Origin of the sequence: Streptomyces sp. NPDC051738, from assembly GCF_044453205.1 — a bacterium.
In the GTDB taxonomy this organism is placed as follows: Bacteria; Actinomycetota; Actinomycetes; order Streptomycetales; family Streptomycetaceae; genus Streptomyces.
In genome coordinates this window covers 114,492-171,427 of the sequence record NZ_JBITCM010000008.1, presented here as the reverse complement: position 1 = coordinate 171,427, position 56,936 = coordinate 114,492, and the positions used below count along the sequence as shown (strand labels likewise).

49 protein-coding genes (1 of these 49 only partly in view) are annotated in these 56,936 nt (G+C 70.6%); 25 read left to right on the top strand and 24 right to left on the bottom strand.

The features are described 5' to 3' along the window. Positions 1–85: 85 nt before the first annotated feature. From ACIA8X_RS20535 to ACIA8X_RS20505, 7 genes are all read left to right on the top strand, one after another. The gene (locus ACIA8X_RS20535) at positions 86–484 is read left to right on the top strand and encodes a DUF742 domain-containing protein (protein ID WP_003997626.1); all 399 of its coding nucleotides are present in this window, start codon (positions 86–88) and stop codon (positions 482–484) included. Continuing rightward, on the top strand, positions 465–1,040 hold the full coding sequence (locus ACIA8X_RS20530; protein WP_030948707.1) for an ATP/GTP-binding protein: 576 nt from the start codon (positions 465–467) through the stop codon (positions 1,038–1,040). The genes ACIA8X_RS20535 and ACIA8X_RS20530 overlap by 20 nt, the downstream gene beginning before the upstream one ends. Positions 1,041–1,428: 388 nt before the next feature. Next, on the top strand, positions 1,429–4,695 hold the full coding sequence (locus ACIA8X_RS20525; protein ID WP_393450694.1) for a nitrate- and nitrite sensing domain-containing protein: 3,267 nt from the start codon (positions 1,429–1,431) through the stop codon (positions 4,693–4,695). Between the two features lie 10 nt (positions 4,696–4,705). Further along, a complete protein-coding gene (locus ACIA8X_RS20520) occupies positions 4,706–5,119 on the top strand; it encodes a roadblock/LC7 domain-containing protein (protein WP_005479603.1) in 414 nt (137 codons plus the stop codon). A gap of 95 nt (positions 5,120–5,214) precedes the next feature. Beyond that, on the top strand, positions 5,215–5,787 hold the full coding sequence (locus ACIA8X_RS20515) for a DUF742 domain-containing protein (protein ID WP_093910045.1): 573 nt from the start codon (positions 5,215–5,217) through the stop codon (positions 5,785–5,787). Continuing rightward, the gene (locus ACIA8X_RS20510) at positions 5,768–6,349 is read left to right on the top strand and encodes an ATP/GTP-binding protein (protein ID WP_026248371.1); all 582 of its coding nucleotides are present in this window, start codon (positions 5,768–5,770) and stop codon (positions 6,347–6,349) included. The genes ACIA8X_RS20515 and ACIA8X_RS20510 overlap by 20 nt, the downstream gene beginning before the upstream one ends. Before the next feature lie 104 nt (positions 6,350–6,453). Further along, entirely contained in the window at positions 6,454–9,474 is a 3,021-nt protein-coding gene (locus ACIA8X_RS20505) for an NACHT domain-containing protein (protein WP_399458839.1), read from the top strand. Between the two features lie 63 nt (positions 9,475–9,537). Here the strand turns inward: ACIA8X_RS20505 and ACIA8X_RS20500 are convergent, their stop codons facing one another. From ACIA8X_RS20500 to ACIA8X_RS20490, 3 genes are all read right to left on the bottom strand, one after another. Next, the gene (locus ACIA8X_RS20500) at positions 9,538–9,729 is read right to left on the bottom strand and encodes an acyl-CoA carboxylase subunit epsilon (protein WP_393450700.1); all 192 of its coding nucleotides are present in this window, start codon (positions 9,727–9,729) and stop codon (positions 9,538–9,540) included. Between the two features lie 46 nt (positions 9,730–9,775). After that, a complete protein-coding gene (locus ACIA8X_RS20495; protein WP_393450703.1) occupies positions 9,776–11,359 on the bottom strand; it encodes an acyl-CoA carboxylase subunit beta in 1,584 nt (527 codons plus the stop codon). A gap of 154 nt (positions 11,360–11,513) precedes the next feature. Then, complete coding sequence (locus tag ACIA8X_RS20490; RefSeq protein WP_399458838.1) at positions 11,514–13,853, bottom strand: polysaccharide lyase 8 family protein; 2,340 nt, start codon at positions 13,851–13,853, stop codon at positions 11,514–11,516. Between the two features lie 154 nt (positions 13,854–14,007). Here ACIA8X_RS20490 and ACIA8X_RS20485 point away from each other — a divergent pair, with 154 nt between their 5' ends. Beyond that, entirely contained in the window at positions 14,008–14,562 is a 555-nt protein-coding gene (locus ACIA8X_RS20485; RefSeq protein ID WP_399458837.1) for a YceI family protein, read from the top strand. Between the two features lie 46 nt (positions 14,563–14,608). Here ACIA8X_RS20485 and ACIA8X_RS20480 read toward each other — a convergent pair whose 3' ends face one another. The 3 genes from ACIA8X_RS20480 to ACIA8X_RS20470 all read right to left on the bottom strand — a co-directional run bounded on the left by ACIA8X_RS20480 (position 14,609) and on the right by ACIA8X_RS20470 (position 16,437). Then, on the bottom strand, positions 14,609–15,178 hold the full coding sequence (locus ACIA8X_RS20480; RefSeq protein WP_399458836.1) for a YdeI family protein: 570 nt from the start codon (positions 15,176–15,178) through the stop codon (positions 14,609–14,611). A gap of 63 nt (positions 15,179–15,241) precedes the next feature. Further along, positions 15,242–15,931 (bottom strand): DUF899 family protein, encoded by a 690-nt coding sequence (locus ACIA8X_RS20475; RefSeq protein WP_399458835.1) that lies wholly within the window; start codon positions 15,929–15,931, stop codon positions 15,242–15,244. A gap of 50 nt (positions 15,932–15,981) precedes the next feature. Next, positions 15,982–16,437, bottom strand: coding sequence for an ATP-binding protein (locus tag ACIA8X_RS20470; RefSeq protein ID WP_399458834.1), 456 nt, complete (start codon positions 16,435–16,437; stop codon positions 15,982–15,984). 112 nt (positions 16,438–16,549) lie between these two features. Between ACIA8X_RS20470 and ACIA8X_RS20465 the strand changes: the two genes are divergently transcribed. The 5 genes from ACIA8X_RS20465 (at position 16,550) to ACIA8X_RS20445 (ending at position 20,366) form a co-directional block, all read left to right on the top strand. Continuing rightward, complete coding sequence (locus tag ACIA8X_RS20465) at positions 16,550–17,371, top strand: helix-turn-helix domain-containing protein (protein WP_399458833.1); 822 nt, start codon at positions 16,550–16,552, stop codon at positions 17,369–17,371. Continuing rightward, positions 17,368–17,601, top strand: coding sequence for a DUF397 domain-containing protein (locus ACIA8X_RS20460; protein ID WP_399458832.1), 234 nt, complete (start codon positions 17,368–17,370; stop codon positions 17,599–17,601). The genes ACIA8X_RS20465 and ACIA8X_RS20460 overlap by 4 nt, the downstream gene beginning before the upstream one ends. A 218-nt stretch (positions 17,602–17,819) precedes the next feature. Then, positions 17,820–19,019: a Cmx/CmrA family chloramphenicol efflux MFS transporter gene (locus ACIA8X_RS20455; protein ID WP_399458831.1), complete on the top strand. Its 1,200-nt coding sequence runs from the start codon at positions 17,820–17,822 to the stop codon at positions 19,017–19,019. A gap of 119 nt (positions 19,020–19,138) precedes the next feature. Continuing rightward, positions 19,139–19,342: a hypothetical protein gene (locus ACIA8X_RS20450; RefSeq protein WP_399458830.1), complete on the top strand. Its 204-nt coding sequence runs from the start codon at positions 19,139–19,141 to the stop codon at positions 19,340–19,342. Positions 19,343–19,583: 241 nt separating this feature from the next. Continuing rightward, complete coding sequence (locus ACIA8X_RS20445) at positions 19,584–20,366, top strand: S1 family peptidase (protein WP_399458829.1); 783 nt, start codon at positions 19,584–19,586, stop codon at positions 20,364–20,366. 99 nt (positions 20,367–20,465) lie between these two features. On the opposite strand, the gene ACIA8X_RS20440 is transcribed toward ACIA8X_RS20445, so the two are convergent. Further along, a complete protein-coding gene (locus ACIA8X_RS20440) occupies positions 20,466–21,500 on the bottom strand; it encodes a GlxA family transcriptional regulator (RefSeq protein WP_399458828.1) in 1,035 nt (344 codons plus the stop codon). Between the two features lie 171 nt (positions 21,501–21,671). On the opposite strand from ACIA8X_RS20440, the gene ACIA8X_RS20435 reads away from it, so the two are divergent. The 4 genes from ACIA8X_RS20435 to ACIA8X_RS20420 all read left to right on the top strand — a co-directional run bounded on the left by ACIA8X_RS20435 (position 21,672) and on the right by ACIA8X_RS20420 (position 25,753). Then, entirely contained in the window at positions 21,672–22,250 is a 579-nt protein-coding gene (locus ACIA8X_RS20435) for a cysteine hydrolase family protein (protein ID WP_393450737.1), read from the top strand. Between the two features lies 1 nt (position 22,251). Then, positions 22,252–22,980 (top strand): cysteine hydrolase family protein, encoded by a 729-nt coding sequence (locus ACIA8X_RS20430; protein ID WP_399458827.1) that lies wholly within the window; start codon positions 22,252–22,254, stop codon positions 22,978–22,980. Between the two features lie 241 nt (positions 22,981–23,221). Continuing rightward, positions 23,222–24,367: a hypothetical protein gene (locus ACIA8X_RS20425; protein WP_393450743.1), complete on the top strand. Its 1,146-nt coding sequence runs from the start codon at positions 23,222–23,224 to the stop codon at positions 24,365–24,367. 144 nt (positions 24,368–24,511) lie between these two features. Then, positions 24,512–25,753: a CynX/NimT family MFS transporter gene (locus tag ACIA8X_RS20420; protein ID WP_399458826.1), complete on the top strand. Its 1,242-nt coding sequence runs from the start codon at positions 24,512–24,514 to the stop codon at positions 25,751–25,753. 80 nt (positions 25,754–25,833) lie between these two features. On the opposite strand, the gene ACIA8X_RS20415 is transcribed toward ACIA8X_RS20420, so the two are convergent. The 11 genes from ACIA8X_RS20415 to ureA all read right to left on the bottom strand — a co-directional run bounded on the left by ACIA8X_RS20415 (position 25,834) and on the right by ureA (position 39,454). Continuing rightward, positions 25,834–27,177 (bottom strand): hypothetical protein, encoded by a 1,344-nt coding sequence (locus ACIA8X_RS20415; RefSeq protein WP_393450749.1) that lies wholly within the window; start codon positions 27,175–27,177, stop codon positions 25,834–25,836. A gap of 103 nt (positions 27,178–27,280) precedes the next feature. Then, positions 27,281–30,307 (bottom strand): glycoside hydrolase family 3 N-terminal domain-containing protein, encoded by a 3,027-nt coding sequence (locus ACIA8X_RS20410; protein WP_399458825.1) that lies wholly within the window; start codon positions 30,305–30,307, stop codon positions 27,281–27,283. 163 nt (positions 30,308–30,470) lie between these two features. Beyond that, positions 30,471–30,899 (bottom strand): VOC family protein, encoded by a 429-nt coding sequence (locus ACIA8X_RS20405; protein ID WP_393450755.1) that lies wholly within the window; start codon positions 30,897–30,899, stop codon positions 30,471–30,473. A gap of 55 nt (positions 30,900–30,954) precedes the next feature. Continuing rightward, the gene (gene cimA / locus ACIA8X_RS20400; RefSeq protein ID WP_393450758.1) at positions 30,955–32,559 is read right to left on the bottom strand and encodes a citramalate synthase; all 1,605 of its coding nucleotides are present in this window, start codon (positions 32,557–32,559) and stop codon (positions 30,955–30,957) included. Positions 32,560–32,876: 317 nt separating this feature from the next. Further along, positions 32,877–34,136 carry a TolB family protein gene (locus tag ACIA8X_RS20395; protein WP_399458824.1) on the bottom strand — a complete coding sequence of 420 codons (1,260 nt, stop codon included), beginning with the start codon at positions 34,134–34,136 and terminating at the stop codon, positions 32,877–32,879. A gap of 26 nt (positions 34,137–34,162) precedes the next feature. Then, positions 34,163–34,813: a TolB family protein gene (locus ACIA8X_RS20390; protein ID WP_399458823.1), complete on the bottom strand. Its 651-nt coding sequence runs from the start codon at positions 34,811–34,813 to the stop codon at positions 34,163–34,165. Positions 34,814–34,936: 123 nt separating this feature from the next. Further along, positions 34,937–35,542, bottom strand: a complete 606-nt coding sequence (locus tag ACIA8X_RS20385) for a TetR/AcrR family transcriptional regulator (protein ID WP_393450767.1) — start codon at positions 35,540–35,542, stop codon at positions 34,937–34,939. Beyond that, on the bottom strand, positions 35,539–36,030 hold the full coding sequence (locus ACIA8X_RS20380; RefSeq protein WP_393450770.1) for a hypothetical protein: 492 nt from the start codon (positions 36,028–36,030) through the stop codon (positions 35,539–35,541). The genes ACIA8X_RS20385 and ACIA8X_RS20380 overlap by 4 nt, the downstream gene beginning before the upstream one ends. A gap of 9 nt (positions 36,031–36,039) precedes the next feature. Next, entirely contained in the window at positions 36,040–37,089 is a 1,050-nt protein-coding gene (locus tag ACIA8X_RS20375; RefSeq protein ID WP_399458822.1) for an agmatine/peptidylarginine deiminase, read from the bottom strand. An 8-nt stretch (positions 37,090–37,097) separates the two neighbouring features. Further along, positions 37,098–38,777 (bottom strand): urease subunit alpha, encoded by a 1,680-nt coding sequence (locus tag ACIA8X_RS20370; protein WP_399458821.1) that lies wholly within the window; start codon positions 38,775–38,777, stop codon positions 37,098–37,100. After that, positions 38,774–39,454, bottom strand: coding sequence for an urease subunit gamma (gene ureA, locus ACIA8X_RS20365; protein WP_393450779.1), 681 nt, complete (start codon positions 39,452–39,454; stop codon positions 38,774–38,776). The genes ACIA8X_RS20370 and ureA overlap by 4 nt, the downstream gene beginning before the upstream one ends. A 133-nt stretch (positions 39,455–39,587) precedes the next feature. Between ureA and ACIA8X_RS20360 the strand changes: the two genes are divergently transcribed. Continuing rightward, positions 39,588–41,054 (top strand): cytosine permease, encoded by a 1,467-nt coding sequence (locus ACIA8X_RS20360; protein ID WP_399458820.1) that lies wholly within the window; start codon positions 39,588–39,590, stop codon positions 41,052–41,054. Here the strand turns inward: ACIA8X_RS20360 and ACIA8X_RS20355 are convergent. Together ACIA8X_RS20355 and ACIA8X_RS20350 are read right to left on the bottom strand one after the other, a co-directional pair. Next, on the bottom strand, positions 41,051–42,139 hold the full coding sequence (locus ACIA8X_RS20355) for a branched-chain amino acid aminotransferase (RefSeq protein ID WP_399458819.1): 1,089 nt from the start codon (positions 42,137–42,139) through the stop codon (positions 41,051–41,053). The two genes, ACIA8X_RS20360 and ACIA8X_RS20355, sit on opposite strands and share 4 nt — an antisense overlap. A 273-nt stretch (positions 42,140–42,412) precedes the next feature. Further along, positions 42,413–43,456, bottom strand: coding sequence for a 3-isopropylmalate dehydrogenase (locus ACIA8X_RS20350; protein ID WP_393450788.1), 1,044 nt, complete (start codon positions 43,454–43,456; stop codon positions 42,413–42,415). Positions 43,457–43,598: 142 nt separating this feature from the next. On the opposite strand from ACIA8X_RS20350, the gene ACIA8X_RS20345 reads away from it, so the two are divergent. Beyond that, positions 43,599–45,176 carry a purple acid phosphatase family protein gene (locus ACIA8X_RS20345; protein ID WP_399458818.1) on the top strand — a complete coding sequence of 526 codons (1,578 nt, stop codon included), beginning with the start codon at positions 43,599–43,601 and terminating at the stop codon, positions 45,174–45,176. Between the two features lie 61 nt (positions 45,177–45,237). Here the strand turns inward: ACIA8X_RS20345 and ACIA8X_RS20340 are convergent, their stop codons facing one another. Beyond that, complete coding sequence (locus ACIA8X_RS20340) at positions 45,238–45,369, bottom strand: hypothetical protein (RefSeq protein WP_126395287.1); 132 nt, start codon at positions 45,367–45,369, stop codon at positions 45,238–45,240. Between the two features lie 370 nt (positions 45,370–45,739). On the opposite strand from ACIA8X_RS20340, the gene ACIA8X_RS20335 reads away from it, so the two are divergent. Continuing rightward, positions 45,740–45,946 (top strand): DUF5988 family protein, encoded by a 207-nt coding sequence (locus ACIA8X_RS20335; protein ID WP_393450794.1) that lies wholly within the window; start codon positions 45,740–45,742, stop codon positions 45,944–45,946. Positions 45,947–46,009: 63 nt separating this feature from the next. Here the strand turns inward: ACIA8X_RS20335 and pruA are convergent, their stop codons facing one another. Both pruA and ACIA8X_RS20325 read right to left on the bottom strand, forming a co-directional pair. After that, positions 46,010–47,641, bottom strand: a complete 1,632-nt coding sequence (pruA, locus tag ACIA8X_RS20330; protein WP_393450797.1) for an L-glutamate gamma-semialdehyde dehydrogenase — start codon at positions 47,639–47,641, stop codon at positions 46,010–46,012. A 241-nt stretch (positions 47,642–47,882) separates the two neighbouring features. Then, positions 47,883–48,809: a proline dehydrogenase family protein gene (locus ACIA8X_RS20325; RefSeq protein WP_393450800.1), complete on the bottom strand. Its 927-nt coding sequence runs from the start codon at positions 48,807–48,809 to the stop codon at positions 47,883–47,885. A gap of 128 nt (positions 48,810–48,937) precedes the next feature. On the opposite strand from ACIA8X_RS20325, the gene ACIA8X_RS20320 reads away from it, so the two are divergent. Beyond that, the gene (locus ACIA8X_RS20320; protein WP_399458816.1) at positions 48,938–50,152 is read left to right on the top strand and encodes a PucR family transcriptional regulator; all 1,215 of its coding nucleotides are present in this window, start codon (positions 48,938–48,940) and stop codon (positions 50,150–50,152) included. Positions 50,153–50,174: 22 nt separating this feature from the next. Here the strand turns inward: ACIA8X_RS20320 and ACIA8X_RS20315 are convergent, their stop codons facing one another. Next, positions 50,175–51,743 carry an FAD-dependent monooxygenase gene (locus ACIA8X_RS20315; RefSeq protein ID WP_399458814.1) on the bottom strand — a complete coding sequence of 523 codons (1,569 nt, stop codon included), beginning with the start codon at positions 51,741–51,743 and terminating at the stop codon, positions 50,175–50,177. A 123-nt stretch (positions 51,744–51,866) separates the two neighbouring features. Between ACIA8X_RS20315 and ACIA8X_RS20310 the strand changes: the two genes are divergently transcribed. The 4 genes from ACIA8X_RS20310 to ACIA8X_RS20295 all read left to right on the top strand — a co-directional run. Beyond that, a complete protein-coding gene (locus ACIA8X_RS20310; protein ID WP_399458813.1) occupies positions 51,867–53,363 on the top strand; it encodes an ABC transporter substrate-binding protein in 1,497 nt (498 codons plus the stop codon). Continuing rightward, positions 53,360–55,138: an ABC transporter permease subunit gene (locus ACIA8X_RS20305; RefSeq protein ID WP_399458812.1), complete on the top strand. Its 1,779-nt coding sequence runs from the start codon at positions 53,360–53,362 to the stop codon at positions 55,136–55,138. The genes ACIA8X_RS20310 and ACIA8X_RS20305 overlap by 4 nt, the downstream gene beginning before the upstream one ends. Before the next feature lie 206 nt (positions 55,139–55,344). Next, complete coding sequence (locus tag ACIA8X_RS20300) at positions 55,345–56,337, top strand: ABC transporter ATP-binding protein (RefSeq protein WP_399458811.1); 993 nt, start codon at positions 55,345–55,347, stop codon at positions 56,335–56,337. Then, on the top strand, positions 56,334–56,936 hold the 5' portion of the coding sequence (locus tag ACIA8X_RS20295; protein WP_393450818.1) for an ATP-binding cassette domain-containing protein. The gene runs 135 nt beyond the window's last position; 603 of the gene's 738 nt are visible here — the first part of the coding sequence; it begins with the start codon at positions 56,334–56,336; its stop codon lies beyond the right edge, outside the window. Before ACIA8X_RS20300 ends, ACIA8X_RS20295 begins: the two co-directional genes overlap by 4 nt.

Genomic DNA, 56,936 nt, shown 5'->3' with positions numbered 1-56,936 from the left:
TCACCGTCCGGCCGCCACAATCCCCGCACTGGCCCCCACCCAGACGGCTTGACTGACCGACTTGCTGTCCCCGCCCGGAGGATTCATGACCCCGCCCACCGCCTCTCATGATCCGTACGCGGAGCCGTACGAGGATGAGGGCGACCAGCCGCTGGTACGTCCGTACGCGATGACCGGCGGCCGGACCCGGCCGCGCTACCAGCTCGCCATCGAGGCGCTGATCAGCACCACGGCCGACCCGGCAGCGCTCATGGGGCTCCTCCCGGAGCACCAGCGCATCTGCCACCTGTGCCGTGAGGTGAAGTCGGTGGCGGAGGTCTCCGCGCTGCTGTCCATGCCGCTGGGCGTGGCCAGGATCCTTGTCGCGGACCTCGCCGAGGCCGGCCTGGTGGCCATCCACCAGCCGGGCGGCGATGAGAACAACGGTGGCGCTCCGGACGTGACGCTGCTCGAAAGGGTGCTCAGTGGACTTCGCAAGCTCTGAACCAGGCCGGGCGACCACCTCCGCGAAGATCGTGGTGGCGGGTGGCTTCGGCGTGGGCAAGACCACGTTCGTCGGCGCGGTCTCGGAGATCAATCCGCTGCGCACCGAGGCCGTGATGACGTCCGCGAGCGCGGGCATCGACGACCTCACGCACACCGGGGACAAGACCACCACCACGGTGGCGATGGACTTCGGTCGTATCACCCTGGACCAGGACCTGATCCTGTACCTCTTCGGTACACCCGGCCAGGACCGCTTCTGGTTCATGTGGGACGACCTGGTACGCGGTGCCATCGGCGCCGTCGTGCTGGTGGACACCCGCCGCCTCGCCGACTGCTTCCCCGCGGTCGACTACTTCGAGAACAGCGGGCTCCCGTTCGTCATCGCCCTCAACGGCTTCGACGGACACCAGCCCTACACGCCCGACGAGGTGCGCGAGGCGCTGCAGATCGGCCCGGACGCGCCGATCATCACCACCGACGCCCGGCATCGGTCGGATGCGAAGAGTGCGCTGATCACGCTGGTGGAGCACGCGCTGATGGCGCGGCTGCGGTAGATCAAGTCCGTAGCGACATACGGCAGTTGTCGTAGATGTGCCGGAGCCGACTGTGGCCTTTGACACGGTCGGCTCCCTTGTTCATAACGTTTCGGCAGAGGAATCGGGTGGTACGGCCACTCGTCGCGGTCAAGCGGTGTCGCTGCGCGTACGAACGCCCCGTCTTTTGACGGGGCTCGCTCTTTATGACCGTTTTATCTAGGGCTTACATCACTCGGAATCCTCCTCTTCCACTGTTTGGAAGAGCGCAGGCCGACGTGCTGGAATGCGAGAACTGCCCAATAGTCAAAGACGTACTCAGCGGTACTGCGTACTACGTGGCGAACTGGGCTCTGAGACACAACGGCACATACGTAGGTGCCGACCCCGCCGGAAGGTTGTTGGTCGAGTGAGGCGAAGCAAGAACAGTCCCGAGCCGTCGGCCCGGGGCAACTTCACCCCGCCGCCGCGCGGAGCGGCGCCTGTCCCTGTGCCCGGATCGGAACCAGCGGCCACGCCGGCATCCGGCGGCGGCCGCCTCTCGCCGCGCAACTGGCGTGTGCCGACCCGGCTGAACGCGATCCTGCTCATACCCGTGCTGGTCGGCCTCGTCATGGGCGGCTTCCAGGTGAAGAGCTCGATCGACACCTGGCAGGAGGCCGAGGACGCGGAGAGCACCGCGCGTCTGGTGCGGGCCTCCCTGAACTACGCCGACGCCCTCTACAACGAGCGTGACACCACGGCCGCCCCCCTGCTCCAGGGCAAGGGCGAGGACGACGAGACGGTCACCAAGGCCCGTGACAACACCGACAAGGCGGCGGACGAGTTCGACGCGGCCGCGCAGAACATGCCGCAGAAGGCCGGTCTGGAGCGCCGTCTGAGGCTGTTCCGCGACGTCGAGCCGGGTCTCACGGACCTGCGCGCGCAGGCCTACGGCAGCAAGCTGACCGGTGTGCAGACCGAAGAGGGCTACGTCGAGGTCGCACACCCCCTGACGGAGTTCGCCAACGAGCTCGGTCTGGGCACCGGAAACATCACCTCCTACGGCCGTACGGTCTACGCGATCGAGCTGACCAAGGCGGCGCTGTCGCTGCAGCGCTCCATCGGTATGCACCTGCTGGTCAAGCCCGGCCCGTCGGCGGCCAGCTTCGCCAGCCAGCGGGTCGCCCTGACGTCGTACGCCTACCTCGAGGGCATCGCCGTCGAGGAGTACATCGGCGGTGGCACCGAGGCCGACGAGCAGAAGCTCGAGGACGCCAAGAAGGAGATCCTGGCCGAGGGCGCGGCCATGGCCAAGGAGGCCAAGGCCAAGAACCCGGACTACGTGCCGCCGCCGGCCAAGCCGGAGGACATGGTCAGGGCCATCTCCTCCATGGAGTCCACGGACGCCAGCGAGCGCGCCAAGATCGCCCAGGTGGGCGTCACCGCCGAGAACTGGTGGGCGGTGAACACCCTCAAGTTCAACGCCTACCGTCAGATCGAGTCCGACCTGGCCGACACCGCGGTGAACGAAGCCTCCGACATCGCCGACGACGCCAAGCGCGACGCGCTCATCACCGGTGCCGCCGTCGTGGTCGCCCTGCTCGCCGCGTTCATCCTGGCCGGCATGGTCGCCCGCCAGATGTCCCGCTCGATGCGCCAGCTGCGCAACGCCGCCTTCGGCATCGCCGAGCAGCGTCTGCCCATGCTGGTCGACCAGCTCTCGCGCACCGACCCCGGCCGTGTGGACACCCGCGTCGCACCCATCCCGATCAACACCCGGGACGAGATCGGCGAGGTCGCCCGCGCCTTCGACCAGGTCCACCGCGAGGCCGTCCGACTGGCCGCCGAGCAGGCCCTGCTGCGGGGCAACATCAACGCGATCTTCACCAACCTGTCGCGCCGCAACCAGTCGCTGATCGAGGGCCAGCTGACCCTGATCACCGACCTGGAGAACAACGAGGCCGACCCGGACCAGCTGGAGAACCTCTTCCGCCTGGACCACCTCGCGACCCGTATGCGCCGCAACGGCGAGAACCTCCTCGTCCTCGCCGGCGAGGAGCCCGGCCGCCGCTGGGACCAGCCGGTCCCGCTGGTCGACGTCCTGCGCGCCGCCTCCTCCGAGGTGGAGCAGTACGAGCGCATCGAGCTCTCCGGCGTCCCGGAGGCCGAGATCCACGGCCGCGCCGTGACCGACCTCGTGCACCTGCTCGCCGAGCTGCTGGAGAACGCCACGACGTTCTCCTCCCCGCAGACCAAGGTTCGCGTGACCGCCACCCGTCTCCCCGACGGTCGGGTCATGATCGAGATCCACGACAAGGGCATCGGCCTCACCGCCGAGGACTTCGCGGACATCAACCACAAGCTGGCCAACCCGCCGACCGTCGACGCCGCGATATCCCAGCGCATGGGCCTCTTCGTGGTCGGCCGGCTGTCCGACCGGCACGGCATCCGCGTCCAGCTGCGCCCCTCCGGCGAGCAGGCCGGCACCACCTCGCTGGTCATGCTGCCGGACGCGATCACCCACGGTGGTGGCGGCGAGCAGCAGCCGGCCCAGGACGAGTTCACCGTCTCGCAGATCATCCCGGAGCAGCACTTCCAGGGTGAGAACTTCAACCAGCCGCAGATGCGTACGGCCGCCGAGCTCGGCTTCGACGACAGCCGCTACACCGAGGTCCCGGACGACCTGCGCGACCTGGACCCCGTCGGCCGCTCCCTGATGCGCGAGGAGCGCCGCGCGGCCCTGGAGTCCCAGGCGCACGGCCCGCAGCCCGGCCAGGAGGCCCTTGAGGGGCCCGGGTACGACGAGTTCACCGGTCAGCCCGGCTACGACAGCCGGGGCGGCTTCCCCGAGCAGCCCGGCGGGTACAACGGGCAGGCTCCGTACGAGGAGCAGCGCCAGACGTCGTACGAGGAGCAGCAGGCGGCGTACGAGGAGCCTCAGCGGGCCGCATACGACGAGCCCCAGCGGCCGTCGTACGACGACCCGTACTTCGCGCCGAACGGCGGCCAGCAGCGGAACGACACCTTCTCGTCGGGCGGCGGCTACCCCGAGCCCTCGTATCCGGAGCCGGTCCGCGAGGAGCCCGCGGCCGCGGGCCCGTCCGCCCCGGAGTCCTTCCCGGCCTTCGAGCAGCGGCGTCACCAGGACGACTGGCCGCAGTCGAACGGCTACCGCAACGGCCACCAGGACCAGTACGCTCCGGAAACGGAATCGGCGCAGGCCGGTGACGTGAACGAGCCTGACCGCGTAGGCTTCGACCGTCCGGGACCGGCCCCCACCGCCCCCCACGCGCTGACCGACGCCGGTCTTCCGCGCCGCGGTGCCGCCGCGAGCGGCACGAACGGCGCACGGCCCGCACGGCAGGAAGCGCCGACCCCCACCCCGGAGAGCAACGGCGACAGCAGCTGGCGTTCGGCCAACGACGACCGCTGGCAGCAGGCCTCGCAACTCCGGAAGCCCAAGGCGGGCGGGGTCACCTCCTCCGGTCTGCCGAGGCGGGTACCCAAGGCCAACCTGGTCGAGGGAGCCGCCGAGACCACCCCTCAGGGAGGTCCACAGATCTCCCGCGCTCCCGAGGACGTCCGGGGCAGGCTGAGCAACCTGCGCCGCGGCGTCCAGCGGGGACGCACCGCAAGCAGCGAAACGAACGGCCAGGGCTTCGGTCCTGACAGCACCTACAACCAGGAGCGTTAGTGTGAGCCCGATGAGCCAGGCGGCACAGAACCTGAACTGGTTGATCACCAACTTCGTGGACAACACCCCCGGGGTGTCCCACACGGTGGTGGTCTCCGCCGACGGACTCCTTCTGGCGATGTCCGAAGGCTTCCCGCGCGACCGCGCCGACCAGCTCGCGGCCGTCGCCTCCGGTCTGACGTCTCTGACGGCAGGCGCCTCCCGCATCTTCGAGGGCGGCAGCGTGAACCAGACGGTTGTGGAGATGGAGCGGGGATTCCTCTTCATCATGTCCGTCTCCGACGGTTCGTCGCTCGCAGTTCTCGCACATCCCGAGGCGGACATCGGTCTCATCGGGTACGAGATGGCGCTTCTGGTCGACCGTGCCGGTACCGTCCTCACGCCGGATCTGCGTGCGGAGCTCCAAGGCAGCCTGCTCAACTAACAGACAGTCGGTGCGTTTTGGCGTCCCGTGGCCGTAAGGTTTCGGGACGCGGCTCCACAAGATGGGTGCCAGGCACAGTCGGAGGAGGAGAGAAAGTGGCAACACCCCCAGACGGTTCGTCATCGGGCAATTGGTCGTACGGCCCTGCCCAGGGGCACGGCGACGGTTCCCGGAACCGGTACAACTTCCCCTCCCAGCCGAGCCAGCGTCAGCCGTACGCACCGCAGGGCCCCGGGCCCTCGCCGTACGACCAGCCGCCGGCGCCGCGTATCCAGCCGGTGCAGCCGCAGCGACGCACCCCTGAGCCCGCGCCCGCCGGGGCGTCGAACAACCCCCTGGTGCGCCCGTACGCCATGACCGGCGGCCGGACGCGCCCGCGCTACCAGCTCGCCATCGAGGCGCTGGTGCACACCACCGCGCAGCCGCACCAGATGCAGGGCCAGCTGCCCGAGCATCAGCGGATCTGCAACCTCTGCCGGGAGATCAAGTCGGTGGCGGAGATCTCCGCTCTCCTCACGATCCCTCTCGGCGTGGCCAGGATCCTCGTCGCCGACTTGGCGGAGGCGGGACTGGTCGCCATCCATCAGCCCGGCGGCGACGAGAACGCCGGCGGCCAGCCAGACGTGACACTGCTCGAAAGGGTGCTCAGTGGACTTCGCAAGCTCTAGCGGAGGGCCTTCCCGCTCCACCACGTCCGCGAAGATCGTGGTGGCTGGCGGCTTCGGCGTGGGCAAGACCACGTTCGTCGGCGCCGTCTCGGAGATCAACCCGCTGCGCACAGAGGCCGTGATGACATCCGCTTCGGCGGGCATCGACGACCTCACCCACACCGGGGACAAGACCACCACCACGGTGGCCATGGACTTCGGCCGTATCACCCTGGACCAGGACCTGATCCTGTACCTCTTCGGTACGCCCGGCCAGGACCGGTTCTGGTTCATGTGGGACGACCTGGTACGCGGCGCGATCGGCGCGATCGTCCTGGTGGACACCCGCCGCCTCGCCGACTGCTTCCCCGCGGTCGACTACTTCGAGAACTCGGGTCTCCCCTTCGTGATCGCCCTCAACGGCTTCGACGGCAACCAGCCGTACAACCCGGACGAGGTCCGCGAGGCCCTGCAGATCGGCCCCGACACCCCGATCATCACGACCGACGCCCGCCACCGCGCGGACGCGAAGTCGGCGCTGATCACCCTGGTGGAGCATGCGCTGATGGCACGGCTGCGGTAGCGGCACCCTGCGGCGGCCGGTCTTCGGCACGTTTCGCTTGCGGCCCCCGTTCCTCCTGTGGGAGGGATGGGGGCCGTACGTCGTTTTCGGGAGGGGATACGAGGGTGATCGCGGAGACGGCCGCCTTACGGCTGGGCACGACCGTGGCCAACACGGCGGCGCGGATCTGGCTCGGCGGCAAGCGGCGCGAGCAGGAACGCCATCTGTCCATCGAGGAGTTGGCCCGGGTGCGGGTGCCCGGGGTGAAGTTCTCGCGGAGTGTGAAGCGGCAGTTCGAGCAGATCGCCGACGCGGTGTTCGACCGGCTGGAGCCGTTTCTGGAGCACGAGTTCAGGGGTCTGGAGGAGTCCGGGCGGCAAGCGGTGATCGACGCCGTGTGCGACACCTTCGCCGCGGCGGACCTCTCCGACGAGGCGCTGCTCGCGGCGGACGCCCAGCCGGCCGAGCTGATCCGGCGGATCACCCGGGCGGTGCGGGCGCCGGTGGGGCTGGGCGAGGCGGAAGGCCGGTTGTACGAGCGGCTGTTCACCGAGTGTGTGGAGTACTACGTCCGGATCGTGCGCGGCCTGCCGGTGTTCGAGGAACGGGCGGCGGCGGAACTGCTGGTGCGGACCTCCACGCTGGGCGGTGAGGTGGCCCGCATCCTGGAGCGGCTCCCCGACCGCTCGCTGTTCGCGCCGGACGGCACGGACCAGGACACGGCGTTCCGGCGCCGCTATCTGGAGCTGGTCAGCGAGAGCCTCGACGAGGTGGAACTGTTCCGCCGCGCCTCCGACCGTGCCGCCGCCCAGGTACGGCTGTCGGTGGCGTACGTCAGCCTGCGGGCGACCGGGGACGACGGCGCGTGGCGGCGTACGGCGCGCTCCATGCCCCGGCTGCGGGCCGACATGAGCGACTGGGAGACCGCGGACGTCGAGAGCTCCGGGATGCGCGTGGAGGCGGCCCTGCGCGGCTCCTCGCGGGTGCTGCTGCGCGGCGAGGCGGGCTCGGGCAAGACGACGTTGCTGCGCTGGCTGGCGGTGACGGCGGCGCGGGGCGCGTTCAGCGGGGAGCTGACGGACTGGAACGGTCTGACGCCCATGTTCGTGAAGCTGCGGGAGTACAGCGGCCGTACGCTGCCGACGCCGGAGGCGATGCTCGACGGGGTGGCGGCGCCGCTGACCGGGATCATGCCGAGGGGCTGGGTGGAGCGGCAGCTCGACAGCGGGCGGGCGCTGCTGCTGATCGACGGCGTGGACGAACTGCTCGACCGGGAGCGGCGGGCGATGCGGGACTGGCTGCGGCGGCTGCTGTCGACGTACGGCGAGGTGCGGGTGGTGGTCACCTCCCGGCCGGCTGCTGCGGGCGCGGACTGGCTGCGGCGGGAGGACTTCGCGGCGCTGCACCTGGAGCGGATGACTCCCCCGGACTTGGCCGCCTTCGTCCGGCAGTGGCATCAGGCGGTACGGGAACTGGGCGATGAACTGCCGTGCGGGGTGGACGAACTCCCTCAATACGAGCAGTCGTTGCTGACGAGCCTGAAGGACCGGGCGCATCTTCAGTCGCTGGCGGGGACGCCGTTGCTGGCGGCGATGCTGTGTGCGATGCATCTGAACCGGGGGCGGCAACTGCCCCGGGACCGGATGGAGTTGTACCGCAGTGCGCTGCACACGCTGGTCCATGACCGGGACGCCGACCGGAATGTGCCGAGTTCGGTGGACAGCGCGCTGAGCCTCGGGGACAAGCTGATCCTGTTGCGGGACCTGGCCTGGCGGCTGTCGGACAACAACCGCAGCGAGATCGCGCTGGAGCAGGCGGCGGTGCATGTGGGTGCGCGGCTCAGGGCGATGCGGCATCTGGAGCCGATGGACGGCGAGGCGGTGCTGCAGCAACTGCGGGACCGGGCCGGGATACTGCGGTCCCCCGCCCAGGGGCGGCTGGACTTCGTGCACCGGACGTTCCAGGAGTACCTCGCCGCGCAGGAGGCCGCCGAGGAGGACCGGATGGGGAATCTGGTCGGGCGGGCGCATCTGGATCTGTGGCGGGAGACCGTGATCATGGCGGCGGGGCATGCGAATGCGCGTCAGCGGGAGGAGCTGATCGGGGGGATTCTGGACCGGGCGCAGAAGGAGCCTCGGTACGCGCGGGCGTTGCGGTTGGTGGCTGCTTCTTGTCAGGAGACGTTGCCGTCGGTGTCGGACGCGTTGGCGGGGCGGTTGGAGGACGCTCTGTCAGCGCTGCTTCCGCCCCGCAGGAAGACAGATCCGCCCTCGCTCGCGGCGGTGGGGCCGAGCCTGCTGCGGAACCTGCCGCGGGCCGGCGAGGCGCTGACCGAGCGGGCGGCGGCGCAGACGGTGCGCACGGCCGCGCTGATCGGCGGCGAGGAGGCGTTGGAGGTACTGGAGGGGTACATAGGCGACGACCGCCATGAAGTGATCCTTGAACTCATCGACGCCTGGGCGTATTTCGACGCTGACGCCTATGCAGACCGAATCCTTTCGCGGCTGCCGCTCAGCGGCCGACGCGTGAAGCTCACGCATTCCGCCCAACTACGAGCCGCGACCCGGTTGCCTTCGCTCACCGACCTGTCCATCAGCTATCCCTTCACGGAGTTCGCGACAGTGGGCGACCTGCCGCCCTTGAGGCACCTTTCCGCGTTCCAGCTGCGCGGCGAGATCGACCTCCGGGCGCTCCGGAACCACACCGGCCTGCGCTTCCTCGACCTCAGCGGCGACATGTCGCTGAAGCACCTCGACGTACTGGGCGAGCTCTCGCAACTGCGGTACCTGTTTCTGGGCAGCCTCAGCCGCACCCCGAACCTGGACGGCATGCGGCTGGGGTCGCAGCTCACCCACCTGTGGCTGTGGGACGTGAGCGCGGCCAACGACCTGGCTCACCTCGGGGAATGCTCCGGCCTGCTCAGCCTCACACTGGTCACTGAGGAGGCATGTGTGCCCAAAGGCCTGCACCTGGTGTCCTCACTGACCGAGTTGGACCTGACCCTCCACACCGTCGACGTCGACGCGTGGCTGAAGATGCCCGAGTTCACCCCGCCCAAGGTGAAGCGGCTCAGCTTCTACGACTGCGTCCTGCCCGACGACCGCGCCGCCCTGGACTTCCCGGGCGTCGAAGTCAACATCCGCTGAACACACGCCAAGGCCCCGCCCTCCCACCCGGGAGAACGGGGCCGTGGCCACACTCAAAAAAACTCAGCGCCAGCTGTGCGGCGCCCGGAACCCGGGCTCGCGCTCCAGGCGGCGCCAGCCGGCCTTCGCGCGGCCTCGGTGGGCCGGGGTCGTGGAGGGCTGGGCGGCGGCGCGGGCCAGGAGGATCGCCGTGATGGCGGCGACTTCCTCGGGCTCGGCGTGGCCCTTCTCGACGCGAATGTCAGGGAGGTTCATGGGTGTCAGTCTCCGTGAGAGAGGTTTCCGCAGCGGTACCGGTGGGTTACTGCGGGGGGTTGCCGTGCTTGCGGGACGGCAGGTCGGCGTGCTTGGTGTGGAGCATCGCCAGGGACTTCACGAGCACCTCGCGGGTCTCCGCGGGGTCGATCACGTCGTCGACGAGGCCGCGCTCGGCCGCGTAGTACGGGTGCATGAGCTCGGACTTGTACTCCTTGACCATGCGGGCCCGCATGGCCTCGGGGTCCTCGGCCTCGGCGATCTGCCGGCGGAAGATGACGTTGGCCGCGCCTTCCGCGCCCATCACGGCGATCTCGTTCGTGGGCCAGGCGTAGGTGAGGTCGGCACCGATGGACTGGCTGTCCATGACGATGTAGGCACCTCCGTAGGCCTTGCGCAGGATCAGGGAGATCCGGGGAACGGTGGCGTTGCAGTAGGCGTAGAGGAGCTTCGCTCCGTGCCGGATGATTCCGCCGTGCTCCTGGTCGACGCCCGGGAGGAACCCGGGGACGTCCAGGAAGGTGACGATCGGGATATTGAAAGCGTCACACATCTGGACAAAGCGCGCAGCTTTTTCCGACGCCTCGATGTCCAGGACGCCCGCGAGGGACTGCGGCTGGTTGGCCACGATGCCCACCACCTGGCCGTCCAGGCGGGCCAGGGCGCAGATGATGTTCCGCGCCCAGCGCTCGTGGACCTCCAGGTACTCGCCGTCGTCGACGATCTCCTCGATGACCTTGGCCATGTCGTACGGCCGGTTGCCGTCCGCCGGGACGAGGTCCAGGAGCACCTCGCTACGGCGGTCGGCCGCGTCCGTGGACTCCACCCGGGGCGGGTTCTCACGGTTGTTCTGGGGCAGCATCGAGAGCAGGTAGCGCACCTCGGCGATGCACGTCTCCTCGTCGTCGTACGCGAAGTGGCAGACGCCGGAGGTCTCGGCGTGCACGTCCGCGCCGCCCAGGCCGTTCTGGGTGATCTCCTCGCCCGTCACGGCCTTGACCACGTCCGGGCCGGTGATGAACATCTGCGAGGTCTCGCGGACCATGAAGACGAAGTCCGTCAGGGCGGGGCTGTACGCCGCGCCGCCCGCGCACGGGCCGAGCATCACGCTGATCTGCGGGATGACGCCGGACGCCTTGGTGTTGCGCTGGAAGATGCCGCCGTAGCCGGCGAGGGCGGAGACGCCCTCCTGGATACGGGCGCCCGCGCCGTCGTTCAGGGAGACCAGCGGAGCGCCGGCCGCGATGGCCATGTCCATGATCTTGTGGATCTTCGTGGCATGGGCCTCGCCCAGCGCGCCGCCGAAGATGCGGAAGTCATGGGCGTAGACGAAGACCGTACGGCCCTCCACCGTGCCCCAGCCGGTGATGACACCGTCGGTGTACGGCTTCTTGGCCTCCAGGCCGAACCCGACCGCCCGGTGCCGGCGCAGCTGCTCGACCTCCCGGAAGGAACCCGGGTCCACGAGCAGCTCGATCCGCTCCCGGGCGGTCAGCTTGCCCTTGGCGTGCTGCGCCGCGGTCGCCTTCTCGCTCGGGCCGGCCAGCGCCTGCGCACGGATCTCGTGCAGCTCGGCGGTCCGCCCGCGGGCGTCGATCGGCTCACCCAGTGCCTCTTCCAAAACGGTCATGTAGCGACCTTACGAAGGACACCAAGGAAAGCGAGCCGTTGACTCCGTACAGTCTCCGGACCCATTTCCTGGTACCCCTGAACAGAACCATGGCGGCGTGCAGCCTTTCCGACTGCTCAGAGGGCGTGCGCGTTGTGGGGGTCGTACAAAGCCGTCACCTGAGAGCCACCTCACAACGGTGGCTCGTACATACCATCCCCGGAGTGACACGGACCCTCAGTCGGCGGCCGGTGGAGAGGATCTCGACCGAGTCGTCCGCGTGCAGGACGCGTCGCACGGGACGGTCCCAGATGATCTCCAGCGGTTCGCCGGTGCGCGGTGGCTCGCTCACGCAGAGAGTAGCGGTGCGGCCCCGGCGCCGGAGCAGCACGCTCGCCCCGGCGGAGGCGGTGATCGGGCCCGCCGTGCCCGGCTGCCAGAAGTTGGCGGCCGTGAGGCCGAGGGAGGGGACGCCGACCGCCTGGCACGTGCTGTCGTTGGCCAGGACCGACAGCCAGTGGGCGCCCTGCGCCGCCCGTGCCGCCACCTCGCGGCGGTCCGCGCCGGGCATGAGCAGGTAGACGTAGGTCGCGTCCACCGGGTCCGTGCCGTGGTCGAGCCAGAGGGTCTGCCAGCGGCGGGTGCGGCGCTCCGTCGTGCTGGTGGTGTTGATGTCCGACCAGGCGCCGGTGCGGTCCTCGCGCAGGGTGCGCAGATCGCCGTACGGCACCACCCAGCCGCCGTGGCCCGCCAGGTGCGCCCAGCCGGGTCCGCGGACGAATGCCTCGGTGCCGCCCTCCCCCAGGTTGCGGTTGTCGACGACGGTCTCGACGGGGACGCCGTCGGCGCAGGTGATCCCGGCGCCGAGGCAGATCACGGCGTCGTCGACGCAGAACCACGACTTACGCGCTTGGAGCGTCGACCCCAGCCCCTTCAGGTGCTGCCCGATCGCCGCGTACTCACCGTCGGTGGCGCCCCCGACCCACCGCACGTCGGGCTTGGGCTCGCCCCACTCGCCGCCGGCCTTGTCGGGGAGGCGGAGCGTGGAGACGGTCGTGCCGGGGAGCCGGTACCAGTCGACGGTGGGCCAGTACCAGTTCGTGTACTGGTCGCCATGCCCCTCCGCCCACCAGGCGAGCATCCCGGCGCCGGTGTGCCAGCCGCGTGGGTTCTCGCCGTTGCCGCACTCGTAGTGGGCGATGCGGTCGCTCGCCATGGCGATGTTCGCGACGAAGCGCGGGCGGCGGTGCACCGCCCGGTCCATGGCGGCGAAGAGGTGGTGGCCGGTGGGTTCGGGGGCGGCGGCGACCGGTGACGCGGCGAGGGCATGCAGCCGGGCGAGGTCGGCGACGTCGAACTGACGGGCCGTCAAGATCGGTGTGACGGTGTCCCGTTCGATCCATCCCTTGATACGGCCGCACCAGCGCTCCCGTTCCGCAGTGCTCGCGCCGCCCGCGAGGAGCGCGACCGCGGCGATGATCCCCTGCCCGTGGTAGTGGTCGCTGCGCAGCACGTGCCGGTCGTCGCTCTTGAGGTAACCCCGGCTGATGGCACGGCCGTTGACACTGTCCATCACCAACCCGTCGTGGATGAGGGGCGCGTAGGCGCGCTCGACGCTGTCGAGGACGATCTGCCGGTTCGGGTCGGTCACCTCCCACTCGGATCCGGCGAGCAGGGCGAAGAGCCGGCCGAGGCCGTCGAGGAGGACCTGGCCGTAGGTGCCGGAGTAGGCGACCCAGGTGTGCTGCACGAAGGAGCCGTCGGCGTAGAGGCCGTCGCCCTTGGTGACGTACGGGAAGACCGGCGAGAGCGCGTCCCGGGCGAGCGCGATCTTCGCCGGGGCGCGGCCGAGGATGCCGCGCAGGGCGACGCCGCGGCACAGGTCGACGCGGTTGGCGCCGGTGGAGGTGCCGGAGTAGTCGGTGAGCATGGCGTCGGGGATGAAGTGGTCGACGGCCGCGCAGGCGGCTTCGCGCTGGGCGTCGGTGAGCTGGTCGTACAGGGCGGCCGTGATGTCCATCAGCAGGCGGGGGCTGCCGATCTGCCATTCCCACCAGTTGCCGTAGCGGGTGGTGGAGGGGTTGTAGACGGTGGCGGAGAGGTGGTCGAGGCCGCGCAGGACGTCGGCGAGGAGGGACGGGTCGGCGGTGGAGCCGGTGCCCTGCTGGACGTAGGCCTGGGTCATGGTCCACAGGCGGCCGTAGCTCTGGGTGATGCCGGCGGGCGGGTCGTAGGGGTGGCCGGGCCATAGGAAGGTGGGGGTGGGGGCCATGGTGGCCCGGAAGCCGCGGGCGAGGGTGCCGGTTTCGGCGAGGCGGGCGGCGTACGGCTGTGCCGTCGGGTCGTAGCCGGCGCCGAGGGCGATGTCGAGCCAGCGGCGGCGGAGGGCGTCGTAGGCATCGGCAGGGGCCGAGTGGGCGGCGGTGGTGGTGCCGGCGGTGGTGGCCAGGAGCGCCGCCGCGAGCAGGACGGCTCGGCGGGTGGGTCTGGTGGGCCCGGTGCGCTGAGAGGTCATGCCTGGGCATCTACCACCTCAGCGTAATCACGCCAACACTTTGCGGATGATGTTGAACATTGAACGGAATAGGTCTACGGTCGGATGCGTTGATGTAGTTCAAGATTCAACATTGCATCCACGCCTCACCTACCCCACCCCGAAGGAGCACGTCATGACGAACACCGACCTCTCCACTCTGACCGGCGACTACACGATCGACACGGCCCACTCCACGATCGGCTTCACCGTCCGCCACGCCATGGTCACCAACGTCAAGGGCAAGTTCCTCGACTTCAGCGGCTCGCTGCACCTGGACGGCAACGAGCCGTCCGCGTCCACGGCGTCCATCGACGTCAAGATGGACAGCATCGACACCGGCTCCGCCGACCGCGACGGTCACCTCAAGAGCGCGGACTTCTTCAAGATCGAGGAGTTCCCGACGATGACCTTCCGCTCGACCTCGGCCGAGGCCGTCGGCGACGAGGACTACCGCATCACCGGTGACCTGACGATCCTCGGCACCACCAAGCCGATCACCATCGACCTGGAGTTCAACGGCGCCGCGAAGGACCCGTTCGGCAACGAGCGCGTCGGTTTCGAGGGCAAGGCGCAGATCCTTCGCTCGGAGTGGGGTCTGACCTGGAACGCCGCGCTGGAGACGGGTGGGGTGCTGATCTCGGACAAGATCAAGCTGAACTTCGACATTTCGGCCATCCGGAACGCGTGACGCTGCGCATCCTTGCGCGCCACGAGAGCGCCGGTGAGCCTTTCGCTCACCGGCGCTTCGTCAATTTCCGGAGGATCGCGGCGACTTGGGCCGCCCGGCTGCGTGGGGTCCGAGCGCGCAGAAGGCCGAGCATGATCTGGTAGCGCTCGGTCCTGCCCAGCTTCTCGAAGGCCACCCTGGCCTCGGCATCCTCTTCCAGCGCCGCGGTCAACTCGTCCGGAACCGATGCGTTCCGCTGCGACTCGTACGCCGCCTCCCACCGCCCGTCCGCCTTCGCGGCATCCACCTCCGCGACCCCGGCGGGCCGCATCCGCCCGGCGGCCGCCAGCTCCTCGACGCGCCGCACATTGACCATCGACCACAGGCTGCCGGGCCGTCGCGGGGTGATCCTCTGCAGGAAGCACTCGGCGTCGAAGCCCTTGCGCTGACCGGTGATCCAGCCGTGGCAGAGGGCCACGTCGTTGACCTCGGCGGCGGTGACGGAGGGGATGCCGGAGCCCTTCTTGGCGACCTTCACCCAGAGGCCGGGGTGCGGGGCGGGGTGCTCGGCCAGCCAGGTGTCGAGGGCGGGGGCGGAGGGGAAGGCGAGGGGGTCCGGATCGGGGTGAGGGCTCATGACGGAAACCTAGGGGGGATATAGGTCAGAATCCGTCCTCTATTTCCCGGGTCAGGGTCAGGGTCAGGGTCCGTATTCGACGCTCGGGTACCAGTCGCCGCGTCCCTGCGGGGCCAGGTCGAGGAGGTGCCAGACGGGGGCCAGCAGGTCGATGCCCCGTTCCTCGATCTCGGGGGACATGCGGGGGTGCGCGGAGTAGAAGTGGCGGACGGTGCCGTCGCCGTCGCGGGTGAACACGGAGACGGTGGAGTCCTGTGCGCCGTCCTTGTCCTCGCTGCCCGTGTCGAACTTGAACGTGCTGTCGCCACAACTCAGAAGCCGCAGCCGGTGCCATCCGCGGTTGCGGGCATGCTGCCGCAGGACAGGCGGGTCGGCGGCCGCGGCGATGACGAAGTCGGCGTTGCGCGCGACGTGGTGGGCGATGCCGCTGAAGCCGTCGATCCACATGGTGCACATCGGGCAGGGGCTGGTCTGCGCCTTGCCGTACATGAACTGGTACATGATCAGCGACCGTTCGGGGGCGGTGAAGAGCTCGCTCAGCCTCACCTCGCGGACCGGTTCGTCGCCGGCGTCGAGGTCCGCGGGACCCTCCAGGAAGACGTAGTCGTCGACCGGCGGCCCCGGCGGCAGCGTGCGCCGCCGGGCCGCGACCTCCTCACGGTGACGCATCAGCTCGATCTCGGCGAGGCGCAGTTCTTCACGGGCGGCGAGGTATTCGGCGGATTCCCCTGGCAGCCGGGTGTGCCGGAACATCGCGTCCTCCTGGGGCGGGCTTGTATCCCCCCCCATACCGGACTTCAAGACTAGTACTCGGTCAGCGCCCTGTCCTCAGCCGACCTCGACGGCGCGGCGTCCCCCTCGGGCGCGAACTCGCACCACACGGCCTTGCCCGGGTCCCGGTCCTCGACTCCCCACTTGTCCGCGAGGAGGGTCACCAGGAGGAGGCCCCGGCCGTGTTCCGACTCCGGTGAGGGGTCGCCGAACCTGAGTCTGCCGGGGCCGCTGTCATGGACTTCGACCCGGATCACTTCGTCGAGGTGCCGCACCAACCGCAGGAGGAGGCCTCGGCCCGGCGGTACACCGTGGAGCAGCGCGTTCGTGGTCAGCTCGCTCACACAGAGCAGTACGTCGTCGGTGCGGGCTGTTGCCGCCCAGTCGGTGAGGGTCGCGTGAGTGAACTCGCGGGCCAGACGCACCGACCGGCGGTCGCGGCGGTAGAACGCCTCGCGGGTGTGGGGGTGTTGGGGTTGTACGTTCACGGGGCCACTGTCACTGGGAGTCACTATCGTGGATCAGTGAGTGAGGTCGTAGTCCTGAGAACTACGACCTCACTACGAGGACTTCGCGCACCCACGGGGGAAAGGCACAACCATGCACACGGCGAAGAAGCCCAAGAAGGTCGGCAGTTGGCGAGCGGTCGGGGCGCTGGTGGCGCACTTCCGACGGAAGGCACGCCTGACACAGGAGCAGTTCGCGGAGCTGGCGAACATTCATGTCGACACCGTGGGGTCCATTGAGCAGGGGAGGTTGGCGCTTCAGCCGGACCGAGCCGAGCAGTTCGACGAACTGCTCGGGACCGGGGGCGCGTTGGCAGTCCTCGTGGACCAGCTGCCTGTGCGGGAGAAGATCGTGCAGTTCGCTCAAGGGCTGGTCGATCATGAGCAGGAGGCGGTGAGCATCCTCTCGTACCAGACTCAGGTGATTCCTGGGCTGCTTCAGACCAGGGACTACTGCCGTGCCGTGTTCGACTATCGGCATCCAGCGATCCAGAACGAGACAGCCGAGCAGTGGGTGAGCGCCCGCATGGAGCGACAGTTGATCTGGCAGCGGGAGCGGCCGCCGGTGGGCCACTTCATCCTGGAGGAGAGCATTCTGCGGCGGGAGGTCGGAGGGCCGGAGGTGATGCGGGAGCAGTTCCGCCAGATCCTGGAATGCACCGCGCCCGTCCACATGGGCTTTCAGATCATGCCCATGGACCGGACACCGCACTGTGGTCTCGCGGGCCCCATGTTGCTGCTGGAAACCCCCGAGTACGAACGCCTCGGCTACCTGGAGGTGCACCGTGCCAGCTTCCTCGTCGATGATCCAGACGAGGTCAGTGACTATCACCTCAAGTATGGAATGCTGCGGTCACAGGCACTCTCACCCGACGAGAGCGTGCGCCTCTTGAACGGACTTCTAGGAGAGTCATGAAGACCGCATGGTTCAAGTCCAGCTACAGCAGCGACGAGGGCGGCAACTGCCTCGAAGTCACCTACGCATGGCGGAAGTCCAGCTACAGCAGCGATGAGGGCGGCGACTGCGTCGAGGTCGCCACCCACCCCTCCGCCGTCCACGTTCGCGACTCCAAGAACCCTGACGGCCCCATCCTCACCGTCTCCACCGCCACTTGGAGCACTTTCCTCGGTCGCGCCGTCCGCTGAAAATCCCGTGGACCCGCGCCGCCGGGTCCACATAGCCTGCCTCCGTGTCCAGCCCCGAAGCCTCCAGACTCCGGCCACCGGCTCTCCGGTGGCTGCTCGTGATGTCGGGCTGATCAGCGTTCGCTTCTGCTTCCGCTTCCGGGCTCACTCCGCTGCCGGACGGCCGTTCGACGTGCCGTTTCGTCTTCTTCTTCGACTTCGGGTTGCGGAGTTTCTTCATGCCGTTCGCTGTTTTTCTGCTGGGTGTCGCCGTGTTCGCGCAGGGGACGTCCGAGTTCATGCTGTCCGGGCTGGTGCCGGACATCGCCCGGGATCTGGGGGTCTCGGTGCCCGCCGCCGGTGCGCTCACCTCCGCCTTCGCCGTGGGGATGGTGGTCGGGGCGCCGTTGATGGCCGGGCTCGCGCGGAGGTGGTCGCGGCGCGGGGCGCTGCTGGGGTTTCTGGGGGTGTTTCTCGCCGTCCATGTCGTGGGAGCCGTGACCGACAGCTTCGGCATGCTGATCGTCACCCGCGTCGTCGGGGCGCTCGCCAATGCCGGGTTCCTGGCCGTCGCCCTCAGCACGGCGGCACAGCTGGTCGCACCGGAGGCCAAGGGGCGGGCGACGTCCACGCTGCTGGGCGGAGTCACGCTCGCTTGTGTCGTCGGGGTGCCCGCGGGGGCGGTGCTCGGTCAACTCTGGGGCTGGCGCGCGGCGTTCTGGGCCGTGGCTCTGGTGTCCCTGCCCGCTGTGGTGGCCGTGGCGCTGTCCGTACCCGGCGGTGCGGACGGCTCGGAGCGGCCCGCGCTGCGGGGTGAGCTGCGGTCGCTGCGCAGTCCCCGGCTCCAGGTCACGCTGCTGCTGGGCGCCCTCGTGAACGGGGCGACCTTCTGTACGTTCACCTATCTCGCGCCCCTGGTCACGGAGGTGACGGGGCTGGGCAGCGGGTGGGTGCCCGCCGTGCTGGCGCTGTTCGGTGCCGGGTCCTTCGTGGGGGTCGGTGTCGCGGGGCGGTTCGCCGATCGGCGGCCCGGTGTGGTGCTGGGCGTGGGTGGCGGCGCCCTGTGCCTCGGGTGGGGTGCCCTCGCGCTCGGCGCCGGGACGCCGGCCGTGGCGCTCGGGCTCGTCTTCGTGCTGGGGGCGCTGTCCTTCGGGGTCGGGTCCACGCTCGTCTCCGAGGTGCTGTACGCGGCTCCCGGCGCGCCAACGCTGGGCGGTGGCTTCGCGACCGCCGCGTTCAACGTGGGCGCGGCGCTGGGGCCTTGGCTCGGCGGTACGGCCATCGGGGCGGGGCTCGGGTACCGGTCGCCGCTGTGGGTGAGCGCCGCGTTGGTCGCGCTGTCGCTGATGGTGACGGGCGTCGGGGGCGCAAGCGGCCTCGCCGGGCGGCGAAATCGGGGCGCGGACGGGAGTCGTACCGGGGCATCCTCGTCGGTATGACCATCACGTCCCGACCCGGTGCCGCCTGGGTCGCCATCGCCTCGTACGAATTCGAGAAGGGGTCTCCTCGGCCCTTGGCCGCCGTTCGCGGTTGACTGCGTGAACGCGGCATCGACTGGATGCCGTTCGGCGCGGACGAGATCCGCTGGGATCGGGTGTGCGCGCCGGGGGCCGACGGGCACTGGCATGCGTGGATCACGGTGCACGTGGATGCCGGTGCCCTGTGGCGGCTCGGGCTGCATCCCGATCAGCCGACCGCTGTCGTCAACTCCCCGTCGCCGCCCGGCTGGTGGCGTGCCGCCGGGGAGCGGTACGCGCGGTAGTGGTAGGGCGGGAGGCCCGTGTCCTGAGCTGGAAGGACTCTGTCCTGAACGGGCGTGGCCGGAATTGGCCCCTTGTCCGGGCAGTCACAGGATCCACATAATCCAGCAACAGAATTGACCGGCGCATGTCACCAGAGCCAGGAAGGTGCTCCCCGCCGTTTCCTGCCCCATCTGGCATGCCCCCGACATTTCAGCGCTCTCTCCACGTTCGCATGTCCAACCCCCCACGGAAGGCATCACGTTGAAGAAGCTCCTCACCGCGTTCAAGAGATGCGCGGTCCTCGGCGCCGCCGCCCTCGCGATCGTCAGCCTTCAGCCCGTCTCGGCCGCGCAGGCCGCCGACTCGCGTGTCGTCGGCGGAACCCGGGCCACGCAGGGCGAGTTCCCGTTCATGGTCCGGCTCTCCATGGGCTGTGGCGGTGCGCTCTACACCCAGCAGATCGTGCTCACCGCCGCGCACTGTGTGAGCGGCTCCGGCAACAACACCAGCATCACCGCCACCGCCGGAGTCGTGGACCTGCAGTCCACCAGCGGCCGGGTTCAGGTCAGGTCCACCAAGGTCCTCCAGGCCCCCGGCTACAACGGCAACGGCAAGGACTGGGCGCTCATCAAGCTCGCCCAGCCCATCAACCTGCCGACGCTGAAGATCGCCACCACCACGCAGTACAACACCGGCACCTTCACCGTCGCCGGCTGGGGCGCGGCCACCGAGGGCGGTGGCCAGCAGCGCTACATGCTCAAGGCCAACGTGCCGTTCGTCAGCGACGCCCAGTGCCGTGGCTACAGCGGCTACAGCGGTCTCATCGCGGGCGAGGAGATCTGCGCGGGCTACGCCGCGGGCGGCGTCGACACCTGCCAGGGCGACTCCGGCGGCCCGATGTTCCGCCGCGACGCCAGCAACGCCTGGATCCAGGTCGGCATCGTCAGCTGGGGCATAGGCTGCGCCCGGCCGAACGCGCCCGGTGTCTACACCGAGGTCTCGACGTTCGCGTCGGCGATCGCGTCGGCTGCGTCCTCGCTCTGACCTGACCCACCGCATCACGGGCCCGGTGTCCTCGGACGCCGGGCCCTTGCCGTGCGCACGCGTACGGCGGGCACAGTCACGTCGCATCAGAACCGTGTCTCACACCGTTTCGGACGTCTCCCGGGTCTCGGACGTCTCCCGGACCGGCCCCGCGCGGAACCTCGCCCGGTACTCGCTCGGCGTCGTGGCGTGGCGGCGGCGGAAGGCCCGGATGAGGGTGTCGACGGTGCCGAACCCGCAGACGGAGGCGACCCGTTCCAGCGTGTCGTCGGTGGTCTCCAGCAGGTTGCCCGCCAACTCGACCCGGGCCGACTCGATGTAGGCGTGCGGGGTCGTACCGAGCTCGGTCTTGAAGATCCGGGTGAGCTGGCGGTCACTCACGTGCGCGTGCGCGGCCAGGTCAGGGACGGTGAGGCGCCGGCCGATGTTGTTCAGGATGTGGTGCCGCAGATCCTCGATGCGCCGGGTCGGCGACACCCGCTCCAACGGCACGCTGAACTGGGACTGCCCGCCGGGCCGCTTCAGGTACATCACGAGCTGGCGGGCGACGCGCAGCGCGACCTGCTCGCCGAAGTCCTCCGCGACCAGGGCGAGGGACAGGTCGAGGCAGGCGCTGATGCCCGCGCCGGTCCAGACCTCGCCCTCCTCGCGGATGAAGATCGGGTCCGGGTCCACCCGCACCGCCGGATGGTCGGCGGCGAGCCGCTGCGCGGTCGACCAGTGCGTGGTGGCGCGCTTGCCGTCGAGGAGTCCCGCGGCGGCGAGGATGTGCGCACCGACGCACACCGACGTCACCCGCCGGGTGCGGGTGGCCAGCGCCTTCACCCAGGCCACCGTGGAGGGGTCGGTGATGGGGTGGATGCGGCGCTCGGCGTCCACCTCGACGGAGCCGGGTACCAGCAACGTGTCGATCGCCCGTTCGCCGACTTCACGGAACGTGGTGTCGGGCAGGATCCGCACACCGGCCGCCGTCGTCACCGGCGCCGTGGTCTCGGCGGCCAGCACGACCTCGTAGCCGACCCACTCCTCGGTCTCGCGCGGGACGAGGGAGAACACCTCCGGTGGGCCGGTGACATCGAGGAGGTCGACGCCCTCGAACAGCACGATCACGATCAACCGGTTGACGGTCCCCACGGTCTCTACGGTCCCCACCCTGTAACCCCCTGTTTGGCCTGCGGTCGCGGACGTCGGTTTCTGCAAATAGCACGTCATTGCCGACAGTCCGGTGCGAGCCATAGCGTCGCATACGTGTTCAACAACCTGTTGAACAACTCGTTCGAGTCCCCCCACCCTTGGAGAAGACCTGTGGCAAGCAAGACGCTGCGCGAACTCGGCGGTGCCGACGACACCCCTGCGGCCCTCGCGTCCTCGACGCTGATCCTCGTCGACTACCAGAACACCTACACCCACGGTGTGATGGAACTCGACGGCTGGCGGCCCGCCCTGCAAGCGGCGTCGGATCTGCTGTCCCGTGCCCGCGAGGCCGGAGCCGAGGTCATCCATGTCCAGCACGACGGCGGCGAGGGGTCGCCGTACGACATCCGCGCTGAGATCGGGCGGATCCACCCCGACGTAGCGCCGATCGACGGCGAGTCCGTGGTCGTCAAGCAGGCCCCGGACGCCTTCCACGGGACCGACCTCGGCACGCTCGTCGACGAGGCGGGCAACGAGACCGTGATCGTCGCCGGGTTCATGACCCACATGTGCATCGCGTACACGTCGGCGTCCGCGGCCCTGCGCGGCAACCGGCCCACGGTCCCCGCGGACGCGTGTGCCACCCGGTCGATCGTGAACGTGTCCGCCGACGAACTGCACCGCAGCGCGCTGGCGGCCATCGGCGACGCGTACGGCGTCGTCGTCGCGTCCGCGAAGGAGCTGGCCTGACATGGCGGAGCAGGGGCAGGGCGGCGCGTCCCGCCGCGGGGTGCTGAAGGTCGGCGGCGCGGCACTCGTCGGCGGCGCCGCGGTGTTCGGCGCCACCCGGCTGGGCGACTCCCCCGCGCAGGCGGCGGAGGCGGACACGTCGGGTACGACGACGCTGCGCAAGCTCAACGGCTTCGCGGACAAGCCGGCTTCGCTCGCGACCGCCACCTTGATCATGGTGGACTACCAGAACACCTACACCCGCGGTGTGATGGAACTCGACGGCTGGCAGCCCGCCCTGGACGCCGCGGCCGAGCTGCTGAGCGCGGCTCGCAAGGCGGGCGGGACGGTCATCCACATCGTCAACGACGGCGGGGAGAACACCCCGTACGACATCCGCCGGCCGATCGGCCGCATCCACGACAAGGTCAAGCCCGCGAAGGGTGAGCGAACGGTGGTGAAGAAGGCCCCCAACGCCTTCGTGAACACCGACCTCGCCGAGCTCGTCGACCGGGCGGGCTACGAGAACCTGGTCATCGCCGGGTTCATGACGCACATGTGCGTGACGTTCACCGCGGAGGGCGCCTTCCTGCGCGGGAACAAGCCCACCGTGGTCGCGGACGCCTGCGCCACCCGGCCGCTGCCGTCGGTCGCCGGCGGACTGTCCGCCGACCAGATCCACCAGAGCGCGCTGGCGACGATCGCCGACCTGTACGGCGTCGTCGTGCCCTCCCACACCGCGCTGGCATAGCGCGCGCAACGTAACTCGCACATCGCATCTCGCACATCGCAACTCACCACTCGCACACTCGCGACTCCCCCTCTCCGGCGCCCCCGCAGCCCCACGCTGCCGGAGAGGGACACCCCTTCTCGCATTGCTCCCCGCGTCCCGGCCGCCCTTGGCGGCTCCCGGCGGGTCAGTTCCCCCCACACACCACCGCTTCCCCCCAGGCGGGAACACCTGACGACCGATTCGTTACGGAGAGCAAGTCATGGCAACACGCCGGAAATTCATCGGTGGCGCGGGCGGCACAGTCGCCGCGACGTTCCTGGCCCACACGGCCGCCCAACCGGAGACGACATCCCTCCTCGACGCCGCCCCCGCGGCGGAGGAGGTGAGTACCCGGACCGCCGCCCGGGACTCCATCCGCGCGGTGAACGCGGCGATGCGCACCAACTACGCGGCGCTCAAGGCCGACCTGGTCAAGAACCTCGGGCCGGTCATCGTGGTGCAGAACGACGCGAAGGGCGGCACGTTCACCCTCGTCCACGAGGGCAAGCGATACGTCGAGCACCCGGTGGCCGAGGAGTTCGAGCTGGCGAAGTCCATCGCCCATGTGCCGCTGGGGATCTTCTCCACGGTCGCGGAGTTCCTGTCGGACAAGGTCCCGAACGTCCCCAACGCCGACCGGATCGACGCCCACGACCTCGACATGGTGGCGATGAAGGGCCCGGGCACCGACGCCTGGACCACGCCGCTGCAGGCGTTCGCGGACAAGCTGACCACCGCGAAGAACAACCTCGCCGACGCCAAGCTGCCACAGGCACTGCACAACTCCTGCGCGAAGATCCTCGACGAGGGCCTGACGTTCATCGCCGACTCCATCCGCACCCGCGCCTTCGACATCGCCTCGTTCCAGGTCTTCGCCGGGCGCGTGTATCCGGCGATCCGGGTGAACATGCAGTACGCCGCCGAGGCGCAGATCTCCGGAGTGCAGGGCCTGTGCCGGAAGTGGCGGACGCAGATCGGCGAGGCGGCCTGGGCCGACCTCTACACGGTGGTGCTGTCGATCTGGACGACGTCGGTGCTGAACCAGGCGGAGATCATCATCAAGCCGATGATGAACCAGAAGAAGGTGGATTCCCATCTGATCGACATCCCCACGGCGCAGCTGCCGTCGGACCCGATCGGGGTGGCGCTGGACAACCTGGCGCGGATCGTCCAGGACAACATCGCCGCGGAACTGGTCTTCGTCTCCGACACCAAGGTCGCCGACGCCCTGAAGGGCAAGGAGGACCTGCTGTCCGACGAGATCCTCAAGCAGCTCGGTACGCCCGCCTCCCCCGGGGCGACCGGTGTGGCGTTCCGCGCCGCCGGCCGGGCGAAGTGTCCGGTCAACCACAGCGTGAGCATCTGACCGACGCGCACGCAGCACACCGAACACAACCGACCACATCGAATACACCGAGCACACCGAGCACACCGAGCACGTCTTCGAAGCCCGGCGGCCCTCTCCTGGACGGAGGAGGGGGCCGTCGTCGCGTCCACGGGGGAAACACACATGACAACCAGGCTGTGGCTCATCACCGGTCTCATCCTGCTGGCCGTCAATCTACGCGCGGCGATCACCGGGACATCGCCGCTCATCGGGGACCTGGAACAGGCGCTCGCCCTGTCCGGCACCCAGGTCAGCGTGCTGGCGACGCTGCCTGTGCTGTGCCTGGGCGCCTTCGCCTGGCTCGCACCCCGGCTGGCCCGCCGGTTCGGAACGCAGGCCGCCGTGTGCGCGGCCCTGTGGGTCCTGGCGCTCGGCGCCGCCGTGCGGGCGGTTCCATGGCCGACGGCGCTCTTCGTGGGAACGGTGCTGTCCGGGGCCGGCATCGCCGTCGGCAACGTACTGCTGCCCGCGCTCGTCAAGGACCACTTCGCCCGTGGGATCGGCCTGTTCACCGGGCTCACCATGACCGTCATGGCCGTATCCGGCGCCCTCGCCGCCGGAGCCGCGGTGCCGTTGGCCAGCGCGACCGGATGGCAGTTCGCGCTGGCGGTGTGGGCGGTACCCGCGGTGCTGGCCGGGGCGGTGTGGGGGCTGCTGGCCGCACCCGGAGCGGGCGGCAGACATCGCAGGACGCCGCCCGAGGCACCGAGGACGGCGGGCGGATCCTTACTGCGCTGCGCGCTCGCCTGGTGGGTGTCGGCGTTCCTCGGGCTGGTGTCGCTGATGTTCTACGCGCTGGTGGCGTGGCTGCCGCAGATCATGGACGCCCGCGGCTACACACCCGGCCAGGCCGGGCTGATGATGTCGGTGATGCTGACCGTCGGCATCCCGCTGGGCTTCGTCGTCCCCCTCGCCGCCGCCCGGATGCGCGGCCAGCGGCTCCTCGTGGTGGCCGTGACGGCGGCGAAACTGCTCTCCCTCGCGGGTCTGCTGCTGGCGCCCGCGTTCGGCTGGGCGTGGGTGTGCCTGCTCGGTGCGGCGACCGGCAGCGCCTTCCCGCTGGCGATGACGCTGCTCGGGCTGCGCGCGGACGGCCCGCAGACCGCCGCCGCGCTCTCGGGGATGGCGCAGACGATCGGCTACCTGCTGGCCGGCCTCGGACCCCTGGCCATAGGGGTCCTGCACGACGTCACCGACGGCTGGCGCATACCCCTCGCCGTCCTGGTCGCCCTGGTCGTGCCGGAGGCGATCGCCGGGGTCCTGGCCGCCCGGCCCGGGCACGTACGTCCTGGCAGCCACGGGGACAGTCCGTCGAAGCACAAGCGCACTGCCGCACACGCGGACGATCGCCTCGTCCGGCTGTAGCAGGAGACTCGGAACCGACCACGGCCGGGGATTCGGAACAGACCACGGCCGGGGACTCCCCACCGGCTACGGCCGGATCCTCAGAAGCCTCCGCCGTCGAACCCTCCGCCACCGAAGTCCCCGCCGCCGAACCCGCCCCCGCCGAAGTCCCCGGTGTCGAAGTCCGCCCCGGACACGTCGCCGCCCTCATAGCCGCCGCCGTACCCGTACCCCGCCCCGTAGTCGGCGGCATAGGCCGGTGCGGCCATCATGCTGCCCAGCATCGTGCCGATGAGGAGGCCGGGGAGGATGCCGCCGCCGAAGTAGCCGCCCGCCCAGGGGCCGTAGGCGGGGCCGGCGTCCCAGTACGGCCGGCGGCCGTGCTCGGTGTCGACCTCGCGGATCACGGGGTCGCGGCCCTCGGACAGGCGGGTGCGGTCGGCCGCGCAGACCGGGACCTCGCGGGCGGCGCCGCCCGATGGTGTCCAGGTCTCGTCGGCCACCGCCGTACCGTGCCGTGGGTCGAAGAAGCACGGCGGGCGGCGTTCGGGCAGCGCGCGGTGCTCCCGGCGGGCGGCCAGCCGGGTGAGGGAGTAGCGGCCGTCCGCCAGGGCCTGGGTGACCGCCTTGACGTCTTCAGGTTTGCGGGCCCCGTCCATGAGCCGCTTCGCCTGTTCGTAGGCGTCGAGGGAGCCCTCGTAGTCCGCGCGCATCGCGTCGTCGGCGCCGGGCTCGGCGGGATGGAAGTCCAGGCGGTCCAGTTCCTCGCCGAAGGCGGTGATGTCCTCGTCGACCACGACCCGCAGCTTCTGCAGCGCCGCCCGCTGCTGCTCCTCGTGGCGCCGCCGGTTGCGCCGGACCAGCGCGTAGGCGCCCGCGCCGCCCGCCGCCAGCACCACGCCGAAGGCGATCAGACCGCCGGCGTCCACACCCGCGCCGTCCCCGCCGTCGCTCCAGCTGGCGGGGGCCGTGCCGCCGACGTTACGCAGCGCCGAGTCGACGAAGTCGTTCAGCTGGGCCTTGGGGTCACCGGCGTTCTGCACCGACGTCACCAGGTTGTCCACCGCCTGCCGGGACAGCACGGAGGAGTCGGCCGCCGCGTCGAAGCGATCACCGACGCGGACCCCGTACAGGCCCGTGACACCGGTCTCCGTACGGAGGTTCACGAGGAGGTTCTGGGTCGGCTGGTCGGCCGGGAGGACGGCGACGAAGACCGGCTTGTCGGCGTCCTTGATCTTGTCGGCGAGCGCTTCGGCGTCGGCCGACGACAGCAGGTCCGAGGCGGCGGGGTCCACATAGACCGGTTCCTCGCGCAGCGCCTCGGCGACCTGGGAAAGGTCCGTGGCCGCATGTGCGCCGGGCGCGCCGGCCGTGAGCACCGCGATCGTCGCGGCGACCGGCACGATCAGCAATCGCATGAGACCCCGGGAGAGCGGAGTCCTCATACCATCGACGCTACCTGATGGGGCGGCCAAAGGCGCCGGTCCGGGCGGTTGGATTGGCACCGGACCGGCGCCCTGCGGGGACGCCCCGCCGCCGTACGACGGCTCAGGCCGCCCGGTACGCCGCCCTCAGCCTCTCCACCGCCGCCCCGTAGCGGCCGGTCACCAGCAGATGGTCGGCATCGGCGAAGGGTCCCGCCACCGCCTCGGTGATCCCCGTGCCGGCCGCCCTCTGCTGGACGATCAGCCGGGCCTTGGTGACCAGGGCCCGCCCCGCCGCCTGAGCCCCGGCCTTCTCGGCGGCCGCGGCCGCGACGCCGAGCGCCTTCAGGGTGGCGGCACCGCCCTCGGGCACCTTGGTCAGCGTGGTCAGCCCCCAGCCGTACGGGAAGCGCGGGTCGTACGACGTGTCCCCGACGTTGATCGGCAGCTGCGCTTCCGACCGGGGCCAACTGACGGGCAACTGCCCCGTGAAGGGCCGCTTCCCGTACAGCACGTCCGCCACACCGTCGCCCTCCGTCCCCGGCAGCCAGGAGGCGACCAGCGCGTCGATCCCGGCCACCGTCCCGTCGTCGACGATCTGCGGGCGCCCGGCGACGATCAGCACCGCGCACTTCATCGCGCCGCACACCTTGTCGACAGCGGCCTGGTCGGCGGGGCTCAGCCGCAGGTCATGGCCGTTGCCGACGTCACCGACGCCCTCGGCGTACGGGGTCTCGCCGACGACGACCACCCCGACGTCATGGCCGCCCGTCGGAGCGGAGGCGTCCTTGGAGTACGTCAGCCGCGCGGCGTGCTTCCGCATCGCCTCCAGGACCGTCGTGCCGGGCGTGATGTCGCCGGACGAGCCCTGCCAGGTGACGGTCCAGCCGCCGCTCTGGTTGCCGATGTCGTCGGCGTTGGACCCGGCGACATACACCTTCTGCGACTTCCTCAGCGGCAACAGCCCGCCCGCGTTCTTCAGCAGCACCTGCGACTCGGCCGCCGCCCGCCGCGCCACGGCCCGGTGCTCGGCGGACCCGATCTCCGACGCCCCGCTCGTGTCGGCGTACGGCTTCTCGAAGAGCCCGAGGCGGAACTTCTGCGTGAGGATGCGCGATACGGCGTCGTCGATCCGCCGCTCGCTGATCCGGCCCGCCCCCACCTCGTCGACCAGGGTCCCGTGGAAGTCCCTGTACGCGTACGGCACCATGATCATGTCGAGGCCCGCGTTGACCGACGTACGCACGTCCGAGGCGTAGTCGCCGGGGATCTGGTCGATGGCCTGCCAGTCGCTGATCACGAAGCCGTCGAAGCCCATACGGTCCTTGAGGACGCCGTTGATCATGTCGGCGCGGGCGTGCATCTTCACCGGGCCCTGGTCGTCGCCGATGAGGTCCAGGGAGGAGAACGACGGCATCACCGTGCCGACGCCGCGGTCGACGGCCGTCTCGTAAGGGGCCAGGTGGACGGCCTCCAGCTGCTTGCGGGTGACCTTGGTGACGCCCTGGTCGATGGTGTAGGTGCCGGTGGTGGAGGAGCCGTACTCGGTGCCGCCGTCGCCGACGAAGTGCTTGGCGGTGGCGAGGACCTTGTCACCGCGGTCCAGGTCCCGTCCGTCAGGCCTGCCCTGGAGGCCCTGGATGACGGTCTCCATCGACTCGACGAGCGCCGGATCCTCGCCGAAGGACTCGTACACCCGTCCCCATCGGTCGTCCCGCGTCACGCACAGGCAGGGCGCGAAGTCCCAGGGGATGCCGGTGGCCCGCGTCTCGGCAGCCGTCACCGCGCCCGCCTGGTAGGCCAGCTGGGGATTCCTGGACGCCCCGAGCCCGATGTTGTGCGGCATGATCGTCGCGCCGGCCAGGTTGTTGTGGCCGTGCACCGCGTCGACGCCGTAGATCAGCGGGATCTGGAAGCGGGTCGCCTGCGCCCGGAGCTGAAAGCCGTCGATCATCTTCGCCCAGGCCTCGGCGGTGTTGGGCGTCGGGGTGGAGCCGCCGCCGGAGAGGAGCGAGCCGAGGGCGTACGTGGCGATGTCACCGGACGTGGTGAGGGCGCCGCGCTCGGCCTGGGTCATCTGGCCGGCCTTCTCCTCCAGGGACAGCCGGGAGAGGAGGTCGGCGACGCGCTTCCTCACCGGCAACTCGCTGTCGAGATACGGCAGTCCGTGTGCGTCGACCACGATCTGCGGGGTCTCGGCGGGGGCCTTGGCGCCGGTGACGGTCAGCTTCAGCGGGATCGTCTCGGCGGGCTCGGCGGACCTGTCCCTCAGGGTGGGGACGCGGATCTCGCGGGTGGCGCCGGAGGCGGTGCCGGCCGGGAAGGTGACGGTGCCCGTGACCGGGGTGTAGTCCTTGCCGGGGTCGCCGGTGCCGCCGGTGGTCTCATAGGTGACGGTGACGGGTTCGTCGAGGGCGGTGTCTCCGATCGTGCCCACGGTGAGCCGCGCGGTCGCCGTGCCGCCCTCGTCGGTCGGGTAGACGGCGGAGTCGGTGCGGACGGAGGCCTTCAGGGACTGGTCGGCCTTGCCGTACAACTCGACGCCGTCCATGGCGAGTTGGTCCTTGGTTCCGACCGGGAGGGTGACGGCGTAGCCCCAGGTCTCGGTGAGGCCGAGGATGTGGTCGATGCCGCCGACGGGCTGGTAGTCCGTGCGATAAGTGAAGTCGGTGAAGGGCAGTTCGATCTGTTTCCAGCCGCTGAAGTCATCGGTGAAGGAGGTCGTCCACAGCTCGGAGGCCTCGCCGTTGGTGCCGCCGTCCTTCAGTTCGAAGGCGATCTGCTTGCCGTTGCTCTGGCCGTCCCACCAGAAGCGGATGCCCTTGTGGGCGGACCAGTCGTGGGCGGGTTCGGCGTAGGCGAAGGTGTGGGTGAAGCCGCCGTAGCCGCTGATGTCGTACGTGCCGGTCAGGACCTGGTCCCCCTCGGGCGCGTCGTCGCGGGCGGCCAGTCGGAGAGCCGGCGGGTCGTCGTTGTCGCTGCCCCAGGTGAAGACGCCCTCGGCGGGCGGGCTCGCGAAGGGGACCTCGCCCTCGAAGCGGTCGACGGGGACCGGGGCGGGGTCGTCGGCGCCGGAGGCGGGGGCGGCGGCGGTGAGCGGGAGCAGGGTGGTGAGGAGCGCGGCGGAGGCGAGCAGGGCGGTTCTTCGCATGGAAGGTCCCTCGACTCTCATAGTCCACATATGACCTAGCTCAAGTCGTGAGTGAACTGGGGACCTCTGTTGGCGTCAAGACTTCACGTCAGGGCTGGTGGACACTCGACTTCTGGCCGGATCAGGCACGTTGTTTCTTCATCTCATGAACGCGTGGTGCGGCTCAGGCGTACGGCTGGCCGATGCCCAGCAGATTGCCCTCGCTGTCGTGGAACCAGGCGGCGCGCTCCCCGCGGAAGCCCTTGCTCGGGTAGTGCCCCTCGATGTCGGCGATGCCGTTCGTGGTGCGGAACCCGGGCAGGTCGACCTCCTCGAAGCGCACGCCGCGCCGCCTGAGTTCCGCCACCACCGTCTCGACGTCCTCGACCTGCCAGCCCATCTGGGTGAACGTGCCGGGAGAGGCACCCTCCGACCTGTACACGGCGAACTCCGTGCCACCGCACCGGTACAGCAGCCCGCCCGGCCGTTCGTCGACGGGCTCCAGACCGAGCTTCTCGGAGTAGAAGCGCCGGGCCCGCTGAAGGTCCTGGGCGGGCAGCCGGGTCGCGACCTGCCCCCGGGCCAGCAGGTTCCGCACGTCGTCAGTGTCCATGGCTCCACTGTGCCGTGGACGGCCGGCACGGGGGTGGCGGCGAGGTCCGTTCGGCCTACTCGGCCGGCGTCACCCCGGCCCGCAGCAGTCCGTACGTGTACGCGTCCTCCAGCGCCTGCCAGGACGCCGCGATGACGTTCTCGGCGACGCCGACCGTGGACCACTCCCCCGCCCCGTCGGACGTGGAGATCAGGACGCGGGTCGTGGACTGGGTGCCGTGCACGCCCTCCAGGATGCGGACCTTGTAGTCGACGAGTTCGAGCTTGGCGAGCTGGGGATAGATCTTCTCCAGCGCCACCCGGAGCGCGCGGTCGAGGGCGTTGACCGGGCCGTTGCCCTCCGCCGTGGCGACGATGCGCTCGCTCTTGGCCCACAGCTTGACCGTGGCCTCGTTGGCGTGGGTGCCGTCGGGGCGGTCCTCGACGATCGCGCGCCAGGACTCGACGCCGAAGTACTTCAGCGGCTTGCCCTCGACCTCGGCGCGCAGGAGGAGTTCGAAGGAGGCGTCCGCGGCCTCGTACGTGTAGCCCTTGAGCTCGCGCTCCTTGACCCGCTCGACGACCCGGCCGACCAGCTCGCGGTCGCCGCCCAGGTCGATGCCGAGCTCCTTGCCCTTCAGCTCGACGGAGGCGCGGCCGGCCATGTCGGAGACCAGCATGCGCATGGTGTTGCCGACCAGCTCGGGGTCGATGTGCTGGTAGAGATCCGGGTCGACCTTGATCGCGGAGGCGTGCAGGCCGGCCTTGTGCGCGAAGGCGGAGACGCCGACGTACGGCTGGTGCGTGGACGGGGTGAGGTTGACGACCTCGGCGATGGCGTGGGAGATCCTCGTCATCTCGCGGAGGTGGCCGTCGGGGAGGACCTTCTTGCCGTACTTCAGTTCCAGGGCCGCGACCACCGGGAACAGGTTGGCGTTGCCGACCCGCTCGCCGTAGCCGTTGGCCGTGCACTGGACGTGGGTCGCGCCCGCGTCGACGGCCGCGAGGGTGTTGGCGACCGCGCAGCCGGTGTCGTCCTGGGTGTGGATGCCGAGCCGGGCGCCGGTGTCGGCGAGGACCGTGGAGACGACGGCCTGGACCTGGGCGGGGAGCATGCCGCCGTTGGTGTCGCAGAGGATGACGACGTCCGCGCCGGCCTCCGACGCCGTACGGACGACGGACTTCGCGTACTCGGGGTTGGCGCGGTAGCCGTCGAAGAAGTGCTCGCAGTCGACGAAGACGCGGCGGCCCTGCTCGCGCAGGTACGACACCGTGTCGCGGACCATCTCCAGGTTCTCGTCCAGGGTGGTGCGCAGGGCCAGCTCGACGTGCCGGTCGTGGGACTTCGCGACCAGGGTGATCACCGGGGCGCCGGAGCCCAGGAGCGCATTGACCTGCGGGTCCTCGGCGGCCTTGGCGCCCGCGCGGCGGGTGGCGCCGAAGGCGACCAGCTGAGCGTGCTTGAAGTCGATCTCCTGCTGGGCGCGCGCGAAGAACTCGGTGTCCCGCGGGTTGGCACCGGGCCAGCCGCCCTCGATGAAGCCCACGCCGAAGTCGTCCAGGTGCCGTGCGATGGCCAGCTTGTCCGCGACGGTGAGGTTGATGCCCTCCCGCTGCGCGCCGTCGCGCAGGGTGGTGTCGAAGACGTGGAACGAATCGTCGAGCTCGCTGGTTTCGGTCATGGTGTCAAGGCTCCTGCTGTTGGATCCCGTTGGATCACGGTCGTTACCGGAATGACCGGCTCCACCGTCCCCAATGATCCCTCGCGCTTTGCTCCCGGCTGAAGGTGGGCCAGAAAAGCGAAAAACCCCTCGCGGGTGCGAGAGGTCTGCGCGCGGGTCGAGGACGACGGTGTCCGCCCGTACCTGGTCGTACGTGGCGGTCACTGCGGACCGGCGCGCCTGCTGCCAATAATCATGGCGAACGAGAGCACGGGGGCAGTCTGGCACAAGTCGCCCCCGTGCTCACCGTCCGTCTCAGGATGCGAGCACTGCGCTGATCACCGCAGATGGCGGACGTAGAGCTGGGTGGTGTCGTAGGTGTCGCCGGGCACGAGGTCGGTGGCCCAGCTGGCGAACGCGACCGTACGGCCGTGCCCGTCGATCGCCGGGAAGGACACCGAGGAGTCGCTCGGGCCGCCCTGGGTGTCGGGGTTCGCCAGAACCGTGCGCCCGGTCCGCAGATCGCGCACGTACGCGTGCATGGTGTGGTTCGGGTCGTCCGGATCGCCGGCGACGAAGGCGACGTACCGGTTGTCTGCGCTGAGTGACGGGTGGGCTGTGGTGGCGGCCGGGTCGGCGGCGTCGATCCGGCGCAGCTCCCCCGTCCTGAGGTCGCGGACGAAGACGTTGTGGGAGCCGTTGGTGTCGTCCGGCGTCAGCTGGGAGTCCAGCGAGTTGAAGACCGCGTACCGTCCGTCGGCGCTGACCTGCGGGTACTCGGTCTGGCCGTCGGACACCTTGCCGTCCGGGGCCTTGTCGATCTGGATCAGGTCGCCGCTCGGCACGTCACGCACGAAGGCGTCGCCCCAGTCGCCCCGGGTGGGGTACGGCACGAAGAACTGGTAGCCGACCCGGCTGCCGTCCGCGCTGATGGACGGCTGGGTGGCGGCGGACTTCCAGGCGCCCTCGCCGGGGACCTGGCTGATGCGGACGGTCTCCCCCGTGACGCGGTCGAGGCGGTAGACCCGGTTCGACCTGTCGCCCGCCGGTCCCGCGTCGTCCGTGTGCAGGGCGATGAAGGCGACGTAGCGGCCGTCGGCACTGATGGCCGGGCTGCCGGCGGCCCGGTAGCCGGTGTCGATGGCGTCGTCGACGCGCTGGACGGTGCCGGTCTTGAGGTCCTTGATCCAGATGTGGTTGTCGTCGAGGTTGTAGGTGGCGCTGGCCGTGAACGCGAGATACCGGCCGTCGGCGCTGAGGGAGACGTCCAGGACGTTGGCGTCCCACGGGCCGCCGTCCTTCGTGGTGCTCGCCAGGCGGGTGGTACCGGTCCTCAGGTCACGTACGAAGGCGTCGGCCGTGCCGTTGGTGTCGCCCGCGACGAGGTTGTCGGCGCCGGAGACGAAGGCGACGTAGCGGCCGTTCGCGCTCAGGCTCTGCCCTCCGGAGGCGGCGTTGCCGTCCGTGCCGTCCGGCGCCACGCTCGCCTTCTCGGTGTACGGCGCCCTGGGCGCGGCGCCCGCCGACGTCCCCGACAGCGTCGCCGTCGCGGCGGCCAGGGCGATGGCGAGCGCGACAACTCGCTTGGTGCTGTGCATGGTTGTTCCCCCGTTGATGGTTGGTGTCATTGCACTGTCCGCAGGAAGACGTCCGACACCCCGTTGGTGTCCCCCTCCACCAGATCGGGCGACGCCGACTCGAACGCGACGACGGTGCCGTCGGCGTTGACGGAGGGCTTACCGGCCGGCAGGTCGCCTCGGCCGCCCCAGCAGTCGACGCTGATCAACTGCCGCTCACCGGTGGCGAGTTCGAGCAGATACACGGCACCGCCCACGGTGTACGCGACGCGCGTGCCGTCCCCGGCCAGGGAGGGCTGCGCGCCCTTGACCCGGTTCGTGATCCCGGTGTCCAGGTCGCGGACGTGGACGTCCCGGCCCCGCTGGAAGGCGACCTTGCGGCCGTCCACGCTGAGGGAGGGCGCCGTCGCGTGCTCTGCGGCCTTCTCCAGGGCGCCGGTGTCCAGGTCCTTCACGAGCAGGCACGGAGTGAAGCGGGCGCAGCCGAAGCTCGGAGCGGTGGACGTGAACGCGACGTGGCGGCCGTCGGCGCTGATGGCGGCGCCGTTCGGGGGTCCGTCGGCCTGGGTTCCGTCGGCGGCGGTGCTGACCCGCTCCACCCGGGGTGCGTGCGGCGCGGCGGCCGCGGTCGTTCCGGTGAACGCGAGCAGCAGCGCCGTCCCTGAGCAGACGCCGGACACACGTGCGGCTCTGGACATGTTCTCCCCTGTGGTCCCCGTGGACGCTTCACCCCCGGCCCCGCGCCAAGGGCTTCCCAAGAGGCAAACGCATCACGCGCTACAGGGTCAATCCGACGTATTGAGTACAACCTGGACGTGTGCTCAGGTGTCCGCGAGAAGGCTGTCGTCGAGGAACTCCCGTACGTGGCGCAAAATCTGCGTCCGGTCCGTGCCCCGCAGTCCGATCGCCACATGGATGGAGAAGCCGTCGAGCAGCGCCCGCAGCCGGGCGGCGAAACGGTCCGGGTCGACCGCCCGGAACTCCCCCCTCGACACGCCCTCCGCCACCAGCGCCACCAGGTCCCGGTGCCAGGCTCCCTCGATGGCGGCCTGCCGTTCGCGGGCTGCGTCGTCGGCGTTCTGCGAGCGGTTCCAGACCTCCAGCCAGAGCGTCCAGTGCGGGTCGCGGTGGCCGTCGGGGACGTACAGGTCGACGTACGCGTCGAGCCGCTCGCGGGCGGGCGCGGTTCGGGTCAGCAGCCTGCCGCGCTCGGCGCCCAGCCGGCCCTCGCTCCACTCCAGGGTCCGCAGCAGCAGCTCGTCCTTGGAGTGGAAGTAGTAGAGGAGATGCCCGCTGCTCATCCCGACCTCACGCCCGAGCGCGGCCATGGTGAGCTTCTCCAGGCCGAGTTCGGCGATCATCTGCATGGCGGCGGCGAGGACGTCCTCGCGGGGCGGGGCCGGGGTACGGCGACGGGCCGGCGTCATTCGACGACCTCCACGCGAACCGTGTCCGGGACAAGTCGGGTCTCGTAGCCGCTCGTGCAGTCGGCGGCGACGATCGCCACCTCGGCCCCGCAGGCGCAGACGTGGTTGATCCCGGCCCGGCCGTCCGGGCCGCAGCAACCGATGAGGCGGTGCGGGTCGGGATGAGGTGCGATGTCCACGACGTCGTCCGGGTGCAGGACGTAGGTCCCGCACGGCCCGGCGGAGACCAGGAAGCCCCGCTCGTCGGACATCCACATGCCGCCGGGCACGATGCCGTCGTACTCCTCGTCGGGGCCGACCGGCTCGAACGGCGCCCCGAACGGCAGCGGGTCGACTACGTACGTCCCGAGCGGCACGCTCGGCGGGCCGTGCCGTCGGCCGTCCGGGCCCGGAAGTCCGTCCCAGCCGGGGTACTCGGGCAACTCGTCGAGCCGCCGGACCGGCTCGGTCAGCCGGGTTCCGCAGGTGGCGCAGAGCAGTACGTTCACCCGTACGTTCTACCTGACCACAGCCCTCGGCTGCTGCTGAGTAATGCAGTGGATGCCCCCGCCACCCGCGAAGATCGTCCGCGCGTCCACCAGCGTCACCGTCCGCTCGGGGAAGAGCCGACGGAAGATGCCGGCCGCGAGCTCGTCGCGCGGGTCGTCGAAGCCGCAGAGCACCACGCCGCCGTTGCAGAGGTAGTGGTTGATGTAGGAGTAGTCGGCCCAGTGCCCGTCGGCCTCCAGGACGGTCGGGGCGGGCACCTCGACGACCTCCAGGCGCCGCCCTCGCGCGTCCGTCTGCGCTGTCAGCAGGCCGACGATCTCCTTGGTCACCTCATGGTCGGGGTGTGCCGGATCCGGCTGCACATGGGCCACGACCACGCCGGGGCGGGCGAACGCGGCGACGATGTCGACATGGCCGAGGGTGCCGAAGCCGTACGGGGGATAGTCGCCGGTGAGGCCGCGCGGCAGCCAGATCGCCTTGCGGGTGCCGAGCATCGCGTGGATCTCCGCCTCGACCTCCGCACGGGTCCAGTGCGGGTTGCGCTCGGGACCGAGCTGGACCGTTTCCGTGAGCAGCACCGTGCCCTCGCCGTCGACATGGAGGGCACCGCCCTCGTTCACCAGCTTCGAGGCGTACGTCCTCGTCGAGCCCGCCAGATCGGAGACAGACGCGGCGATCTTCGCGTCGTGCTCCCAGCGGGCCCAGTCCTGCGCGCCCCAGCCGTTGAACGTCCAGTCGACGGCGGCGAGTTCACCGGTGCCGTTGGTCAGGAAGGTGGGCCCGATGTCCCGCATCCACGCGTCGTCCAGCTCGCGTTCGACCGTGTCCACACCCGGCCCGAGCAGCGTCCGGGCCTCCTCGGACTGTCCCGGCCCGCACACCACCGTCACCGGTTCGAAGCGGCGCACGGCCCGGGCGACCGACGCCCAGGCCAGGCGGGCGGCCGCGAGGTCCTCGGGGTCCTCGAAGGTCGTGTTCGGCCCCGGCCACGCCATCCAGGTGCGCTCGTGCGGAGCCCACTCGGCGGGCATACGGAAGCCGTCGGCGGCAGCGGACATCGTGATCCTCACAGGAAGTAGAGGCGGTTGAGGGAGACGGAGTCGGCCGGCTCGGAGCGCAGCGGCTCGCCGTCGAGGGTGACGAGCCCGGTGCGCTGATCGACGTCGACGGCTCCGGTACGGGAGTTCAGGCGCAGGTCGGCCGGCCCGATGCCGCGCGTGCCGCGCACGGCGACCCTGCGGCGCCGGGTCGGCATCGTGTCGCCCCCCTGGTCGAGGGCGGCCCGCGCGACGAAGGCGACCGAGATGTCGGCGGGCGTGGCCCCGTACGCCCCGAACTGCGGGCCCAGGACGAGGGGTTCGCAGGTGTCGGTCGCGGCGCCCGGGTCGCCGACCACCCCGTACGCCGGGAACCCGGACTTCAGCACCAGCTGCGGCTTGGCCCCGAAGTACTCCGGCCGCCACAGCACGATGTCGGCGAGCTTGCCGACCTCCAGCGACCCCACCTCGTGCGCGAGGCCGTGCGCGATGGCCGGGTTGACGGTCAGCTTGGCCATGTAGCGCAGGACGCGTTCGTTGTCGTGGCCGTCGTCCGGGGCGCCGAACTCGGCCTTCATCTTCCCGGCCATGGCGAACGTACGGCGCACCGTCTCCCCGGCCCGCCCCATGCCCTGCGCGTCAGACGAGGTGATGCCGATCGCGCCCAGGTCGTGCAACACGTCCTCGGCGCCCATGGTCCCGGCGCGGATGCGGTCGCGGGCCATGGCGGCGTCGCCGGGCAGGTCGGTCTTCAGGTCGTGGACGGAGACGATCATGCCGTAGTGCTCGGCGACCGCGTCCCGGCCGAAGGGCAGGGTGGGGTTGGTGGAGGAGCCGATCACATTCGGCACCCCCGCCATCTTCAGGACGTTCGGGACGTGCCCGCCCCCGCAGCCCTCGATGTGGAAGGCGTGGATGGTGCGGCCCTCCAGCACCCGAAGGGTGTCCTCGACCGACAGGCACTCGTTCAACCCGTCGCTGTGCAGGGCGACTTGGACATCGTGCTCCTCGGCGACGCGCAACGCCGTGTCCAGCGCCCGGGTGTGGGCGCCCATGTCCTCGTGCACCTTGAATCCGCTCGCCCCGCCCTCGGCCAGCGCCTCGACGAGAGGAGCGGGGTCGGACGACGAACCGCGCCCCAGGAACCCGATGTTGACCGGCCAGGCGTCGAACGCGTTGAAGGCGTGGCGCAGTGCCCACGGCGAGTTGACCCCTACGCCCCACACCGGCCCGAACTCCTGCCCGATGATCGTGGTCACACCCGACGCCAGCGACGCCTCCATGACACGCGGCGACAGCAGATGGACATGCGTGTCGACGGCCCCGGCGGTGGCGATGAGCCCCTCGCCGGACACGATGGACGTGCCCGTGCCGACCACGACGTCGACCCCGTCGAGGGTGTCGGGATTCCCGGCCCGCCCGATCGAGCAGATCCGCCCCTCCCTGATCCCGATGGAGACCTTCCGGATCCCCAGCGCCGCGTCGATCACGACGACGTTGCTGACGACGACGTCACAGGTCTCCCGCACGGCGGCGGCCTTGAGGTGCAGCCCGTCGCGCGCGGTCTTGCCGAACCCGGCGAGGAACTCGTCGCCGTACCGCTGGGAGTCGGACTCGACGCGGATCGTCAGCCCGGAGTCGCCGAGCCGGATACGGTCGCCGGCGCGGGGGCCGTGGGTGGCGGCGTACGCGTAAGGATCGATGCTCATCGGTCTGCTCCCAGATATCCGCAGGCGGCGGCCCTGCGCAGGGCCTCTTCCTTCGCCCCCGGCGCGTCCAGCGCCCCGTCGACCAGACCGGCGAACCCGATGGCGATCCGGTCACCCCCGATCGGCACGAGCCCGACCTCGACGCTCTCCCCCGGCCCGAACCGCGTGGAGGACCCGGCGGGCACGGCGAGCCGCATGCCGTAGGCCGCCGCGCGGTCGAAGTCGAGCCTCGGATTGGCCTCGAAGAAGTGGAAGTGGGAGGTCACGGAGACGGGCACGGTGGCGGTGTTGACGACCGTCAGCCGTACGACCGCCTCCGGGTCGGCGTGCCCGGGCCCCGGCAGCAGTTCGCCGGGAGCCTGCGGACCGCGCCCGCCCCCGATCGGGTCGGACACGACGGCCAGCCGCGAACCGTCGTCGAAGACGGCCTCGACGTGCACCTCGGTGACGACGTCGGCGACACCCGGCAGCACGTCGTCAGGCCCGAGCACGGACCGGGCGCGCTCGATCGCCTCGGCGAGCCGGGCTCCGTCGCGGGCGGCCTCGCACACGGTGTCCGCGACGAGCGCGGTCGCCTCCGGGACGTTCAGCCGCAGCCCGCGGGCCTTGCGCGCCCGGGCCAGTTCGGCGGCTCCGAAGAGCAGCAGCCGGTCACGTTCCGTGGGGGTCAGTCTCATGACGCGGCACCTCCTTGCCTTCCTCGACTTTAGAGCATCACTCTAAACACCAGAATGCTCGATCTGAAGGGTTGACGACAAGCAGCAAGACCCTCCAGATTGAACGCCACTCTAACTGGCGAGGGAGACCAGCATGCCAATGGAACAGCGCGGAGTCGACACCATCCCGGACGAGGAACGCACGAGCGGCCCACGGGACCTCGTCTCGATCCTGCTGGGGTCGAACCTCTGCCTCGGGGTGATCGTCTTCGGCTGGCTGCCCCCGTCCTTCGGCCTGAGCTGGTGGGAGTCGGTCACCTCGATCGTGCTGGGCACACTGGCCGGCACGGCCCTCACCGCCCCGCTGGCCCTGATCTCCCTGCGCACGGCGACGAACCTGTCCACGTCCTCCGGCGCCCAGTTCGGGGTCCGGGGCCGCCTGGTCGGCTCGGTCGTCGGCCTGCTGCTGGCGCTGGGCTACTCCGCGCTCACGGTGTGGATCGGCGGCGATGTGATGGTGAGCGTGCTGGGCCGCCTGGTCGGCATGCCGGCGAACGACGTGTCGTACGGCGTTGTCTACGCGCTCCTCGCCGCCGCGACCGTCGCCGGAGCGGTGTACGGCTACCGCGTGCTGCTCGCCCTGTCCCGCGTCCTCGCGATCGGCATGACGGCCCTGCTCGCCCTCGGCGTGATCGCCTACGCCCCGCACTTCACGACCGCAGCGCTGCCCGAGACCGGCGGCTATCTGCTGGGCGGCTTCTGGCCGACCTGGATGCTGGCGCTGGTGGCCGCCGGCCTGTCCGGCCCGATCGCCTTCATCACGCTGCTCGGCGACTACACCCGCTACATCTCCCCGGCCCGGCACTCCTCACGCCGGGTGCTGCACGCGACCTGGCTCGGTCTGACGCTGGGCCTGCTGGTGCCGCAGCTCTTCGGCACCTTCACGGCGTACGCGGCGGGCGCGGCGCTGGACTACGCGGGTCCGCTGGTAGACGCCTCCCCCACCTGGTACCTGGTCCCGCTCCTGCTGGCCGCCTCGGCGGGCTCGGTCGGCAACGCCGGTCTGATGCTCTACTCCATGGGCCTGGACCTGGACGCCATCCTGCCGCGCGCATCCCGGGCGACGGCCACGTACGCGGTCGCGGTGATCGCCACTGCCTGCGTGTTCCTCGGCCACTACCACTCGTCCGCGCAGGACGCGATGACGTCGTTCGTGCTGCTGCTCACGGCGATCGGCACGCCCTGGGCGGTCATCACCCTGATCGGCTTCGCGCGGTGCCGTGGCGTGTACGACGCGGAGGCCCTCCAGGTCTTCAACCGCCGGGCGCGGGGCGGGATCTACTGGTACCGGGCCGGCTGGAACGTCCCGGCGACCGTGTCGTGGGCCCTGGGCGCGGCGATCGGCCTGCTGGCGGTCTCGCTGCCGTCGTACGAGGGGCCGCTGCTGTCGCTGACCGGCGGGGTGGACTGCAGCTTCCTGCTGTCGGGGCTGGTGGGAGGGGTGGCGTACGTGCTGCTGACGATCGGTGGCTCTTCCCCGGCGGAGAAGACTCCGGTGCGCGAAAGGGCCGCCACGGACGGGGCGTCCGAGGCGGCCCTGACGGTCAGGGCGGAGAACTAGCCCAGCTTGTGCATCCAGCCGTGCTTGTCCTCGGCCTTGCCCCGCTGGATGTCCAGGAGGGCCTGGCGGAGCTTCAGCGTGACCTCGCCGGGCTCCCCGTCGCCCTGGCGCCACTCGGCGCCCGTGCGCTTCACGATGCCGACCGGCGTGATGACCGCGGCCGTACCGCAGGCGAAGACCTCCGTCAGGGTGCCGTTCTCGGAGTCGCGCTGCCACTGGTCGACGGAGACGCGGCCCTCCTCGGCCTCGTACCCGAGGTCACGGGCGACGGCGAGGAGGGAGTCACGGGTCACGCCCTCCAGGATGGAGCCGGTGAGGGAGGGGGTGACGATCTTGTCGCCGTACACGAAGTACAGGTTCATGCCGCCCAGTTCCTCGACCCACTTGCGCTCGACCGCGTCGAGGTAGCAGACCTGCGCGCAGCCCTCGGCCGCGGCCTCCGCCTGGGCCAGCAGGGACGCTGCGTAGTTGCCGCCCGTCTTGGCGTCACCCATGCCGCCCGGCACGGCGCGGACGTGGTCCTCGGAGACCCAGATGGACACCGGCTTGACGCCGCCCGGGAAGTAGGCGCCGGCCGGGGAGGCGATGACGATGAACAGGTACTCACTGGCGGGCTTCACACCCAGGCCGACCTCGGTCGCGAACATGAAGGGACGCAGGTAGAGGGACTCCTCGCCGCCGTGCGCCGGGACCCAGGCCTCGTCCTGCCGCACCAGCGCGTCGCACGCCTCGATGAACGTCTCGACCGGCAGCTCCGGCATGCCGAGCCGGCGGGCCGAGGACTGGAAGCGCTTGGCGTTCTTCTCGGGGCGGAAGGAGGCGACGGTCCCGTCGGGCTGACGGTAGGCCTTAAGGCCCTCGAAGATCTCCTGCGCGTAGTGCAGGACCATGGTGGCCGGGTCGAGGGAGAGCGGCGCGTACGGCACGAGCTCGCCGTCGTGCCAGCCCCGGCCCTCGGTCCACTTGATCGTCACCATGTGGTCGGTGAAGTGGCGGCCGAACCCCGGGTTGGCCAGTATCGCCTCGCGCTCGCCGGCGGACAGCGGGGTGGCGGAGGGCTTGAGCTCGATCGTGGGCGTCGTCATGAGTAGATGTCCTTCACCGGTTTCGTTGTGGCGGGCCGCGCTCACGCCAGTACTGCCAGTGGCCAGTGCTAGGACGTCCGAGCATTGCCTTGTTCCGCGGCTCCGCGTTCGATTATCGCAAGCGGGAGCCGTGGAAGAAATCGGCCTGTTCGGCGTGATCGGCGTGAAATCGCGACCCAGGGGTTGATGGTGACACCCGGCGGCGGACATGGGGAAGCCGCCGGGTGTGAATGACCCGACGGCTTCGAAAGGTGTTTCGAGTGGCGCGGCGGGTCAGCCGGCTACTCGTACGGCCAGCGCGTCGCCGATCTCCGACGTGCTGCGGGCGGGCTTGCCGGTGCGCTCGGCGAGGTCGGCGGAGACCGCCTCGTCGATGCGGGCGGCCTCGGCGTCGTAGCCGAGGTGACGCAGGAGCAGGGCGACGGACAGGACCGTGGCGGTCGGGTCGGCCTTGCCCTGGCCGGCGATGTCCGGGGCCGAGCCGTGGACGGGCTCGAACATGGACGGGAAGTCGCCGGACGGGTTGATGTTGCCGGAGGCCGCCACGCCGATGCCGCCGGAGACGGCCGCCGCGAGGTCGGTGATGATGTCGCCGAAGAGGTTGTCGGTGACGATGACGTCGAAGCGCTCGGGCTGGGTGACCAGGTAGATGGTCGCGGCGTCGACGTGCATGTACTCGGTGGTGACCTCGGGGAACTCCTCGGCCACCTTGTTGAAGATGTTGGTCCACAGGTGACCGGCGAAGGTCAGCACGTTGTTCTTGTGGATCAGCGCCAGCTTCTTGCGCGGGCGGGCCTGCGCACGGGCGAAGGCGTCACGGACCACACGCTCGACACCGAAGGCCGTGTTCACGGAGACCTCGGTGGCGACCTCGTGCTCGGTGCCCTTGCGGATGGTGCCGCCGTTGCCGGTGTACGGGCCCTCGGTGCCCTCGCGGACGACGACGAAGTCGATGCTCGGCTCACCGGCGAGCGGGGTGGCGACACCCGGGAGGAGCTTCGACGGACGCAGGTTGACGTGGTGGTCGAAGGCGAAGCGGAGCTTGAGCAGGAAGCCGCGCTCCAGGACCCCGGAGGGGACGCCCGGGTCGCCGATCGCGCCGAGCAGGATGGCGTCGTGCTGCTTCAGGGCGTCGAGGTCGGCGTCGGTGAGGGTCTCACCGGTGGCGTGGTAGCGCCGGGCGCCGAAGTCGTACTCCTTGGTCTCCAGCTTCACATCCTGCGGAAGGACGGCGGAGAGGATTTTCAGGCCTTCGGCCACGACCTCCTGGCCGATGCCGTCACCCGGAATCACTGCGAGATTGAGGCTGCGAGACATGTCGGCACCCTACTCCTCGTCCCATGGGATGACATGCGGCGTCCGCGATACGGACACCCCGATGGGGGACGGCGTCTGCGCGTCGACTGACGTTCACCCGTATGTGGGGCGGGTGTTGGCCGTCGCTGGGAAGTTTCCCACCATGGACATCCCGGACTTCGGCATCCCCCCGCAGCTCGCCCGCCGTATGAGCATGGCGGAGCAGCACGAGTACCTGCGCACCAAGCTGTCCCGGCGTCGCACGCTGGTGACCGCGGGCGCGGTGGCGGGCGGGCTGTTGACGGGCTGCGCGGGTGGGGAGTCGGGCGCGTCCGGTGCGAAGGCCTCCGCCTCGGCGTCCGCGTCCTCCTCCGCCACGAAGGTGCCGGGCTCGGCCGTCACCCCCTTCGGCCGCCATCTCGCCTTCGGCGCCGACCCGAAGACCCAGATGCGGATCTCGTGGCAGGTCCCGGCCGCGGTGAAGAAGCCGTACGTCCGGATCGGGACCCGGCCCGACGACCTGAGCCGCAAGATCGAGGCCGAGGTGCGCGATCTGCACACGCCGGAGCTCACGGGCATCCGCGCGGCCCTGGACCAGTACTACGTGCACGCGGCGCTGGACGGCCTGCTCCCCGGCACCACGTACTACTACGGCGTCGGCCACGACGGCTTCGACCCGGCCTCGGCGGCGCACCGCTCGACGATCGCGTCGTTCCGCACGGCGCCGTCGCGCCCGGAGAAGTTCGTCTTCACCGCCTTCGGCGACCAGGGCGTCAGCAAGGCCGCGGCCGCCAACGACCACATCCTGCTGCGCCAGAAGCCCGCCTTCCATCTCCACGCGGGCGACATCTGCTACGCCAACGTCAAGGGCCGGGGCGAGGAGTCGGACGGCTACGACCCCGCCTTCTGGGACCTGTTCCTCAAGCAGAACGAGGAGGTCGCGCGGTCGGTGCCGTGGATGGTGACGACCGGCAACCACGACATGGAGGCGTGGTACTCCCCCGACGGCTACGGCGGCCAGCTCGCCCGCTGGTCCCTGCCGGAGAGCGGCTTCGACCCGCGCAGGGCACCGGGCGTGTACGCGTTCACGTACGGCAACGTCGGCTTCGTGGCGCTGGACGCCAACGACGTGTCGTACGAGATCCCCGCCAACCTCGGCTACACGGGCGGCAAGCAGACGGCCTGGCTGGACGACCGGCTGGCCGCGCTGCGGGCGGACCCGGCGGTCGACTTCGTCGTCGTCTTCTTCCACCACTGCGCCTACTCGACCTCGTCGCACGCCTCCGACGGCGGGGTGCGCGACGAGTGGCTGCCGCTGTTCGCCAAGCACCAGGTGGACCTGGTGATCAACGGACACAACCACGTCTACGAGCGGACCGACGCCATCAAGGACGGCGAGGTGGGCCGGCGCGTGCCGATCGGCGCCTCGACCGACCCGACGCGCGACGGCACCGTGTACGTCACCGCGGGCGGCGGCGGCAAGGATCTGTACGGCTTCCCGGCGGGCGTGAAGGAGAGCTACGAGGGGCATGTGCGCGACCGCGAGTCCGTCGACACCTTCGAGTGGACGAAGTCGCAGGCCTCGAAGGCGGAGACGGTGGAGTGGTCGCGGGTGCGCTACCGGGGTTTCTCCTTCCTCAAGGTGGAGGCGGAGAGCGGTACGGCGGCGAAGCTCAAGGTGTCGGCGCTGGCGCAGAGCGGCGACCGTATCGACCATTTCGAGGTGCGGCGCGGAGCGTGAGTCCGCGCCGCACCCCGGCGGGTGCGGCTCCCGGCTCTGTCGAAAAGGGCTGGTGGGCGGCTCAGTGGCCGGTCGAGCCGCCGTTGTCACGGCGGTCGAGGGCGCGCTGGAGAGCGGCCGCGGCGTTCTTGCGGTCGGACTCGGTCGTACGGGAGAGGTGACGGACTCGACGGCGGGCGGTCGTCTCGGCCATGAGGAATCGACTCCTTCGGAATCCTGGAGCGCACACACCGAATACGGGGGTGCGCAAAGGGGTTACGAGACGCCGGAAGGGGCGGGGAGCGGTGCCGCAGGGGTTGCCTGCACGGGGCCCGGCTCACGACCGCCATTCGCTTGGTCGAGCGAGACGTTCGGCTTCTACAAAGCTAAGGGAGGACGACGCGTCTGTCTCCACAATTACTCGGACTTCCTACTATCTGAGACGGTGGATTGGGTCACACGCGGCTGACCTGCACTTGCGCACCGAGGACGAGCCCATGCGGTGCTCGCCCACACGGCTGATCCTCCGCCGATCCTCCGCGCGGCACGGGGCACACCGCTACGGGGAGGGGAACGGTGTGCTCATGACCGACACGGTGAAAGTGTTCCTCAAGGGCGGCCCGGACGATCTGCCCGAACGGATCGTCCGGGCACCGCTCCCCGGCCCGGATGTGAAGATCAAGCTCCGCGGGGGATACGAGCACTTCCGGCCGACCTCACGGCAGGCGGACACACCCGAGGGCGCGCTGCCCGTGTACGAGTGGTGGGAGCGCACGGAGATCGCCGAGTAGCGACCGGAAAGACGGCGAGGGGCCGGGCGAACAGCCCGGCCCCTCAAGCACGCTGACGGATCGTCAGCCCATGTGCGGGTAGGCGTAGTCGGTCGGCGGGACCAGCGTCTCCTTGATGGCGCGAGTCAGCGTCCAGCGCATCAGGTTCTGCGGGGCGCCGGCCTTGTCGTTGGTGCCGGAGGCACGGCCGCCGCCGAAGGGCTGCTGGCCGACGACGGCGCCGGTCGACTTGTCGTTGATGTAGAAGTTGCCGGCCGCGTAGCGCAGCTTGTCCATCGTGTACGCGGCGGCCGCGCGGTCGCCCGAGATGACCGAGCCGGTCAGCGCGTAGGCGGACACCGACTCCATCTGCTCCAGCATCTCGTCGTAACTGTCGTCCTCATAGACGTGCACGGCGAGGAACGGGCCGAAGTACTCGGTCGTGAAGACCTCGTTCTCCGGGTCGGAGCACTCCACGACGGTCGGACGGACGAAGTAGCCGACCGAGTCGTCGTAGGAGCCGCCCGCGACGATCGTGCAGGTCGGGTCGGACTTCGCACGGTCGATGGCGGCCTTGTTCTTGGCGAAGGCACGCTCGTCGATGACGGCGCCGATGAAGTTGGACAGGTCGGTGACGTCACCCATGGTGATGTAGTCGACCTCCGCCGCGAACTCCTCCTTGAAGCCGGAGTTCCAGATCGACGCCGGGATGTACGCCCGGGAGGTCGCCGAACACTTCTGGCCCTGGAACTCGAAGGCACCGCGGGTCAGGGCGGTCTTCAGGATCGCCTTGTCGGCGCTCGGGTGGGCGACGACGAAGTCCTTGCCGCCGGTCTCGCCGACGATGCGCGGGTAGGAGCGGTACTTCTCGATGTTGTTGCCGACCGTCTTCCACAGGTACTGGAAGGTCTTGGTCGAGCCGGTGAAGTGGATGCCGGCGAGGTCGCGGTGCTCCAGAGCGACCTTGGACACCTCGATGCCGTCACCGGTGACGAGGTTGATGACGCCCTTGGGCAGACCGGCCTCCTCCAGCAGCTGAAGCAGCAGCACGGCGGCGTGGGTCTGCGTCGGGGACGGCTTCCACACCACGACGTTGCCCATCAGCGCGGGCGCGGTGGGCAGGTTGCCCGCGATCGCCGTGAAGTTGAACGGCGTGATCGCGTAGACGAAGCCCTCGAGGGGGCGGTGGTCGAGACGGTTCCAGACGCCCGGGGAGTTCGCCGGGGGCTGCTCGGCGAGCAGGTCACGGGCGTACTTGACGTTGAAGCGCCAGAAGTCGATCAGCTCGCAGGGCGTGTCGATCTCGGCCTGCTGGGCGGTCTTGGACTGGCCGAGCATGGTGGAGGCGGCCAGCGTCTCGCGCCACGGGCCGGACAGCAGCTCGGCCGCGCGCAGGATGATCGCGGCACGGTCGTCGAAGGACATCGCACGCCAGGCCGGCGCGGCGGCGAGGGCCGCGTCGATGGCGTCCTGGGCGTCCTGCTGGGTGGCGTTGCCGTAGGTACCGAGGCGGGCCTTGTGGTTGTGCGGCTGCACGACGTCGAAGCGATCGCCGCCGCCCATCCGCCGCTCGCCGCCGATGGTGCAGGGCAGGTCGATCGGGTTCTCGGCCAGCTCCTTCAGCTTGACCTCCAGCCGGGCGCGCTCGGGCGAGCCGGGGGCATAGCCGTGCACCGGCTCGTTGACGGGGGTGGGGACCTGGGTCACAGCGTCCATGAGCTACCTCTTCCGAGTGAATCCCTGGCTTCAGCCCTGGGAGCCGAAGCCATGTGCGTATGTTGGGCGGCGGTCAGGGCTTGACCTTCACGAGCCTGCTGCGGCGTGTGCGTGAGAAGCCCCCACGGGGGCGGAGTCACAAGTTCCGTAACTCCTTTCGGACGGAACTGGGTCGGCTCAGCCGACCGATGGGCGGTAGCTGCCGTTACCTGGGCTGCATCCAGGTCCCGACAGCTACCGCTCACCCTTTGCTGATCATCGAGCGGACGAAAAACCGCAAGTTCGCCGGCTTCTCCGCGAGCCGGCGCATGAAGTAGCCGTACCAGTCGGTGCCGTAGGCGGTGTACACGCGCATGCGGTGGCCCTCCGCGGCCAGCCGCAGGTGCTCGTCGCTCCTGATGCCGTACAGCATCTGGAACTCGTACTCGTCGAGCTTTCGCCCGGCGCGCCGCGCGAGTTCCTGGGCGACGGAGATCAGGCGCGGGTCGTGGGACCCGATCATCGGGTACCCGGTGCCCTCCATCAGAACCTTCAGGATCCGCACGTACGCCTTGTCGATCTCGTGTTTCTGCTGGTAGGCGACCTCGGCGGGCTCCTTGTAGGCGCCCTTGACCAGCCGTACCCGGCTGCCGTTCTCCGCGAGGCGGCGGGCGTCGGCCTCGGTGCGGAAGAGGTAGGCCTGGATGACGCAGCCGGTCTGCGGGAAGTCCCGGCGCAGTTCCTCGTGGATGGCGAACATCGAGTCGAGGGTGGTGTGGTCCTCCGCGTCGAGCGTGACCGTCGTACCGATGGCGGCGGCGGCCTCGACGACCGGGCGGACGTTGGCGAGGGCGAGTTCGTGGCCGCCCTCCAGCGCCTGCCCGAACATGGACAGCTTGACCGACATCTCGACGCGCTCGCCGAGCCCGAGGTCCTTGATCCGGTCGACCAGTCGCAGATAGGCGTCCCGGGCGAGTGTGGCCTGGTCGGGACGGGTGATGTCCTCGCCGACGACGTCCATCGTCAGCTCAAGGCCCTTGGCCGTGAGGTCCTCGATGATCGGGACGATCTCGTCGACGGTCTCGCCGGGGATGAACCGGTCGACGACCTGCTTGGTCACCGGTGCCGCCGAGATAAGGCGTCGCATCCGGTCGCTGCGCGACGCGGCAAGAATCACGGGACCCAGCACGGGGCACCTCCACAAACCAGCAGATAGAACCACCGTGAAACCTAAGGATCCCTCCGATCGTCGACCATCGACAGCTGTCACGCATCCGTGCCGCAGATCTCAGACAGATGTATGAAAGCCCTGCGGTCATGCGGGAGAATGCCCGAGTGACAGCCGATAGCAAAGGCGACTACCAGGAGCTGGTCGACGAGATCTCGGAGCTGCTGGGCGTCCCCGCGACCCTGGAGAACCGGGACTTCGAGCTGATCGCCTTCGGTGCGTACGACAGCGAGGGCGAGCTCGACGCGTCGGCCCTGGACCCCGTGCGCACCCGCTCGATCCTGACCCGCCGCTCGACGGCGGCCGTGCGCACCTGGTTCGAGGGCTTCGGCATCACACGCGCCACCGGCCCGGTGCGGATCCCGCCCACCCCGGAGGCGGGGGTCTATCGCGGACGTATCTGTCTGCCCGTACGCCATCGGGGTGTGGTGCTGGGCTACGTCTGGCTCCTGGAGGACGAGCCGGGCCCGACCGACCGGCAGCTGACGGCCGCCATGGAGGTGACCGCCCGCATCGGCGCCCTGCTCGCGGACGAGGCGCAGCACGGGGCGGATCTCAGCCGGGAGCTGCGGGCCGCGCTGACCGCCGAGCGCGGCTGGCCGGGGGACATGGCCGTCGCCGAGCTGCGCACGGCCCTCGGCGCACGCGCGGACGGTGTCCATACGGTGGTCTGCGTGGCCCCCTGGCCGTCGGCCGACCCGGACGACGCCCCGTCCGTGCGGACGGTGCCGCATGCCACCGCGCTGTGCACGGTCCCGTGGGGAGCGACAGGGCAGAGCCTTGCGGTACTCGTACGGCTGCGCTCGCCCGAGGTGCGGACGGCGGCGCTGGCGGCGGCGTCCCGGCTGCTGAAGGAGAGCCCGGCAGCCGGGCCGCTCCCGCAGGGCCGGGCGCAGGTGGCGGCGGGCCTCGGCGAACCTCGCGCCGGTCTCGCCGAGCTGAGCACCGTATGGCAGGAGGCGTCGGCCGCGGCCCGCGCGGCGCTGGCGGAACCGCGGCTCGGTCCGGTGGCCGAGTGGTCGCGCATCGGGCCGTACCGCCTGCTGACCTCGCTCTCCCCGCAGCCGGCCCACGACCCCGCGGTCGCCCCGCTCCTCTCCCCCACCCACCGGGAACTCGCCCGCACCGCCGAGGCCTACCTCGACTGCGCGGGCCAGGCCGGCCGCACCGCCGCCGAACTCGGCATCCACCGCCAGACCCTGTACTACCGCCTCTCGCGCGTCGAGCAGCTCACGGGCCTGGACCTGGACGACGGCGAGGACCGGCTGCTGCTGCACATGGCGTTGAAGGCGGCGCGGCTGTAGCCGTGAGCGTCGAGCCTCTCGATCAGCGGGAGGTGACGGCGGCGAGGGCATCGGTCAGCGTGGCCTCGCCCGGTGGGCCGTCGCTCCAGCGGGCGGCGATGTGGCCGTCGGGTCGGACGAGCAGGGCTCCGTGCGGGCCGAGGCCCCAGAGGTCGGCGTGCTCGTCGGGAAGGGCCTCGACGCGCAGCGGCCACGGTGCGGTGGCGCGAGGCGTCCAGGGGGCGGGGTCCGGGGTGAGTAGGGTGAACCATGCGCCGAGGACGTCGAGCGTGGAGCGGCCGTCCGTGAGCCAGAGGTGCGGCATGCGGTGGCCCGGTGTCGCCGTGGGGAGATAGGTCGTGGCCGTGCCCGACGGCTCGACCGGAGCGCCGTCGTCGGGCAGGACGGCGCCCGAGCGGTAGGCGACGCCGAGTACCAGGCCGAGTTGCGCGAAGTACTGCTCCGACCAGGGCGGTTCGATGCGGTCCGGTGCCCGTGCCGCGCCCGCCTGGAGCTGCTCGCGGCGCACGTCCTGCACTTGGAACATGAGCTTGGAGTTCTCGACGGCCTGGCCCAGGGTCCGGTGGGCGACGGGCTGTCGCTCCGTCTCGTAGGTGTCCGGCAGGTCCGCCCCGGCCCACCCGCGCAGTACGCCCGCCAGTTTCCAGCAGAGGTTGTGCACATCGGCGACACCGACGTTCATGCCCAGACCACCAGCGGGCGGGATCGCGTGCGCGGCGTCGCCGGCCAGCAGGATCCGTCCGTGGCGAAAGCGCTCGGCGACGAACGCGTTCACCACCCAGTGCTGCACCCGCAGCACGTCGACGTCCACGTCGGCGCCGAGGGAGCGCGCGACGAGGCCGGGCCAGTCGGCACCCGCGGTGTCCTCGGGCGTGGGCACGATCCAGGCCCAGCCTCCCTCGGGGTACAGCGGCAGGAACGATCCCTGCGAGGTGAGGTAGACGCCGGCGGGCTGCCTTGCGGACCAGTGGTCGAGGGCGGCGTCGAACACGACGGTGGTGACGCGGCCCACCGCTCCGGGGCCCGTGGTGTCGATGCCCAACAGCCCGCGGACGGTGGAGTTCGCGCCGTCGGCGGCGAGTACGTATCGGGCGCGGACGTGACTCTCCGCACCGCTCCGGCGGTCGAGGAGCCGAGCCGTCACGCTCTCGTCCGCTGCGGCCAGGTCGACCAGTTCCACACCGAACCGCATCTCCGAGGCCGCCGCGTCGAGCAGGGCGGGCTCCAGCCGATCCTGCGAGGTGACCACGCCGGTCACGGGACTCTCCGGCACCGGCGCGTTGACCCCGATCATCGCCGCCGAGGCGAAGTCGGGGGCGTGCAGCGTGTCACGGAAGCGGATCCGCCCGTACTCCGGCGCGAACGCGGCGGCCGTGATCCGCTCGGCGAGGTCCAGCTGACGGAAGATCTCCATCGAGCGCACGTTGACGAGCCGGGAGCGGGGGAACGGAGACAGCTCCCGATGTTTCTCGACCAGGAGGACCCGTACGCCCCAACGCTGGAGCAGCGCCCGGGCGGTGAGCCCGACGGGCCCGCCCCCGACGATCAGTACCTCCACCTCGGCGCCTGACGCCGCCATGTCGGGCTGCATGGGATCAATCATCCGCACCCCGCGGGCCACCGCAACGACACACCCTGATTATTGGAAACGATTGTCATCATGCTACGGTCACGGAAACCGCTCTCTTGACCACCCCTTTACTCGGAGTGTCCCGTGCGCCTGCCCGCCCGCCGTCTGCTCCCCGTCACCGCCGTCACCGCGGCCTCCGCACTGCTCACCGGCTGCTTCGCCGGAGCGGAGTCGTCCGCGGACTCGGGAGCGGGTGGCAAGCGCATCCGTGTCGCGCACATGCTGCCGCCCCGCTCCGGCCTGTCCCCCCTGAGCGACGACGCCTTCAAGCTCTCGCGTTGGTCGACGGCCGAGACCCTGGTGACGCTCGACAAGGAGGGCGACGCCAGGCCCGCCCTCGCCACCGAGTGGCAGCAGTCCGGCCGCACCTGGACCTTCGAGATACGCGAAGGCGTCACCTTCCACGACGGCACGAGGCTCGACGCGAAGGCCGTCGTGCGGTCGCTCACCAAGGCCGTCGGCGCCTCCCCCAAACCCCGCATCCTCGACGGCGTGGAGCTGACCGCGAAGGCCGAGGACGCCGACACGGTCACGGTCACCACCGGCACCGAGGATCCCCTCGTCCCGCAGCGGCTGAGCTCGCCGCAGCTGTCGATCCTGGCCGCCAAGGCCTACAAGGGGAAGACGGTGAACCCCGTCGGCGCCGGCACCGGACCCTTCGAACTCGTCGAGGTCAACGGCACCTCCTCCGCCACTCTCGACCGCTACGACAAGTACTGGGGCGGCAAGGCCAAGGCCCCGGGAATCGACGTCACGTTCGTGCCGGACGGGACGGCCCGCGCCGCCGCACTGCGCACCGGCGAGGCCGACATCGTCGAGGCGATTCCGGTCTCCCAGGCCGCCGTCCTCGACCAGGACCTGATCACCGAGGTCCCGATGCCGCGCACCAACACCCTCTACCTGAACACCGAGAAGGGCGCCTTCAAGGACGCCTCGCTGCGCGCCGCCGCCCGGGAGGCGATCGACGCCAAGTCGATCGTCGAGGGCGTGTACGAGGGGCGCGCCGATGTCGCCAAGGGGCTGCTGGGGCCTGCCCTGCCGTGGGCGGCCGAACTGCGCACGCCCGTCAAGCACACCAAGGCCGGCAAGGCTAACGGCACGACGATCACCATCGGCACCTTCACCGACCGGGCCGAACTGCCCGAGGTCGCCGCCACGCTGCAGCAGCAGTTGCAGAAGGCCGGGTTCAAGGTGAAGCTCGACGTCCGCGAGTACGCGAACATCGAATCCGACGCCCTCGCGGGCAAGTTCGACGCGTTCATCCTCTCCCGCGCCACCGTCCTGGACTCCGGCGACCCGGCCGCCTACCTGTACAGCGACTTCGCCTCCGACGGCTCCTTCAACATCTCCCAGCTCGCCGACTCCTCCGTGGACGCCGCGCTGAAGAAGGCCGGCGAGACGAAGGCCGGCGATGCCCGCCGCAAGGCGATCATCGAGGCCGAGGCCGCAGTGCTCGCCACCGACGCCGCCGTGCCGATGCTCCACGAGCGGGTGATCCAGGGCGACGCCAAGGGTGTCGTGAACGCCGCTCACGACCCGCGCGAGCGCGAACTCGTCACCCTGAACACGTACGTCAAGTGAGGCACACGGCAAGGAACGTGGTCAGCCCGGCCGGGCTGACCCGCCTCGTGTGTCTGGTCGCCGTCCTGGCCACCGTCGGCCTGCTGCCCTGGCTCTCGCACCGGGACCCGGCGCTCACCGTGCTGCGCGCCCGGTCGGCCGAGCAGGAGCCGACCGAGGAGGCCCTGTCCGCGATCCGCCAGGACCTCGGCCTGGACGCCGGCCCGCTCTCCCTGCTGGGGAACTGGGCCTCGGACCTGCTGCACGGAGACTTCGGCACCTCCTGGGTGTCGGGCACCGAGGTCCTGCCGTCCGTCATCGCCGGCCTCCAGGTGTCGCTGGCCCTGATGGGCGCGGCGCTCGGCGTGGCGGTCGTGCTGGCCGCCGTACTGGTGGCGCCGGTGCTGGTCCGGGGGCGTGGGTCGGCCGGGGCGTTCGCCGCGATGCTGGTGGCCCTACCGGAGTTCCTGCTGGCCACCGTCGCACTGCTGGTGTGCGGGGTGTGGCTGGGGTGGCTGCCGACGGCCGGCTGGGCGGGCCCCGAGTACCTGGTGCTGCCCGCGCTCGCCCTCGGTGTCCCGGCGGGCGGTCTGCTCGGGCGGCTGGTCGCGGACGCGCTGCCCGCCGTCCTCGACGAGCGGTGGGTGGAGCTGTGGCGGGGCGCTGGAGTGAGCCGCATGAGGATCTCGGCCGCCGCCCTCAAGCGCGTACTGCCGCCGCTGGTACCGCAGTTCGGAATGGCCGCCGTCGGGTTGACCGGGGGCGCGGTCGCGGTGGAGATGGTGTTCGCGGTGCCCGGCATCGGCCGTACGGCGCTCGGCGCGGCCAAGTCCCAGGACCTGCCGCTGCTCCAGGGGTCGATGCTGGCGTTGCTGCTGCTCGGTCTGGCCGCCGGCGCGTCGGCGGCGCTCACGCGGCGACGCCTGCTGGGCCCCGCCCTGCGTGACGCCGGTCTGACACTGCCCCCGGCCCGCCCGGTCCGCACCCACCCGGCGATCCCGCTGACCCTCTTCACACTCCTCGCCGTGCCCATCGGTTGGGGCCTGCTGCGCGACCCGTACACGGTGAACACGGCCGCCCGCCTCGCCGCCCCCTCCTGGGCGCATCCGCTCGGCACCGACGCCCTCGGCCGCGATGTGCTGGCCCGGCTCGGCCACGGCGCCGCCTCGACGGTCGGCACGGCCGCCGCCATCTGTGCGCTGAGCCTGCTTCTCGCGCTCGCACTGGGCTTCCTGCCCGGCGTCGCGGCGGGCGCGGCCGACATCGCCAACGCCCTGCCCCCGGTGATCGTCGGCATCCTGGTCGCGGCGGCGGCCGGACCCGGCACCGGCGGTGCGGCCCTCGCGGTCGCCCTGATCTCCTGGCCGGCGCTGTCCGCACACGCCGCGGCCCTGGTCCAGGAGGTACGGGCCTCGGCGTTCCTGACCGCCCAACGGGCCATGGGCGCGACCCCGCTCTGGATCCTCACCCGGCACGTCCTACCGTCCGTCGCCGCCCCGGTGGCCCGCCACGCCCTCCTGCGCCTACCCGGCATCGCCCTGGCCCTCGCCTCCCTCGGCTTCCTGGGCCTGGGCGCCCAGCCACCCGCCCCCGAGTGGGGCCTGCTCCTCGACGAGTCCCGCGCCTACGTCGAACGGGCCCCGTGGGCAGCCCTCGCCCCGGCGGTCGCGCTGGCCCTGCTGGCAGGGCTGGCGGTGTCGGGGGCGGCGGCCGTGCAGGGCCGGGGAGCACGGCGGGCCGACCGCACAGCACGCGTCGACCGCGCCACCCGGAAGGAGCCCGCCGTTGCAACCTGAGAGCCGCTCCGAGACTGCGGCACCGCTGTCGGCGCGCGAGCTGCGAATCCCCCTCGCCTGGGCCGAAGCCAGCCGCGGCCCAGACGGTCACACCGGCCCTGCCGACAGGCCTGGCGATGTCAGGGCGACGGCCGCACAAGGCCGGGGAACACCGCGACCCAACCGCACCGCACCCGTCGACCGCGCCACCCGGAAGGAGACCCCCCTTGAACCCTGAGGAAGCGCTGCTGTCCGTAGATGACCTGCGCATCGCCTTCGACGGGATCGAGGCCGTGCGCGGCCTGTCCTTCGACGTGCGCCCGCGCGAAGTCCTGGCGATCGTCGGGGAGTCGGGCGCCGGCAAGTCCCTCACGGCCCGGGCGCTGCTGGGCATGCTGCCGCGCGGCGCGACGACGAGCGGGGACGTACGACTGCTCGGCGAGCCGGACCTCGCGGCCCACCGCGGCCGCCGCATCTCCCTCGTCCCGCAGGACGCCCTGTCCGCTCTCTCCCCCGTACACCCGGTCGGCGACCAACTCGCCGCCGCCGTACGGTCGGTGGCCCGCGTCTCCCGCAAGGAGGCGCGGGCCCGGGCGGTCGCCGCGCTCGACCGGGTCGGCATCCCGGACGCCGCCCGCACGGCACGGGCGTATCCGCACGAGTACTCCGGCGGCATGCGCCAGCGCGCGGTCATCGCCATGGCGACGGTCAACGAACCGGACATCGTCGTCGCCGACGAACCCACCACCGCCCTCGACGAGGAACGCCGCGACCAGGTGCTGCGGGTGCTCGCCGAGCAGCGGGAGGCGGTGGGCGCGGCGCTCGTCCTGGTCACGCACGACATGGACGTCGTCCGGAACCACGCCGACCGCGTGCTGGTCATGTACGCCGGCCGCCTCACCGAACTCGGCCCGGCGGACGAGGTGCTGGGCCGCCCCCGCGCCCCCTACACGGCGGGCCTGCTGGCCTCCCTCCCCCAGCACGCGCCTCCGGGCCGCCGCCTCCCCGCCCTGCGCGGCACCCCACCCGCCCCGGCCACCCTCCCACCGGGCTGCGCCTTCACCCCGCGCTGCCCGCTCGCGGCCGACCCCTGCCATACGGCGGACCCGGAACCGCAGCAGGTGGAGGAACGCCTGGTGGCCTGCCACCGCTGGCCCGAACTCCCGTACCCCGCAACGGAGTTGTTTCTGGAGCAGAAGCAGGAGGGGCAGCCCGCATGAGTGACGACGCCCTGCTCGACGTCCGCGACCTCGTGGTCCGCTACGGCGACACCACCGCCGTCGACCACATCTCGTTCGCCCTGGCCGCCGGCGAGACCCTCGCCCTGAGCGGCCCCTCCGGCTGCGGCAAGTCCTCCACGGCGCTGGCGGTCCTCCAGCTGCGCCGCCCGGATGCAGGTGAAGTCCTCTTCGAGGGACGGGAGCTGACCACCCTCACCGAACGCGAACTGCGCCCGGTCCGCCCACGCATGCAGCCCGTCTTCCAGGATCCGTACGGCTCACTGAGCCCCCGCCTCCGCATCCGCGACGCGGTGGCGGAGCCGCTGAGGGCGCAGGGCCGCTGGAGCGCCACCGACGGTCCCACCCGCGTCGCCGAACTCCTCGACCGGGTCGGCCTTGACCCGTCGTACGGCGACCGCCGCCCGCACGAACTCTCCGGCGGCCAGTGCCAACGCGCCGGAATCGCCCGCGCGTTGGCCTCCGAGCCACGCCTGCTGATCCTCGACGAACCGGTCTCCGCCCTCGACCCCTCCGTCCGGGCCGGCGTACTGAACCTGCTCGCCGACCTCCAGGACGACCTCGGCCTCGGCTACCTGTTC

Coding starts and splice junctions, on each gene's coding strand:
- ACIA8X_RS20535 (WP_003997626.1), top strand. CDS start 86: ATGACCCCGCCCACCGCCTCTCATGATCCGTACGCGGAGCCGTACGAG.
- ACIA8X_RS20520 (WP_005479603.1), top strand. CDS start 4,706: ATGAGCCAGGCGGCACAGAACCTGAACTGGTTGATCACCAACTTCGTG.
- ACIA8X_RS20500 (WP_393450700.1), bottom strand. CDS start 9,729: ATGAACCTCCCTGACATTCGCGTCGAGAAGGGCCACGCCGAGCCCGAG.
- ACIA8X_RS20495 (WP_393450703.1), bottom strand. CDS start 11,359: ATGACCGTTTTGGAAGAGGCACTGGGTGAGCCGATCGACGCCCGCGGG.
- ACIA8X_RS20490 (WP_399458838.1), bottom strand. CDS start 13,853: ATGACCTCTCAGCGCACCGGGCCCACCAGACCCACCCGCCGAGCCGTC.
- ACIA8X_RS20485 (WP_399458837.1), top strand. CDS start 14,008: ATGACGAACACCGACCTCTCCACTCTGACCGGCGACTACACGATCGAC.
- ACIA8X_RS20480 (WP_399458836.1), bottom strand. CDS start 15,178: ATGAGCCCTCACCCCGATCCGGACCCCCTCGCCTTCCCCTCCGCCCCC.
- ACIA8X_RS20475 (WP_399458835.1), bottom strand. CDS start 15,931: ATGTTCCGGCACACCCGGCTGCCAGGGGAATCCGCCGAATACCTCGCC.
- ACIA8X_RS20465 (WP_399458833.1), top strand. CDS start 16,550: ATGCACACGGCGAAGAAGCCCAAGAAGGTCGGCAGTTGGCGAGCGGTC.
- ACIA8X_RS20460 (WP_399458832.1), top strand. CDS start 17,368: ATGAAGACCGCATGGTTCAAGTCCAGCTACAGCAGCGACGAGGGCGGC.
- ACIA8X_RS20455 (WP_399458831.1), top strand. CDS start 17,820: ATGCCGTTCGCTGTTTTTCTGCTGGGTGTCGCCGTGTTCGCGCAGGGG.
- ACIA8X_RS20450 (WP_399458830.1), top strand. CDS start 19,139: ATGCCGTTCGGCGCGGACGAGATCCGCTGGGATCGGGTGTGCGCGCCG.
- ACIA8X_RS20430 (WP_399458827.1), top strand. CDS start 22,252: ATGGCGGAGCAGGGGCAGGGCGGCGCGTCCCGCCGCGGGGTGCTGAAG.
- ACIA8X_RS20425 (WP_393450743.1), top strand. CDS start 23,222: ATGGCAACACGCCGGAAATTCATCGGTGGCGCGGGCGGCACAGTCGCC.
- ACIA8X_RS20420 (WP_399458826.1), top strand. CDS start 24,512: ATGACAACCAGGCTGTGGCTCATCACCGGTCTCATCCTGCTGGCCGTC.
- ACIA8X_RS20415 (WP_393450749.1), bottom strand. CDS start 27,177: ATGAGGACTCCGCTCTCCCGGGGTCTCATGCGATTGCTGATCGTGCCG.
- ACIA8X_RS20410 (WP_399458825.1), bottom strand. CDS start 30,307: ATGCGAAGAACCGCCCTGCTCGCCTCCGCCGCGCTCCTCACCACCCTG.
- ACIA8X_RS20405 (WP_393450755.1), bottom strand. CDS start 30,899: ATGGACACTGACGACGTGCGGAACCTGCTGGCCCGGGGGCAGGTCGCG.
- cimA (WP_393450758.1), bottom strand. CDS start 32,559: ATGACCGAAACCAGCGAGCTCGACGATTCGTTCCACGTCTTCGACACC.
- ACIA8X_RS20395 (WP_399458824.1), bottom strand. CDS start 34,136: ATGCACAGCACCAAGCGAGTTGTCGCGCTCGCCATCGCCCTGGCCGCC.
- ACIA8X_RS20390 (WP_399458823.1), bottom strand. CDS start 34,813: ATGTCCAGAGCCGCACGTGTGTCCGGCGTCTGCTCAGGGACGGCGCTG.
- ACIA8X_RS20385 (WP_393450767.1), bottom strand. CDS start 35,542: ATGACGCCGGCCCGTCGCCGTACCCCGGCCCCGCCCCGCGAGGACGTC.
- ACIA8X_RS20375 (WP_399458822.1), bottom strand. CDS start 37,089: ATGTCCGCTGCCGCCGACGGCTTCCGTATGCCCGCCGAGTGGGCTCCG.
- ACIA8X_RS20370 (WP_399458821.1), bottom strand. CDS start 38,777: ATGAGCATCGATCCTTACGCGTACGCCGCCACCCACGGCCCCCGCGCC.
- ureA (WP_393450779.1), bottom strand. CDS start 39,454: ATGAGACTGACCCCCACGGAACGTGACCGGCTGCTGCTCTTCGGAGCC.
- ACIA8X_RS20360 (WP_399458820.1), top strand. CDS start 39,588: ATGCCAATGGAACAGCGCGGAGTCGACACCATCCCGGACGAGGAACGC.
- ACIA8X_RS20355 (WP_399458819.1), bottom strand. CDS start 42,139: ATGACGACGCCCACGATCGAGCTCAAGCCCTCCGCCACCCCGCTGTCC.
- ACIA8X_RS20350 (WP_393450788.1), bottom strand. CDS start 43,456: ATGTCTCGCAGCCTCAATCTCGCAGTGATTCCGGGTGACGGCATCGGC.
- ACIA8X_RS20345 (WP_399458818.1), top strand. CDS start 43,599: ATGGACATCCCGGACTTCGGCATCCCCCCGCAGCTCGCCCGCCGTATG.
- ACIA8X_RS20340 (WP_126395287.1), bottom strand. CDS start 45,369: ATGGCCGAGACGACCGCCCGCCGTCGAGTCCGTCACCTCTCCCGTACG.
- ACIA8X_RS20335 (WP_393450794.1), top strand. CDS start 45,740: ATGACCGACACGGTGAAAGTGTTCCTCAAGGGCGGCCCGGACGATCTG.
- pruA (WP_393450797.1), bottom strand. CDS start 47,641: ATGGACGCTGTGACCCAGGTCCCCACCCCCGTCAACGAGCCGGTGCAC.
- ACIA8X_RS20320 (WP_399458816.1), top strand. CDS start 48,938: ATGCGGGAGAATGCCCGAGTGACAGCCGATAGCAAAGGCGACTACCAG.
- ACIA8X_RS20315 (WP_399458814.1), bottom strand. CDS start 51,743: ATGCAGCCCGACATGGCGGCGTCAGGCGCCGAGGTGGAGGTACTGATC.